General features: G+C 39.6%; 60 protein-coding genes, 1 tRNA gene, 1 other RNA gene, 1 pseudogene and 3 riboswitches (2 of these 66 only partly in view). Of the genes and pseudogenes, 19 read left to right on the forward strand and 44 right to left on the reverse strand.

The features are described from left to right. The 16 genes from R4Z09_RS24550 to R4Z09_RS24625 form a co-directional block, all read right to left on the reverse strand. Window positions 1–1,048: the 5' portion of a cysteine desulfurase gene (locus tag R4Z09_RS24550; protein WP_338449320.1), read on the reverse strand. Its footprint begins 182 nt before the window's first position; 1,048 of the gene's 1,230 nt are visible here — the first part of the coding sequence; the start codon lies at window positions 1,046–1,048; its stop codon lies off the left edge, out of view. After that, window positions 1,048–2,358 (reverse strand): Fe-S cluster assembly protein SufD, encoded by a 1,311-nt coding sequence (gene sufD, locus R4Z09_RS24555; RefSeq protein ID WP_338449321.1) that lies wholly within the window; start codon window positions 2,356–2,358, stop codon window positions 1,048–1,050. The genes R4Z09_RS24550 and sufD overlap by 1 nt, the downstream gene beginning before the upstream one ends. A gap of 17 nt (window positions 2,359–2,375) precedes the next feature. Next, window positions 2,376–3,161 (reverse strand): Fe-S cluster assembly ATPase SufC, encoded by a 786-nt coding sequence (sufC, locus tag R4Z09_RS24560; RefSeq protein ID WP_338449322.1) that lies wholly within the window; start codon window positions 3,159–3,161, stop codon window positions 2,376–2,378. A 408-nt stretch (window positions 3,162–3,569) separates the two neighbouring features. Continuing rightward, entirely contained in the window at window positions 3,570–3,743 is a 174-nt protein-coding gene (locus R4Z09_RS24565) for a hypothetical protein (RefSeq protein ID WP_338449323.1), read from the reverse strand. Window positions 3,744–4,022: 279 nt separating this feature from the next. Continuing rightward, complete coding sequence (locus R4Z09_RS24570; protein ID WP_338449324.1) at window positions 4,023–4,871, reverse strand: MetQ/NlpA family ABC transporter substrate-binding protein; 849 nt, start codon at window positions 4,869–4,871, stop codon at window positions 4,023–4,025. 13 nt (window positions 4,872–4,884) lie between these two features. Then, complete coding sequence (locus R4Z09_RS24575) at window positions 4,885–5,553, reverse strand: methionine ABC transporter permease (protein WP_338449325.1); 669 nt, start codon at window positions 5,551–5,553, stop codon at window positions 4,885–4,887. Next, complete coding sequence (locus R4Z09_RS24580; protein ID WP_338449326.1) at window positions 5,546–6,571, reverse strand: methionine ABC transporter ATP-binding protein; 1,026 nt, start codon at window positions 6,569–6,571, stop codon at window positions 5,546–5,548. Before R4Z09_RS24580 ends, R4Z09_RS24575 begins: the two co-directional genes overlap by 8 nt. 130 nt (window positions 6,572–6,701) lie before the next feature. Further along, a riboswitch (SAM riboswitch) is annotated at window positions 6,702–6,809 on the reverse strand. A gap of 209 nt (window positions 6,810–7,018) precedes the next feature. Further along, window positions 7,019–8,323, reverse strand: coding sequence for an O-acetylhomoserine aminocarboxypropyltransferase/cysteine synthase family protein (locus R4Z09_RS24585; protein WP_338449327.1), 1,305 nt, complete (start codon window positions 8,321–8,323; stop codon window positions 7,019–7,021). Window positions 8,324–8,406: 83 nt separating this feature from the next. Further along, window positions 8,407–8,505: riboswitch (SAM riboswitch) on the reverse strand. Window positions 8,506–8,561: 56 nt separating this feature from the next. Further along, window positions 8,562–8,927, reverse strand: a complete 366-nt coding sequence (locus tag R4Z09_RS24590) for a hypothetical protein (RefSeq protein WP_338449328.1) — start codon at window positions 8,925–8,927, stop codon at window positions 8,562–8,564. Between the two features lie 187 nt (window positions 8,928–9,114). Next, window positions 9,115–9,423: a thioredoxin family protein gene (locus tag R4Z09_RS24595; protein ID WP_338449329.1), complete on the reverse strand. Its 309-nt coding sequence runs from the start codon at window positions 9,421–9,423 to the stop codon at window positions 9,115–9,117. A 4-nt stretch (window positions 9,424–9,427) separates the two neighbouring features. After that, window positions 9,428–9,784 (reverse strand): toprim domain-containing protein, encoded by a 357-nt coding sequence (locus R4Z09_RS24600; RefSeq protein WP_338449330.1) that lies wholly within the window; start codon window positions 9,782–9,784, stop codon window positions 9,428–9,430. A 49-nt stretch (window positions 9,785–9,833) separates the two neighbouring features. Then, window positions 9,834–10,217: a glycine cleavage system protein GcvH gene (gene gcvH, locus R4Z09_RS24605; RefSeq protein WP_338449331.1), complete on the reverse strand. Its 384-nt coding sequence runs from the start codon at window positions 10,215–10,217 to the stop codon at window positions 9,834–9,836. 28 nt (window positions 10,218–10,245) lie between these two features. Beyond that, a complete protein-coding gene (locus R4Z09_RS24610; protein WP_338449332.1) occupies window positions 10,246–10,602 on the reverse strand; it encodes an arsenate reductase family protein in 357 nt (118 codons plus the stop codon). A 263-nt stretch (window positions 10,603–10,865) separates the two neighbouring features. After that, window positions 10,866–12,650: an acyl-CoA dehydrogenase family protein gene (locus tag R4Z09_RS24615; protein WP_338449333.1), complete on the reverse strand. Its 1,785-nt coding sequence runs from the start codon at window positions 12,648–12,650 to the stop codon at window positions 10,866–10,868. Window positions 12,651–12,666: 16 nt separating this feature from the next. Next, complete coding sequence (locus R4Z09_RS24620; RefSeq protein WP_338449334.1) at window positions 12,667–13,842, reverse strand: acetyl-CoA C-acetyltransferase; 1,176 nt, start codon at window positions 13,840–13,842, stop codon at window positions 12,667–12,669. A gap of 52 nt (window positions 13,843–13,894) precedes the next feature. Then, on the reverse strand, window positions 13,895–16,279 hold the full coding sequence (locus tag R4Z09_RS24625) for a 3-hydroxyacyl-CoA dehydrogenase/enoyl-CoA hydratase family protein (protein ID WP_338449335.1): 2,385 nt from the start codon (window positions 16,277–16,279) through the stop codon (window positions 13,895–13,897). 181 nt (window positions 16,280–16,460) lie between these two features. On the opposite strand from R4Z09_RS24625, the gene R4Z09_RS24630 reads away from it, so the two are divergent. From R4Z09_RS24630 to R4Z09_RS24640, 3 genes are read left to right on the forward strand one after another with little or no spacing between them, the layout of a single operon-like run. Beyond that, window positions 16,461–16,592, forward strand: coding sequence for a YuzL family protein (locus R4Z09_RS24630; RefSeq protein WP_338449336.1), 132 nt, complete (start codon window positions 16,461–16,463; stop codon window positions 16,590–16,592). A gap of 29 nt (window positions 16,593–16,621) precedes the next feature. Then, complete coding sequence (locus R4Z09_RS24635) at window positions 16,622–16,912, forward strand: hypothetical protein (RefSeq protein ID WP_338449337.1); 291 nt, start codon at window positions 16,622–16,624, stop codon at window positions 16,910–16,912. A gap of 23 nt (window positions 16,913–16,935) precedes the next feature. Further along, a complete protein-coding gene (locus R4Z09_RS24640) occupies window positions 16,936–17,301 on the forward strand; it encodes a spore coat protein (protein WP_422392215.1) in 366 nt (121 codons plus the stop codon). A 37-nt stretch (window positions 17,302–17,338) separates the two neighbouring features. Here R4Z09_RS24640 and R4Z09_RS24645 read toward each other — a convergent pair whose 3' ends face one another. Next, a complete protein-coding gene (locus R4Z09_RS24645) occupies window positions 17,339–18,508 on the reverse strand; it encodes an FtsW/RodA/SpoVE family cell cycle protein (protein ID WP_338449338.1) in 1,170 nt (389 codons plus the stop codon). A gap of 316 nt (window positions 18,509–18,824) precedes the next feature. On the opposite strand from R4Z09_RS24645, the gene R4Z09_RS24650 reads away from it, so the two are divergent. The 4 genes from R4Z09_RS24650 (at window position 18,825) to R4Z09_RS24665 (ending at window position 22,169) form a co-directional block, all read left to right on the forward strand. Then, a complete protein-coding gene (locus R4Z09_RS24650) occupies window positions 18,825–19,733 on the forward strand; it encodes a helix-turn-helix transcriptional regulator (protein WP_338449339.1) in 909 nt (302 codons plus the stop codon). Between the two features lie 4 nt (window positions 19,734–19,737). After that, entirely contained in the window at window positions 19,738–20,646 is a 909-nt protein-coding gene (locus R4Z09_RS24655) for a substrate-binding domain-containing protein (protein ID WP_338449340.1), read from the forward strand. A 90-nt stretch (window positions 20,647–20,736) separates the two neighbouring features. Further along, complete coding sequence (locus tag R4Z09_RS24660) at window positions 20,737–21,435, forward strand: ABC transporter permease (protein ID WP_338449341.1); 699 nt, start codon at window positions 20,737–20,739, stop codon at window positions 21,433–21,435. Beyond that, window positions 21,432–22,169, forward strand: coding sequence for an ATP-binding cassette domain-containing protein (locus R4Z09_RS24665; RefSeq protein ID WP_338449342.1), 738 nt, complete (start codon window positions 21,432–21,434; stop codon window positions 22,167–22,169). The genes R4Z09_RS24660 and R4Z09_RS24665 overlap by 4 nt, the downstream gene beginning before the upstream one ends. 555 nt (window positions 22,170–22,724) lie before the next feature. On the opposite strand, the gene R4Z09_RS24670 is transcribed toward R4Z09_RS24665, so the two are convergent. Further along, window positions 22,725–23,360, reverse strand: a complete 636-nt coding sequence (locus R4Z09_RS24670) for a protein kinase family protein (RefSeq protein WP_338449343.1) — start codon at window positions 23,358–23,360, stop codon at window positions 22,725–22,727. Window positions 23,361–23,398: 38 nt separating this feature from the next. Next, window positions 23,399–24,208, reverse strand: coding sequence for a TerC family protein (locus R4Z09_RS24675; RefSeq protein ID WP_338449344.1), 810 nt, complete (start codon window positions 24,206–24,208; stop codon window positions 23,399–23,401). Window positions 24,209–24,674: 466 nt separating this feature from the next. After that, window positions 24,675–24,719, forward strand: a riboswitch (PreQ1 riboswitch). A 6-nt stretch (window positions 24,720–24,725) separates the two neighbouring features. Between R4Z09_RS24675 and R4Z09_RS24680 the strand changes: the two genes are divergently transcribed. After that, the gene (locus tag R4Z09_RS24680; RefSeq protein ID WP_338449345.1) at window positions 24,726–25,253 is read left to right on the forward strand and encodes a QueT transporter family protein; all 528 of its coding nucleotides are present in this window, start codon (window positions 24,726–24,728) and stop codon (window positions 25,251–25,253) included. A gap of 142 nt (window positions 25,254–25,395) precedes the next feature. Here the strand turns inward: R4Z09_RS24680 and R4Z09_RS24685 are convergent, their stop codons facing one another. From R4Z09_RS24685 to R4Z09_RS24700, 4 genes are all read right to left on the reverse strand, one after another. After that, complete coding sequence (locus R4Z09_RS24685; protein WP_338449346.1) at window positions 25,396–26,370, reverse strand: siderophore ABC transporter substrate-binding protein; 975 nt, start codon at window positions 26,368–26,370, stop codon at window positions 25,396–25,398. Window positions 26,371–26,519: 149 nt separating this feature from the next. Further along, window positions 26,520–27,278 (reverse strand): ABC transporter ATP-binding protein, encoded by a 759-nt coding sequence (locus tag R4Z09_RS24690; RefSeq protein ID WP_338449347.1) that lies wholly within the window; start codon window positions 27,276–27,278, stop codon window positions 26,520–26,522. Window positions 27,279–27,295: 17 nt separating this feature from the next. Continuing rightward, window positions 27,296–28,240 carry an iron chelate uptake ABC transporter family permease subunit gene (locus tag R4Z09_RS24695; RefSeq protein WP_338449348.1) on the reverse strand — a complete coding sequence of 315 codons (945 nt, stop codon included), beginning with the start codon at window positions 28,238–28,240 and terminating at the stop codon, window positions 27,296–27,298. Continuing rightward, window positions 28,233–29,183: an ABC transporter permease gene (locus R4Z09_RS24700; RefSeq protein WP_338449349.1), complete on the reverse strand. Its 951-nt coding sequence runs from the start codon at window positions 29,181–29,183 to the stop codon at window positions 28,233–28,235. Before R4Z09_RS24700 ends, R4Z09_RS24695 begins: the two co-directional genes overlap by 8 nt. 526 nt (window positions 29,184–29,709) lie before the next feature. Here R4Z09_RS24700 and R4Z09_RS24705 point away from each other — a divergent pair. Then, entirely contained in the window at window positions 29,710–31,014 is a 1,305-nt protein-coding gene (locus R4Z09_RS24705; RefSeq protein WP_422392318.1) for an arsenic transporter, read from the forward strand. A 112-nt stretch (window positions 31,015–31,126) separates the two neighbouring features. Here R4Z09_RS24705 and R4Z09_RS24710 read toward each other — a convergent pair whose 3' ends face one another. Continuing rightward, entirely contained in the window at window positions 31,127–31,996 is an 870-nt protein-coding gene (locus R4Z09_RS24710) for a hypothetical protein (RefSeq protein ID WP_338449350.1), read from the reverse strand. Window positions 31,997–32,216: 220 nt separating this feature from the next. Here R4Z09_RS24710 and R4Z09_RS24715 point away from each other — a divergent pair, with 220 nt between their 5' ends. The 7 genes and pseudogenes from R4Z09_RS24715 to R4Z09_RS24740 form a co-directional block, all read left to right on the forward strand. Next, entirely contained in the window at window positions 32,217–32,414 is a 198-nt protein-coding gene (locus tag R4Z09_RS24715; protein ID WP_338449351.1) for an IDEAL domain-containing protein, read from the forward strand. 183 nt (window positions 32,415–32,597) lie between these two features. Further along, entirely contained in the window at window positions 32,598–33,059 is a 462-nt protein-coding gene (locus R4Z09_RS24720) for a hypothetical protein (protein ID WP_338449352.1), read from the forward strand. A gap of 16 nt (window positions 33,060–33,075) precedes the next feature. After that, the gene (locus tag R4Z09_RS24725; protein ID WP_338449353.1) at window positions 33,076–33,381 is read left to right on the forward strand and encodes a hypothetical protein; all 306 of its coding nucleotides are present in this window, start codon (window positions 33,076–33,078) and stop codon (window positions 33,379–33,381) included. A gap of 2 nt (window positions 33,382–33,383) precedes the next feature. Continuing rightward, window positions 33,384–34,670, forward strand: a complete 1,287-nt coding sequence (locus tag R4Z09_RS24730; RefSeq protein WP_338449354.1) for a glutathionylspermidine synthase family protein — start codon at window positions 33,384–33,386, stop codon at window positions 34,668–34,670. After that, window positions 34,670–35,086, forward strand: coding sequence for a DUF350 domain-containing protein (locus tag R4Z09_RS24735; RefSeq protein WP_338449355.1), 417 nt, complete (start codon window positions 34,670–34,672; stop codon window positions 35,084–35,086). Before R4Z09_RS24730 ends, R4Z09_RS24735 begins: the two co-directional genes overlap by 1 nt. Window positions 35,087–35,233: 147 nt before the next feature. Beyond that, window positions 35,234–35,566 (forward strand): hypothetical protein, encoded by a 333-nt coding sequence (locus R4Z09_RS31185; RefSeq protein ID WP_422392216.1) that lies wholly within the window; start codon window positions 35,234–35,236, stop codon window positions 35,564–35,566. Then, window positions 35,527–35,927, forward strand: a pseudogene (locus R4Z09_RS24740) (spore germination protein); the annotation flags it as partial. The gene R4Z09_RS31185 and the pseudogene R4Z09_RS24740, both read left to right, overlap by 40 nt. A gap of 270 nt (window positions 35,928–36,197) precedes the next feature. Here the strand turns inward: R4Z09_RS24740 and ssrA are convergent. The 14 genes from ssrA to rpoN form a co-directional block, all read right to left on the reverse strand. Then, window positions 36,198–36,551: a transfer-messenger RNA gene (gene ssrA, locus R4Z09_RS24745) on the reverse strand. Window positions 36,552–36,771: 220 nt separating this feature from the next. Next, on the reverse strand, window positions 36,772–37,239 hold the full coding sequence (gene smpB, locus R4Z09_RS24750) for an SsrA-binding protein SmpB (protein ID WP_338449356.1): 468 nt from the start codon (window positions 37,237–37,239) through the stop codon (window positions 36,772–36,774). A 155-nt stretch (window positions 37,240–37,394) separates the two neighbouring features. Continuing rightward, complete coding sequence (rnr, locus tag R4Z09_RS24755) at window positions 37,395–39,761, reverse strand: ribonuclease R (RefSeq protein ID WP_338449357.1); 2,367 nt, start codon at window positions 39,759–39,761, stop codon at window positions 37,395–37,397. A gap of 78 nt (window positions 39,762–39,839) precedes the next feature. Then, window positions 39,840–40,586, reverse strand: coding sequence for a carboxylesterase (locus R4Z09_RS24760; protein WP_338449358.1), 747 nt, complete (start codon window positions 40,584–40,586; stop codon window positions 39,840–39,842). Between the two features lie 246 nt (window positions 40,587–40,832). Further along, on the reverse strand, window positions 40,833–41,069 hold the full coding sequence (gene secG, locus R4Z09_RS24765; protein ID WP_338449359.1) for a preprotein translocase subunit SecG: 237 nt from the start codon (window positions 41,067–41,069) through the stop codon (window positions 40,833–40,835). 178 nt (window positions 41,070–41,247) lie between these two features. Continuing rightward, window positions 41,248–41,493 (reverse strand): hydrolase, encoded by a 246-nt coding sequence (locus R4Z09_RS24770; protein WP_338453349.1) that lies wholly within the window; start codon window positions 41,491–41,493, stop codon window positions 41,248–41,250. A 378-nt stretch (window positions 41,494–41,871) separates the two neighbouring features. Further along, window positions 41,872–43,167: a phosphopyruvate hydratase gene (gene eno / locus R4Z09_RS24775; RefSeq protein WP_338449360.1), complete on the reverse strand. Its 1,296-nt coding sequence runs from the start codon at window positions 43,165–43,167 to the stop codon at window positions 41,872–41,874. A 48-nt stretch (window positions 43,168–43,215) separates the two neighbouring features. Then, the gene (gene gpmI / locus R4Z09_RS24780; RefSeq protein ID WP_338449361.1) at window positions 43,216–44,751 is read right to left on the reverse strand and encodes a 2,3-bisphosphoglycerate-independent phosphoglycerate mutase; all 1,536 of its coding nucleotides are present in this window, start codon (window positions 44,749–44,751) and stop codon (window positions 43,216–43,218) included. Then, on the reverse strand, window positions 44,744–45,505 hold the full coding sequence (gene tpiA / locus R4Z09_RS24785) for a triose-phosphate isomerase (RefSeq protein WP_338449362.1): 762 nt from the start codon (window positions 45,503–45,505) through the stop codon (window positions 44,744–44,746). The genes gpmI and tpiA overlap by 8 nt, the downstream gene beginning before the upstream one ends. A 43-nt stretch (window positions 45,506–45,548) precedes the next feature. Continuing rightward, a complete protein-coding gene (locus tag R4Z09_RS24790; protein WP_338449363.1) occupies window positions 45,549–46,733 on the reverse strand; it encodes a phosphoglycerate kinase in 1,185 nt (394 codons plus the stop codon). Between the two features lie 292 nt (window positions 46,734–47,025). Continuing rightward, window positions 47,026–48,033, reverse strand: coding sequence for a type I glyceraldehyde-3-phosphate dehydrogenase (gap, locus tag R4Z09_RS24795; RefSeq protein WP_338449364.1), 1,008 nt, complete (start codon window positions 48,031–48,033; stop codon window positions 47,026–47,028). Window positions 48,034–48,091: 58 nt separating this feature from the next. Next, window positions 48,092–49,114: a sugar-binding transcriptional regulator gene (locus R4Z09_RS24800; protein ID WP_338449365.1), complete on the reverse strand. Its 1,023-nt coding sequence runs from the start codon at window positions 49,112–49,114 to the stop codon at window positions 48,092–48,094. A 134-nt stretch (window positions 49,115–49,248) separates the two neighbouring features. After that, window positions 49,249–49,488, reverse strand: a complete 240-nt coding sequence (locus R4Z09_RS24805; protein WP_338449366.1) for a glutaredoxin family protein — start codon at window positions 49,486–49,488, stop codon at window positions 49,249–49,251. 22 nt (window positions 49,489–49,510) lie between these two features. Further along, window positions 49,511–50,839, reverse strand: a complete 1,329-nt coding sequence (gene rpoN / locus R4Z09_RS24810; RefSeq protein ID WP_338449367.1) for an RNA polymerase factor sigma-54 — start codon at window positions 50,837–50,839, stop codon at window positions 49,511–49,513. 187 nt (window positions 50,840–51,026) lie between these two features. On the opposite strand from rpoN, the gene R4Z09_RS24815 reads away from it, so the two are divergent. Continuing rightward, window positions 51,027–51,098 (forward strand) — tRNA-Arg (locus R4Z09_RS24815). A gap of 122 nt (window positions 51,099–51,220) precedes the next feature. Further along, window positions 51,221–51,520, forward strand: coding sequence for a phage integrase N-terminal domain-containing protein (locus tag R4Z09_RS24820; protein WP_338449368.1), 300 nt, complete (start codon window positions 51,221–51,223; stop codon window positions 51,518–51,520). Between the two features lie 508 nt (window positions 51,521–52,028). Here the strand turns inward: R4Z09_RS24820 and R4Z09_RS24825 are convergent. Beyond that, the gene (locus R4Z09_RS24825) at window positions 52,029–52,814 is read right to left on the reverse strand and encodes a hypothetical protein (RefSeq protein WP_338449369.1); all 786 of its coding nucleotides are present in this window, start codon (window positions 52,812–52,814) and stop codon (window positions 52,029–52,031) included. 723 nt (window positions 52,815–53,537) lie between these two features. Between R4Z09_RS24825 and clpP the strand changes: the two genes are divergently transcribed. Continuing rightward, a complete protein-coding gene (gene clpP / locus R4Z09_RS24830) occupies window positions 53,538–54,146 on the forward strand; it encodes an ATP-dependent Clp endopeptidase proteolytic subunit ClpP (RefSeq protein ID WP_338449370.1) in 609 nt (202 codons plus the stop codon). A 91-nt stretch (window positions 54,147–54,237) separates the two neighbouring features. On the opposite strand, the gene R4Z09_RS24835 is transcribed toward clpP, so the two are convergent. From R4Z09_RS24835 to R4Z09_RS24855, 5 genes are all read right to left on the reverse strand, one after another. Next, window positions 54,238–54,495, reverse strand: coding sequence for an HPr family phosphocarrier protein (locus R4Z09_RS24835; protein ID WP_338449371.1), 258 nt, complete (start codon window positions 54,493–54,495; stop codon window positions 54,238–54,240). Window positions 54,496–54,668: 173 nt separating this feature from the next. Further along, the gene (whiA, locus tag R4Z09_RS24840; protein ID WP_338449372.1) at window positions 54,669–55,610 is read right to left on the reverse strand and encodes a DNA-binding protein WhiA; all 942 of its coding nucleotides are present in this window, start codon (window positions 55,608–55,610) and stop codon (window positions 54,669–54,671) included. A gap of 35 nt (window positions 55,611–55,645) precedes the next feature. Next, a complete protein-coding gene (locus tag R4Z09_RS24845; protein ID WP_338449373.1) occupies window positions 55,646–56,629 on the reverse strand; it encodes a YvcK family protein in 984 nt (327 codons plus the stop codon). Further along, window positions 56,626–57,519 (reverse strand): RNase adapter RapZ, encoded by an 894-nt coding sequence (gene rapZ, locus R4Z09_RS24850; protein ID WP_338449374.1) that lies wholly within the window; start codon window positions 57,517–57,519, stop codon window positions 56,626–56,628. The genes R4Z09_RS24845 and rapZ overlap by 4 nt, the downstream gene beginning before the upstream one ends. A gap of 69 nt (window positions 57,520–57,588) precedes the next feature. Next, window positions 57,589–57,671: the end of an 8-oxo-dGTP diphosphatase gene (locus R4Z09_RS24855; RefSeq protein ID WP_338453350.1), read on the reverse strand. The gene runs 376 nt beyond the window's last position; 83 of the gene's 459 nt are visible here — the last part of the coding sequence; the start codon falls outside the window, past its right edge; its stop codon occupies window positions 57,589–57,591.

Consider the following 57,671-nt stretch of genomic DNA (forward strand, 5'->3'; position numbering starts at 1 on the left):
CAGTAGCAACATCATGTGGATGAACATCGGAAAGATTAAATGTCACAACCCCGGCCCGTTTCTCTGCTTCTTTCGGACCGTAGATCGAAATTCCTTCAATTGTAGACATTTTTTCAAGCGTGTAAGCAGCCAGCTTATGTTCATGCTCGAGGATATTGTCCAACCCAATCTCCTGTATAAAATCAATCGCTGCACCTAAGCCGATTGCTCCTGCAATAATCGGTGTGCCGCCTTCAAACTTCCATGGAAGCTCTTTCCATGAAGATTCGTAAAGTCCGACAAAATCGATCATTTCGCCGCCAAATTCAATTGGCTCCATATTTTCCAGAAGTTGTTTTTTACCATATAATACACCGATACCGGTAGGTCCGCACATTTTATGTCCTGAAAAACCAAGGAAATCACAATCTAAATCCTGTACATCAATTTTTAAGTGCGGCGCACCCTGTGCGGCATCAACAACCATTACAGCCCCATTTTCATGGGCAATCTTTGCAATTTCCTTAATTGGATTCATGACGCCAAGAACGTTTGAGACCATTGTCACTGCAACAAGCTTCGTATTTGGCGTGATCGTCGCTCTAACATCATCCAATGATAATGTACCATCTTCCTGAAGTGGAAAATACTTTAATGTCGCACCGGTATTTTTCGCTACTTGCTGCCAAGGAATTAAATTGCTGTGATGCTCCATATACGTAATGACAATTTCATCGCCTTCTTTAAGGTTAGCATTGCCATAGCTGGAAGCAACTAGATTTAATGCCGTTGTTGTTCCTCTCGTATAAACAATTTCTTCAATGGATTTAGCATTAATAAATTTTCTTATCTTTTCACGAGCACCTTCATAAGCGTCAGTTGCTCTTGTTCCAAGCGTATGAACACCACGGTGTACGTTTGAATTATCCTGACGGTAATAATTTGTAATCGCATCAATCACCTGAATCGGCTTTTGAGAAGTCGCAGCACTATCAAGATAGACTAATGGATGCCCATTTACTTCTTGATTTAAAATTGGGAACAATTGCTTGATTTCTTTAGTATTCATTACTGAACTTTCCTTTCAATAACTTCAACGAGTTGTTTTTTAACCCCTTCAATCGGCAATTGAGCTACAACTGGTGCTAAGAATCCATGAATTACAAGGCGTTCAGCTTCCTTTTGTGTAATTCCGCGGCTCATTAAATAATAAAGCTGTGTCGGATCAACGCGGCCAACTGATGCGGCATGTCCTGCGATTACATCGTCTTCATCAATTAGTAAAATTGGATTTGCATCCCCGCGTGCTTTTTCGCTTAACATCAGGATACGAGATTCCTGTTCAGCATTTGATTTAGAAGCACCGTGTTCAATTTTTCCAATCCCATTAAAAATCGTTGTCGCACTTTCCTTCAGCACACCACGTTTAAGGATGTTTGCTTCGGTATTACGGCCAAAATGAACAATCTTCGTTGTAAAGTTTTGAATTTGTTCGCCACGGCCGACAACAACTGATTTTGTATCGCCGCTTGAACCGTCTCCAATTAGATTTGTTGTCGTTTCAGAAATGGTATTCCCATCATTCATTAATCCAAGTGACCAGCCGATTCGTGCATCCTTTGCTGCCACACCGCGGCGGTTAACATAAGTCGTAACGCCTTTTGCCAGATTATCAACCGCTCCATACTGTACATGAGCATTTTGGTTTGCAATCACTTCTGAGACGATGTTAAAAACATTATCTTGTGATTCAACCGTTGAGATATAGTTTTCTACGTACGTAACTGAGCTATTATCCTCGGCAACAATTAACACATGGTTAAATACATTTGCCTCCGCATCATCATGTAAGAAGACAGCCTGAACTGGCTCTGTTAGTTCCACATTCTTTGGAACATATAAAAAAGCTCCTCCGTTTAACAGCGCTGCATGTAATGCAGTTAGTTTATGTTCATCAACCTTTACGGCATCCTTCATGAAGTACTTTTGCAGCAAATCGCCATGTTCACGGGCTGCTGTAAAGATATCCGTAAAAATAACACCTTTTTCCTGTAATTCCTTTGAAAGAGAGATCAGTGTTGGACGATTATTACGTTGAATATATAATGATTGATCATTTTCATTGACGTTAATTAATGATTTCACACTGTCAGGTAGTTCATCAAAGGAAGTGAAATCTTCACTTTTTATTATATGTTTATCAAACTGAGTAAAGTTCCATTTGTCAATTTTCGTTTTATCCGGCTTCGGCATTGGAAGATTCTCAGCCTGTTCAAGGGCATTTATACGCAGTTCTGTCAACCAGACAGGCTCGCCCATATCCTTTGAAAAAGAGCTGATATACTCTTTTTCAAAAGTTTTTTTCATTTCTGTTGTCATGATTAAATCCTCCTAACTTACGCTTCTTGACCGACTGTTTCGTCTTCGATTCCGAGCTCTTGTTTAATCCAGTCATAACCTTCTGCTTCTAAACGCTGTGCAAGCTCCGGACCGCCTGACATTACAACACGGCCCTGCATCATTACATGCACATAGTCAGGAGTGATATAGTTTAAAAGACGTTGATAGTGTGTAATAACTAAGCAGCCGAAATCTTCGCCGCGCATTTCGTTGATACCTTTTGAAACAACCTTTAATGCATCAATATCAAGTCCTGAATCAATTTCATCTAGGATCGCAATCTTTGGCTGAATCATCATTAATTGAAGGATTTCATTACGTTTCTTTTCTCCACCGGAGAATCCTTCATTTAAATAACGCTGTGCCATATTTGGATCCATATCAAGGAATTCCATTTTGCTGTCCATTTGACGAATAAATTTCATCAAGGAGATTTCATTGCCTTCGCCGCGTCGGCTGTTAATTGCCGAACGTAAAAACTCTGCGTTTGTTACACCGCTGATTTCACTTGGATACTGCATGGCAAGAAATAGACCTGCACGGGCACGTTCGTCAACTCCCATTTCCAAAACGTTTTGTCCATCCAGCGTAATACTTCCTTGTGTCACTTCATATTTTGGATGCCCCATAATGGCTGAAGATAAAGTAGATTTACCAGTACCATTCGGACCCATGATTGCATGGAATTCTCCGCCTTTTATTTCAAGGTTTACACCTTTTAAAATTTCTTTACCGTCAATAGAGACATGTAAGTCTTTAATCGTTAGTACAGATCCTGCCATAATTTTTTTACCCTCCAAAAAAAATAATTTGTATCTTGTCGGTTAGAAACCGGCTTTCTCAATTCTCAATCTATTCTCATTACAATCTTATACCAAATCATATTTGTTAGCAACATTTATGTAGTATTTACAAGCTTTTCAAACAAAACTATTTAGAAAGTCCGTTTAATCGCTATTGAGAATGGATTTAAGCTATTTTCAATTAGCTTTTTTAAAAAATAATTTTTTTATTTTTCCCATCACGGACTCACTACACACACCGCCGATTTAAAGTGATTTTTGTCATTTCCTTATCACTAGTATGCTGCATTAAGCCCGTTAGTATGATTTGGTGTTAGGCACCAAAAAAACCAGCGCATGTGGATGGCACTGGTTTATATATGCTTATTATACATGATTATGGTTATTTTATAAATGATGCTGCTTTTTAGCAAAGTTTTCAAAGATTTTTCTACTTTGGCTGTATTCTTGCTCACGTCGGTTTTCCACTTTCATTCTTTCTTTAGGTTTTTGGCAATAGACCTCGTAGCCAATTCCATGTGCATGATGCAAGGCTTTTTCCATTTCATGTGTATAATTCATATGCAAGCTGCTAATAGTCCTCAATCCCTTCGACAATATATGAGTTTGACGTCGCATGTGCTGTTTTATTATTTTTATATGCTACCATCCATGCTTAAAAACACTCAAACCCGAAAATAAACCATTTTCGGCTTTATCGCCTGTTTTTGGGTTATTGATACTTAGCATTCGACATTATTCTTAATTTCTCTACTATTTTCTTCAATTTTCACACCATTATAAAAAAATAAAAAGCCACAGCCCTCATATTTTAAGGGCAATGGCTTTACGCTTCGTTTTTTATTCAGATACTGGTACTACAGCACCGTCATATTTTTCTAAAATAAAATCTTGAATTTCCTTAGAGTGCAGCACTTCAACTAATGCTTTAATTTCTTCTTTATTTTCATCACCTTTGCGAACGGCAATAATGTTCACATATGGTGATTCTTTGTCTTCGATGGCAATTGAATCTTTAAGCGGATTTAAACCAGCATCGATGGCAAAGTTTGAGTTGATCAGAACGATGTCACCTTCATTATTATTAAAGATTTGCGGTAAAAGCTCTGCTGCATATTCTGTGTCAAATTCTAAATTCCTTGGATTTTCCACGATATCATCTATAGTAGCAGCTGTTTTATCAATGCCTTCTTTTAATGTGATTAAGCCTTCTTTTTCTAATAATGAAAGGACACGGCCATGGTCAGCTACAGAGTTACTGATAATAACCTTTGCATTTTCTGGTAAATCCTTTAATGATTTATATTTCTTTGAATAAATACCAATTGGCTCAATATGAATACCGCCAGCATTTGCAAATTCATAACCATTTTCTTTGATTTGTGTTTCGAAATAAGGAATATGCTGGAAATAGTTTGCATCAAGATCTCCTGAAGCTAACGCTTGGTTAGGAAGAACATAATCCTGGAATGTTTCAATTTGAAGTTCGATTCCTTTTTCCTCTAATAGCGGTTTTGCCTGTTCTAGAATCTCAGCATGCGGTACGTTGGATGCACCAACTACAAGTTTTTTCATTTCTTCTTTTGATTCTGCCGCAGAATCATCCTTCTTTTCTTCTGTTGCGCCGCCGCATGCAGCCAACACAAGAACGAATACTAACGTGAATAATGCTGTTAACCATTTTTTCATTATGACAACCCCTTTACCTTTTATCTATTTTATTAGTTATAATATCTCCAATAAATTGGATGATAAATACAATCACAAGTACAATAATAGTAGCCATTAACGTAACATCAAAACGGCTGCGCTGGAATCCTTCAAGATAGGCCAGGTTACCAAGACCGCCTGCCCCGATGACACCGGCCATAGCCGTAAATCCAACCAATGAAATGGCTGTAACAGTAATTCCTGAGATAAGTGCTGGAAGGGACTCTGGTATCAATACCTTCCAAATAATTGTAGTCGTTTTAGCCCCCATTGATCTCGCAGCTTCAATTACACCTTTATCAATTTCCCGAAGTCCAATTTCAACCATACGGGCATAAAAAGGGGCTGAGCCAATAATTAAGGCCGGTAATGCCGCATTTTCACCAATCATTGTCCCAAATACGAATTTGGTAAATGGAATCAAAAGAACAATCAGGATAATAAATGGAATAGAGCGGAATATATTGACCAATGCACTGATGACTTTATTTACCGTATAATTCTGCCAGAGATTCCCTTTTGCAGTTAAAAACAATAGTAAACCAAGAATAATACCAAGAATAAACGTTGCAAGGGTGGAAATCCCCGTCATATATAAGGTTTCTTTCGTTGCTTCCCACATTTTCACCCAATCAACATTCGGGAACCACTGATTAAGCATTCGAAATCACCTCCAGGCCCACTTGTTGAGAATCAATATAGTTAATAGCTTTTTCGATTTCACTTTCTTCTCCGTCTAAGTGGATAAACAGTGTACCATATGCACCGTTTTGTGTTTGTGAGACCTTCCCCTGCAGAATATTAATCGTAATTTCAAAGTTACGAATTAAATTCGTAATCAAAGGCTTCTCAGCACCCTCTCCAATAAAGGTGAGCTGAACAACCCTTCCGGAATGGTACTCTGTAAGCAGATGCTCAATCGTATCCTTTGTCTCCTCGGGTTCTGTCACCTGCTGGACAAATCGTTTTGTAATCGGCTGCTGCGGGTTTTTAAATACTTCTAAAACCGTGCCCATTTCGACAATTTTTCCTGCCTCCATAACAGCAACGCGGTGACAAATTTTACGAATCACATGCATTTCATGGGTGATTAACACAATGGTTAAACCAAGTCTTTTATTTATATCGACTAACAGGTCTAAAATTTGATCCGTTGTTTGCGGGTCAAGTGCTGATGTTGCTTCATCACATAATAATACCTTCGGGTTGTTCGCAAGTGCTCTGGCAATCCCAACCCTTTGCTTTTGACCGCCGCTCAGCTGTGATGGGTACGAATCTTCTCTTCCTTGAAGGCCGACAAGCTGGATCAGCTCGTCCACTCGCTTCATTCGTTTTTCTTTCGGTACGCCGGCAATTTCAAGTGGGAAAGAAATATTTTCTCTTACCGTTCTCGACCAAAGTAAGTTAAAGTGTTGGAAAATCATACTGATTTCCTGGCGTGCTTCCCTTAATTTAGCTCCTTTTATATGAGAAACTCGGTTTTCTGCCACCGTTACAGAGCCTTCAGAAGGAAGCTCAAGTCCGTTTAACATTCGAATCAATGTACTTTTTCCCGCGCCGCTGTAACCGATCACGCCAAATATCTCGCCGTCTTTTACCTCAAGGTTAACGTCCGTAACAGCTGTTACTTTTCCCTGCTTCGTGGAGAAAACTTTTTTTACGTTTTTGATTGAAATCATCTTGATTTCACCCCTTACTATCCATATGTTATCCAATACAGTCTTACTGGAAATGAGTTAAAAAAATGCCTATATACTAATAAATGCCTTTCTGCATGTGAGCAGAAAGGCATAAGGATGTGCTGCCTTTCTCTCATCTGTCAAAGCATAATGCTTTGTGTGAATTGGCACCATGTCAATTGACATTGACGGTTGCCGGGTTTCATCGGGCACATCCCTCCACCTCTCTTGATAAGAGCAAACATGTATATTTAATTACATTCATGTCAAGCATTTTTACTTTAACGTATTTTGAGAATTACGAGAGTTATCGTACCATAGATAGTAAGGAGTGTCAATATAATAATTTATTTTAATATATTAATATTCTGTCAATATCGCCTTATAAAAGGCCCCGCTATAGGGTTTATTGCACTCTCTTAAAATTATTTCAGTAAACTGAAAGTTTTATAGAGAAGACTCTCCAGTTGCTTTAAAGATCGCTTGTTCTAAATCTTCGATTAAATCCTCTACATTTTCAATTCCAACAGAAAGACGGATTAAATCCTCTGTTACGCCGGCAGCAGCCAATCCTTCTGCATCAAGTTGCTGGTGCGTTGTACTCGCCGGATGAATGATGAGGCTCTTTGCATCCCCGACATTAGCAACATGTGCCCATAGTTCGATATTATTGATCAAATTAGCTCCAGCTTCTCTGCCGCCTTTAATTCCAAATACGATCATAGAGCCTGCACCTTTTGGTAAATATTTTTCCACATGCGCCTTATCAGGGCTGTTATCACTGCCAGGATACAGAACCCAGCTGACTGCAGGATGATTTTCTAAATATTGGACAACCTTTACTGCATTTGCCACATGTTCCTTCATTCTGACATGAAGCGTTTCAAGACCTAATACGAAATAAAAGGCATTTTGCGGGCTAAGCGCAGGGCCCATATCACGAAGAAGCTGAACACGCGCTTTTGTAATATAAGCGGCAGCACCAATAGCTTCACTATACACTAGGCCATGATAGCTTTCATCCGGCTCTGTAAATCCAGGAAACTTCGGTGAGTTCCAGTCAAACTTACCAGCATCAACAATGATTCCGCCAGTTGTTGTACCGTTTCCTAATAACCATTTGGTTGCAGAATGTACCACAATATCTGCACCAAATTCAATCGGACGGCACAAATATGGTGTAGCAAATGTATTATCAATAATAAGCGGCACGCCTGCTTCATGAGCAATTTCAGCCACTTTTTCAATATCAAGCACCTTCAGGCTTGGATTACCGATCGTTTCAGCAAAAACAGCCTTTGTTTTCCCTGTTATCGCAGAGCGGAAATTCTCCGGGTCTTCAGGATTGACAAAATGGACATGAATACCATATTTAGGTAGTGTAACAGCAAATAAATTATATGTACCGCCGTAAAGGTTTGAGGCTGCGACGATTTCATCCCCTGCTTCAGCAATGTTTAAAATAGCCAGTGTAATGGCTGCCATTCCGCTGGCTGTCGCAAGTGCACCGATACCGCCTTCTAATAGAGCGACTCTTTCTTCAAAAACCGTTACTGTCGGGTTATGAATACGAGTATAGATATAGCCAGGCTCTGCTAATCCAAATAAATTTGCGGCATGTTCTGTATTTTTAAATTGATAGGCATTATTTTGATAAATTGGTACAACCCTTGCACCTGTAACTGGATCTGGCTGCAGGCCACCATGGACCCCTAATGTTTCTAAACGATACTTTTTTTCATTAGCTGACATCTTTATCTCTCCTTTTGTTTATTTACTTTTAGAAGATATAAAAAAAACCTTCTTTTCACAGGAAGAAGGGTTTTCGTCATCTCTTCTTATCTGTCAGAGTCAATACTCTGCTGGATTTAGCACCGTGTTTCCCCGGTTGCTGGGCTTCATCGGGCCAGTCCCTCCACCGCTCTTGATAAGATACTATTAAATTAATTAGTGAAATATTATCATGATTTATAATTATTAGTCAATTTATTTATCGAGTTTCTGGTAAAGATTGTGAATAATTTATGTCTGGTTTTGCAAGAAAAAACAGTGACTCCAGCAATAAAAGCTCACGAAAAGAAAAAGTTGCTGCAGCTGCTTTATGTTTTACCGCTTCCCTTAGTTTTCTTTCGCCTGAAAGAATAGACTGTAAAACGTCAGCCTGCAATTCGATTCTTTTTAACACTGAAGGATCCTGCATTTCATCATCAAGGAAAATAACGCCGTTCTCAACCTTCACATAAATGATGTCCTTTTCCGTTTTCACTACAAAGGAGAAAACGACACCTTTCAAAAGCAGACGTACTGCTTGTTTTCGGTTCACTTCTTCAAGCCAACCCTTAATCAGACCTACCATTCTGAACCACCCACCCAGCTTCACTGCACTTTACGTATATATTCACTGATTCGGCGGGTGATTCCTGCTTTTGTAACATGATTATTCTCCACTTATTTTTTCAAAAAACAACATTTCTATAATATTACTCAAAAAAAGGAGAAGGAAGCAGCCTCCAAAGCTTACTTCCCTCTCACAAGTAGCATAACTAAAAAAAGGCTTTGATTCTCTCAATTAAAAAAGGAACCGATTGAAAAGCATACATTTTATCAGCCATGCTGCCATTTTCTAAAAAAACGAGACATGGAACACTTTCCACTTCCCATTTCTCCGCGAGCTGCGGCATATAATTTAAATTGATTTTACCAAACTTTGTATCAGGTAAAATTTCCGCTGCAACCGTAAGCATTTTCCCTGCAACCTGGCAAGTTCCACAAAAAGGTGTATATAGATAAATTAAGCCTGAGCCTTGTTGATGAATAAAACCTTCGAGTTCCTCTCTGCTCCATTCTTTCATATGATTAACCTCTGTCTAAGTATTGGGTGTGAACCTCAATATTGGCCGCTATTAATACGGCTGCCAAATGAAACTCCGGCGCTGATGCTACTTCCCGGTACATTTTATCAATATAGAGATGCTCTGCACGTGGAAATTCCCGCTTTAATTTCTTGCGAAGCTTTTCGCCAGCATCATCTGCGTCCACTAATACATAGACATCCTTATCGTATAATGTATCAACCCATTCATCTAATAGTGTAGCGCTAATTGTTCCATTTGTACAAATGATCTCAATCGGTTCTTTGACAATTGTTTTCACTTTTCTTTTATCCGTAGTCCCCTCAACAATAATTACTTTATCATAGCCTAAAATTCTCATTTCCCCCTTTAAATACAGAATGCGCCCAATAGGCGCATTCTCCCGAATTTTAGTCTTCTTTCGTCATTTCTTCATACTGCTCCGCAGTCATCAGCTTGTCAATTTCTGACAAATCAGAAGGCTCAATCACAACCATCCAAGCCTTTTCATAAGGGGATTCATTTACAAATTGCGGATCATCTGCTAATCCTTCGTTTACTTCAACCACTTTTCCGCTTACAGGAGCGTAAAGTTCTGAAACTGTTTTAACAGATTCTACACTGCCAAACGGCTCATTAACTGTTAATTCATCTCCTACTTCAGGAAGCTCGACAAATACAATATCACCAAGTTCATGCTGCGCAAACTCTGTAATGCCAACACGCACTTTATCTCCCTCAACTTTTACCCACTCATGTTCTTCGGAATAACGTAATTCTTTTGGTGCGTTCATTCTTTTCCCTCCAGCTGTTATGATTTAATTAAACCCATGTCTCAGAAAATTGCTCTTCTTTGAAACCAACGGTTACTTTTTCAGAGTCCGTTACAATTGGGCGTTTAATTAACATTCCATCAGATGCTAATAAATCAAGCAATTCTGCTTCAGACGCTTCTTTTATGCGATCCTTCATACCTAATTCACGATATTTTTGACCACTAGTATTAAAGAATTTTTTAATATCCAGTCCGCTTTTATTGACCATATTTTCAAGTTCGGTCCGTGATGGCGGATTTTCTACAATATGTATTTCATCATACTTAATTTCGTGGTCATCAAGCCACTTTTTTGCTTTTCTGCATGTACCGCATTTTGGATACCAATAAAACGAAAGTGCCAACTCATCACCTCATATCTAGCTTGTCCAAATCCAAGAATATTTTAACACACATTTCTGTACGACCTTTAAAGGTCTCTTTAGACCTTATAATTTTATTCTACTTTTCCTTACAATATCCTCTAAAGAATTGAAAAATTATCACAAGAAAATATATCTGATCCTCCTCCCCCTAACGAATATGGGGTTTCTTGTACGGAAAGTTATGTAAAATTATTTTAGGCGAAACCATCAGCAGGAAAATACCTGCTGATGGAATTTAGGTGTTATACAATATAACGCTCTGCATCAATTAATTTCCCGGCTGCCTCTCTTTTCTTTGCAATAATATTAAGCGGAGTATGGCGGGTAAACTTGCGAAGAGCAGATAACATCATCCGAAGAGTGTCTCCTTGTTCAATGGCAATCAGTGTTTCCTTTGCATCTTGTTCAATTTTCTGGAAGGCTTCCTGACAAAAGATTTGCGTATAAATTAGCTTTTGGCTGTTTTTATCCGTTCCCGCTTTATTTATCGCTTTTTCTGTCCGTAAAACAGTGGATTCCATCGCAAATATATTAGAAATAATATCAGCTATATTTACTAATATCTCCTGCTCTTTTTCTAATGCTTCCCCGTATTTTTGCACGGCCAGCCCTAATGCTAAGAGACCGATCTTTTTGACGTTGGCAACTAAATACTTTTCCTGCTCAAGCGGTTCATCTCCTGGTTCTGACGGCATAAACATCATTAATTCTTCCTGCAGGCTTTGTGCTTTTTGTAGAAGCGCAAGCTCCCCCTTAACAGCCTTGCGTAAAATCGTACCCGGTATCAACAGACGATTAATTTCATTCGTTCCTTCAAAAATCCGATTGATTCTCGAATCACGATAAATCCGTTCAATTTCATATTCCTGCATATATCCATAGCCGCCGTGAAGCTGGACACCTTCATCTGCAATATAATCCAGCATCTCAGAAGCAAACACTTTATTTATTGAGCACTCGATAGCATATTCGGCGATGGATTTGGCAACCGCCCTACCGTCATTGACTTCCTTTGGTGTCAGTCTGCTCATTCGATCCTCAAATAATCCGACAGTTCGGTAAACAGAGCTTTCAGCGGCATATAATTTGGCTGCCATGGATGCTAGTTTTTCCTTTGTTAACGGAAACTTCGAGAGCAGCTGTTTAAATTGCTGACGCTGATTCGTATACTGAACCGTTACTTCAAATGCCCTTTTCGCCGCACCAACGGCCCCAACCCCGAGCTTATAGCGGCCGATATTGAGAATATTAAAGGCAATCACATGACCTTTCCCATATTCGCCGAGAAGGTTTTCCTTTGGAACTAGTGCATCTTGAAAAATCAGTGTTCTTGTCGAGGATCCTTTGATTCCCATCTTTTTTTCTTCTGAGCCTGTCGAAACTCCCGGATAATCTCTTTCAACAATGAAAGCAGAAAAGTGCTGGCCGTCAATTTTAGCGTAGACAATAAAGATATCAGCAAAGCCTGAGTTGGTTATCCATTGCTTCTCGCCGTTTAAAATATAATGGGTTCCTTCCTTATTCAGCCTTGCACTTGTTTTGGCCCCAAGTGCATCTGAACCAGAACCCGGCTCCGTCAGGGCATACGCGGAAATTTTCTCACCTGTTGCCAATAAAGGTAAGTATCTTTGTTTTTGCTCTTCATTCCCGAATAACACAATTGGCAGTGTGCCGATCCCGACATGTGCCCCGTGTGTAATAGAAAAAGCACCTGCTCTTGCCAGCTTTTCCGCAATTAAGGCAGAGCTTACTTTATCAAGCCCTAAGCCGCCATATTCCTCAGGTACATCTGCAGCCAATAACCCCAGCTCGCCGGCCTGCTGCAGGAGTTTTACAGACTTTTCAAATTCATGATTTTCAATAGCCTCCACCTCTGGCATAACCTGATTCACCACAAATTCCTCTGTTGTTTTCGCTATCAATTTATGCTCATCACTATAATCATCAGGCGTATATACTTGATCACAGGAAACATCCTCGATTAAAAAGCCTCCACCCTTTGGAGCTGTATTCGTTTTATTAGGCATGCTGTTTCCCCCTTCCTTAGATTAGTTCAAATACTCCGGCAGCACCCATTCCTCCGCCGATACACATGGTGACAATGCCAAACTGCACCTGCCTCCGCTTCATTTCATGCAAAAGCGTCAATGTCAATTTTGTTCCTGTACAGCCAAGTGGATGTCCTAACGCAATGGCACCGCCGTTCACATTCACTTTTTCTTCATCAAAACCAAGTTCACGGATGACCTGCAGCGACTGGGATGCAAAGGCTTCATTTAATTCAATTAAACCGATATCAGAAAGCTCCAACCCGGCAAGCTTTAAGGCTTTCGGTACTGCGGCAACTGGACCAATGCCCATGATTTCCGGAGGAACCCCCCCTACGGCAAACGACCTGAGCTTTGCCAGCGGCTGCAAGCCTAATGATTTGGCCTTTTCATGGTCCATAACCATCACGGCGGCAGCCCCATCACTCATTTGCGAAGCATTGCCTGCTGTAACGGTTCCATTAACCGAAAAGGAAGGACGCAGTTTTGCCAATGCTGCCAGGTTGGTATCAGGCCGAACCCCTTCATCTTCATGAAATGTGATGGTCGTTTCCTTCAGCTTATAATTGCTGCTAATAGAGCGGACAGGAACCTCCACCGGTACAATTTCATCGACAAATTTGCCTTCCGAAATCGCCTTGGCTGCTTTTTGATGACTTCCAACGGCAAATTGATCCTGATCTTCTCTTGAGATTCCGAACTTTTCCGCTACTTTCTCGGCTGTATGCCCCATGCTCATGTAATATTGAGGTGCTTCTTCAGCCAATTTGACATTCGGGCGAACAACATGACCCATCATTGGTACAAGACTCATCGATTCGGCGCCGCCGGCAATAATCGTATCCGCATGTCCCAGCATAATTCTTTCGGCACCATAGGCAATTGACTGCAGGCCTGACGAGCAGTAACGGTTAATCGTAATTGCAGGTACTGTATACGGCAGACCTGCAAGCGCTCCGATATTTCGGGCCATATTCATTCCCTGCTCTGCTTCAGGCATGGCACAGCCAATAACCAAATCATCAATATTTCCTTCATACCCTCCGGCCCGCTTTAACGTTTCTTTTACCACAAGTGCTCCTAAATCATCCGGTCGAACGGTTGCTAGCGTTCCTTTTTTTGCCTTTCCAACCGGAGTTCGGGCTCCGGCTACAATGACCGCTTCATTCATATCTGTCTCTCCTTCCCTTTTTCTGTGCCCATTGCCATCTTTTGCACTATTGTTAATTTCGAAGCGGCTTTCCTTTTAGAAGCATATGCTGCATGCGTTCTTGAGACTTTCGTTCCGCTATGAGGCTTAAAAAGGCTTCTTTTTCCAGCTGGAGCAAATACTCTTCCTCCACATTTGTTCCGTACGGCACCCTTCCTCCTGCAATCACATAGGCAAGCTTTTTTGCTATTTTCAAATCATGATCCGAAATGTAACCGGATGTTCTCATCGCCTGTGCTCCCAGTAAAAGGGCTGCATAGCCAGTTTCACCGACAACGGGAATTTTTTGTTTAAGCGGCGGTTTATAGCCTTTTTCGGAAAGAGACAGTACGGCTTGCTTGGCATCATAAAGAAGAAAGTCGTCATTGACACTGATTCCATCATTCTCATTTAAAAAGCCTCTTTCTCGCGCCTCTATGCCTGATGTAGAGACCTTTGCCAGGGCAATCGTTTCGAATACTTGATTGGCTACCTTTTGTAAGTCAATTTCAACCTCTTCTGGAATGGAATGGAGATGTTTTAAATAAAGCTCTTTATTTCCCCCGCCGCCTGGAATAAGACCAACACCAGTTTCAACAAGTCCGATATAGGTTTCCATTGAAGCCTGGATCCGAGCTGCCGGTAAACAAACCTCCGCCCCGCCGCCAAGTGTCATCGCAAATGGCGCGGCTACAACAGGCTTTGTGCTGTATTTAATTTTCATCATTGTTTGTTGAAAGGATGACACAATCCACTCTAATTCAAATAATGAATCGTCCTGCGCCTCCATCAGAATCATCGCTAAATTGGCGCCGACACAAAAGTTCTTTCCCTGATTCCCAATAACAAGCCCTTTATAATGCATCTCCACTTCATCAACAGCGAAATTGATCATTTGTAAAATATCAGGTCCAATAGCGTTATTCTGCGAGTGGAATTCAAGCAAGGCAACACCGTCGCCAATGTCGATTAAGCTGGCACCACTGTTCTTTTTGATCACGCCTTTTTGCTGCTTGATTTTTGCCAGGTTGAGAATCTTTGGATTTTCCTTAATTGGGCGGTATTCTCCGTTATGATAAAAATGCCGGTTACCGTTTTCTTCTTTATAAAAAGATGTACAGCCCTTTTGCAGCATTTCCTTAACTAAATCGGGAATGCTTGCATTTGCAGCTTGAAGCCTTTGAATCGATTCCTCGAGACCGATGCTGTCCCATAGCTCAAACGGCCCTTGCGACCAGCCAAATCCCCATTTCATAGCCTGGTCAATCGAAACAATATCATCGGCAATCTCACCGTGCAGCTCGGCAGAATAGAGCAGGACGGGTATCAGAATATTCCATAACAGCTTTCCAGCACGGTCCTCACTAGATAGGAGCATTTTCATTTTATTATCGATGTTTTTTTCCTGTTTACTGCGTTCAACAGCGTCTGTTATTAATTTTTTCCGCGGCATATATTCCAATGTAGCTGGATCCAGCTCAAGGATTTCCTTCCCTTTTTTCAAGTAAAAACCCTGCCCTGATTTGCTGCCTAACCAACCATTTTGCAGCATGCTTTTCATAAAAGAGGGAATTTCAAATACCTGCTTTTCATGGCCTTCGGTTTGCTGATAAACGGTATTGGCAACATGGGCAAAGGTATCAAGTCCAACGACATCAAGCGTTCGGAACGTGGCACTTTTGGGCCGGCCGATCAAGGGACCTGTAACAGAATCCACTTCCCCGACACTATAATCGCCGTTTAACATTTCTTTCACTGTAACAAGCAGCCCATACGTTCCAATCCGGTTCGCAATAAAGTTGGGGGTATCCTTTGCAATGACCACACCTTTACCAAGCCGCTCCTCCCCGAATTGTTTCATAAACGTTACTACATCCGAGTTTGTATCCTTTATTGGAATCACTTCAAGCAGCTTTAAATAGCGGGGCGGGTTAAAAAAGTGGGTTCCGAGAAAATGCTTTTTGAAATCAGCTGAGCGCCCTTCCGCCATGGCTTCGACGGAAATTCCGGAAGTATTGGAACTGACAATACTTCCAGGTCTTCGATATTGATCAACCTTTGTTAAAAGCTGCTTTTTAATATCAAGGTTCTCGACTACCACCTCGATGATCCAATCCGCCTCATTTAAACGGTGCAGATCATCTTTTAAATTACCAGCTTCAAGAAGAGAAAGATTTTTTACCGATGTTAACGGTGCAGGCTTTTGTTTTAAGAGCTTTTGCAGCGATTGTTCACTTATCCTGTTGCGGACTTGTTTATCTTCAAGTGTTAAGCCGATCGCTTTTTCACTATCCGTTAATTGAGATGGAACGATATCGAGCAGCAGTGTCGGAATCCCAATATTAGCGAGGTGGGCCGCTATTCCCGAGCCCATTACGCCTGATCCGAGGACTGCTGCTTTTCGAATCGATTGAATCATTGTTAAAGCCCTCCTTTTGAATGAATGAATCTACTTTTTGAGGGGGAAAAATCTTGGTGAAAGTTTTGTTTTACTTATAAAATATATTGAATTTTTGAACAATCATTCCGGAAAATAAAGAAAAAAATGCCCTGCAAGGAATTTTACATAAAAGGTTAAGCTAAGCATGGAGGTGAAACCCATGGTAAAAAGAGTGAAGAATCCATCAAGAGCAGCAGTTAGTGCAGCAAGCATTAAAGGGAATGCTGGACCAGGTGGAGAGTACAATGACCGCGATAAAGTAAACAGTCAAAATAATCAATATAAGAAGTAGTCATTAACGAAATTAAAGGAGGATTGAACATGCAGCAGCAATCAAACATGAATATGAATACACAAAATCAAGGCATCTTGTATCAACAACCGCCAGCGGTCATTTCAACAAAAGACACCTTATATTTAACGGATATGCTTTCATGGAATCTATTGGCAATGAAAAAGGCTCATTTTTTTGCTCAGCAATGTCAAGACCCTGAAATTGCGTCCGAGCTGGAACGCTGCGGTCAAATGCACCAGCGTCATTACGAAAGAATCCTTTCCCATTTGAACGTTCAAAATCAACAACAACAACCGTCGAATAACGGAATGATGTAATTACTTTTTCGGAGGTGTACAACGTGAATCAAAACCAAAATCAAAGCGGACAAAGTCAAACAATCGCAAATCCTAAAACAACGAAATTACAGAAAACACCACAAATGAATGACCGCGATTTCTTGAACGATGCATTAGCAACGGAAAAATATATAACCAATAATTATAGCATTGCGCTAAATGAGGCCAGTCACGAAGCGCTATATCAAGACCTTTTGTCTATTTGTACGGAAGCGCAAAATGAACAACGTCAGCTCTATAATCTCATGTTCAAAAAAGGCTGGTACAAGCTTGAGCAGGAAGATCAGCAAAAGCTCCAGCAAAAACATCAGCAATTCTATAATTACACCACCACCCAATTCCCTTATGGAGGCGGGCAGCTGCAATAATACAAAAGCCGCTTTGAACAATTCAAAGCGGCTTTTGTTAATCCGTAGTTGAAAACATATATTTTTTATAATGATAGCGGATCGAGAATATCAGTCCGAGCGCCAGCATATTTCCCATTAACGAGCTGCCTCCATAGCTGATAAACGAAAGTGGAATCCCGGTAATTGGCAAGAGTCCGATTGTCATGCCGATATTTTGAAATACGTGGAACGTAATCATACTGATGACACCGACACAAATGTATGAATAGAAGTGATTCTTCGTTTCCATGCCCACTTTTGTAATATGATAAATCAGCAAAAAGAATAAGCTGACTAAAATACTTGCCCCAATAAAGCCAAACTCTTCCCCTACAACACTAAAGATAAAATCGGTATGACTTTCCGGCAGGTACACGTCTCTTGTTCCGAAGCCTTTTCCCGACGTTTCACCGGACCCAATCGCCAGTAAGGAGCGGGTAAGCTGGAAACCTGTTGAACTTTGGTAATTATAAGGATCAATCCATGAATAGATCCGCCCGAATTGATACTCTTTAACCCCAAGATATTTTTCCAGTATCTCGGGCTTCCAAAGGACAAAATAGAAAATAACCGTAATGAGGGCAGCAGCACTGCCGAATATCGTAACAAGTATTTTCCATGAAATTCCGGAAATAAACAGCATGCCTAGTAATATTGCCATCAGTACAAGCGATGTTCCTAAATCAGGCTGCTGCATCACCAATAGCAACGGCAGCATTGTCACAAATCCAAGCTTCAATAAAAGCCATAAATCGGTCTGGATCGTTTTTAACAAATACTTTTGATGGTGCTCCACGATCACACGGGCAAGCGCCAGAATGAGGAACACTTTAAAAAATTCCGATGGCTGCAAGGATCCCATTCCCGGAACTTTATACCAGCTTTTTGCACCATTAATGACCGGGGCAATACTGTCCGGGGCCACAATCAGAAAGGCTAATAAGAAGTTCCCAAAGCCATACGCATACCATGAAAGCTTCTTAAGCTGATCAGAATCGAGTGTGATGACAGCGGCAATAATCCCCGATCCGACAATATACCAAACGATTTGCTTTAATAAGAAGTTTTCACCGTATTGCCCTGTCTTTTGGGCACTGTAAATGGAAATACAGCTGGCTAGGCATAATAGTAGTAATATAAGGACAAGACTGAAGTCTAGTCTTGATGTAGATTGTTTATTTGTCATGCTTCTTCACCTTCTAAGGAGCTGCTTTAAAATAACAGTCCATTCATTATCACTTTCAATTCTTCATTATATTTTTATTTTCGACAAATCTCAACAAAATCATTGATAATGGATAATATTACACTCCATCACTCCATCATTTTACCTATACTTTATGAAAATTTAATGAACATAATATGAACGAATGATCATTACCCTAACAAAACTAAACAAAACTAAACAAAACCAATTGTTTTTAGACAAAACAATATGATAAACTTTTTTTTGCATGCGTCCCAAAGACATAATGTTATATTTAGTAAGAAAGGAGATGCCCATGAATGAAATATATACTCCTGATGAAGTAGCCAAGCTGTTTAAAATATCAAAACATACTGTCTATGAATTGATTAAACGCGGGGAGCTTCGTGCCTTTAAGGTTGGAAATAAAATGCGGATTGAGCAGAATGAAGTCAATCGATATAAACAAGAGATGGAAACAGCACCCGCTCCGAAACCAGCCGCAGCCCATGCGATTCGTCTTGCCGGCAGCCATGATTTTCTCATCGAGCATTTAGTTAAATATGCAGCACGGCAAACACAAGGTTTATCGATCCACCCTACATATGTTGGCAGTCTTGAAGGACTGATGATGTTATATCGAAATAGTTGTGATGCAGCTGCCATACACTTATTAGACCCTTCTTCAAAGGAGTATAACATTCCTTTTATCAAACAGCTTTTTGTCCATGAGCCGATCACGGTTATGCGGTTTGCTTCGAGAGTCCAGGGCTTTATTGTCGCAAAAGGGAATCCCAAAAACATAAAAAGCTTTCACGATCTAACAAGGGAAGACGTCGTTTTTGTTAATCGGCAAAAAGGGTCTGGTACCCGCTACTTAATCGATTATCATTTAGCCGAAGAAGGAATTGATCCTCAAGTCATACATGGCTATGACAATGAGGAATGGACTCATTCTGCAACGGCATCACTTGTTAACGGAGGAAAAGCAGACGCTGCTTTTGGCATACAATCGGCAACAGAAAATCTCCAATTAGATTTTATTCCTGTCATGAAGGAACAATTCGATCTTGTTTTCCGGTGGACAGAGCAAAATCAAGCGACATTAAAGCAATTCATCGATATGCTTACCGACACAGCGTTTACTGATAGTATGCAGAATAAAGCGGGCTATGATGTATCTGAGTTTGGAACTATTATTTACGACCATAGATTAAGGAGCTAGAACCATGAAAAAATTCAATCGATTTTTAGCAGTAAGTCTCTTCGCTTTGTTATTGTTGGTTTTAGGGGCTTGCGGAAATAACAATGATGCGGCAGATAAAACAACTGACAACAAGGATAACCAAACTGAGCAGGCTGCAGATACGAAAGAAAAGGCTGAAACAAAGGATCTTATTTTAGCAACGACAACGAGTACACAGGACACAGGTTTATTAGACGAACTGATTATCCCGATGTTTGAAGAACAAAATCCAAATATTAATGTAAAAACCATTGCTGTTGGTACAGGACAGGCGTTAGAAATGGGTACAAAAGGTGAAGCAGATGTATTGCTTGTTCATGCCCCTGCTTCAGAAGAAGAAATTGTTGCAAGCGGCGATGCGATTAACCGTCAGCTTGTGATGCATAATGATTTTATCATCGTCGGACCTAAGGATGACCCTGCTGGAATTAAAGGATTAGCGATTTCAGAGGCTTTTGCAAAAATCATGAGTGAAAATGCGGTCTTTGTTTCAAGAGGCGATGACTCTGGTACACATAAAAAAGAGCTTGAAGTATGGAAAAAAGCGAACTTAACACCTACTGATAACGCATCCTATCTTCAAACAGGACAAGGAATGGGTGCTACATTACAAATCGCCAATGAAAAGAGCGGCTATACTTTAACTGACAGAGGAACTTGGTTAGCGCAGGAAAAGAATTTAACAAACCTACAAATTTCTGTTGAAGGTGATGAGGAATTAAAAAATATTTACCATGTGATGCAGGTAAATCCTGAAAAGCATGATAAAGTATACGCAGAGGGCGCAGAGAAATTTGTTGACTTTATGATCAATAATGATACACAAAAAGCTATCGGAGAATTCGGCAAGGACAAATATGGTCAAGCCTTGTTCTTCCCGGATGCTAAATAATAGAGATATAATAAATAAAGGATGGCGGTAAGTCTATAATACTTACCGCCACCCTTTTATTTACGAAAGAGTAGGAAGTTGGTTGGTTGAATGGATCTTATTATAGAAGGTTTATTAAAAGCAGTTGAATTGATTACATCTGGGGACAAGGGTATTTTTGAGGTTAGTTTTCTCACCCTCCGTGTATCCTTTACAGCTATCCTTATCAGCACAATCATTGGCATTCCGATTGGAATTGTTTTAGGGCTGGCGCGGTTTAAAGGAAGAAAACTCATTCTCGCCTTTATCAATATTGGCATGGGACTGCCTCCCGTCATCGCCGGTCTGACGATTACGATGCTGCTGTGGCGTTCAGGCCGATTTGGAGACTACGCCCTATTATATACTCCGACAGCGATCATTTTGGCGCAAATCCTGGTTTCCCTTCCAATTGTAACTGGGTTAACAAGCTCCTCTTTTCAGCAAATCAATGATAAAATGCTCCTGCAGATTAAAGCACTTGGAGCGACAAAACTACAAACCTTATTCATTTTATTAAAAGAGATGCGGATTGCCTTATTGGCCGCGATTATGGCCGGTTTTGGCCGTGTGATTGCAGAGGTCGGTGCCGCCATGATGGTAGGGGGCAATATTTTAGGCGAAACACGAATCTTAACAACCTCCATTATGATGGAGGTTTCAAAAGGAAATTTCGATATTGCCATTGCCCTTTCCTTTATTTTAATGGCGCTGGCCTTCTTGATCACGTTCAGTCTAACCTCGCTGCAGCAAAGGAGGCGGATGGAATGACGGAAATGATCAGAGCAGAAAAGCTTGAATTTCAAGTACCAAGCCGAAACATCCTTTCGATTCCAGAGCTTGTGATTGAAAAAGGACATGTATATGGAATCATGGGTCCAAACGGGGCTGGAAAAAGCACCCTGCTTAAGCTCCTTTCCCTGTTAGAGGCTCCTACTAACGGAACGATTTATTTTCACGGGGAAAAGGTTTCTGCCCAGACGGTTACCCTTGATCAGCGGAGAAAAATTGCTATTGCCCTTCAGCAATCGCTGCTGCTTGATTCGACCGTTTTTCAAAATATTGCCGTCGGGCTCAAGATTAGAAAGCAGCCGCGGAAAGTGATTAAGGCAAAGGTGTTTGAATGGATGGAAAAGTTTAATATTGCCCACTTGGCCGATAAGCATGCATACAAGCTGTCTGGCGGGGAATCACAGCGGGTTAATTTAGCAAGGGCCATGATTCTTGAGCCTGAGCTGCTCTGCCTGGACGAGCCGTTTTCCGCACTAGACTTTCCAACCAAAATGAAGCTAGTTGAGGATTTTAAATCCATTTTAACAACGTCAGGCACAACCGTTTTATTTGTTAGTCATGATTTACTTGAGGTTAAATCATTAACAAATGAATTATTTATCTTAATGAACGGTGAATTGCAGCAGCACGGCTCCACAGAGGATGTCATAGCCAATCCAAATGCATCCACTCAATCCTTCATCAATGAATGGAAAAGCTATTTAACCTTATAATTAAGGCTTTGTTAAAGCAGAATATTGATTTATTGTAAGCAGGTTGATTGTAGTGGAAGGCACGAAGACTCCTCGAAAATTCTATCGAATTTTCTCGTGCGTGGGCGGATTCGAGGAAGTAATTCAATGTCCTGAGGGAGAAGCGGGATAGGAGTGATCCTGCTGAAACAAAGTGTCGAGGAGGCTCGGCGGTCGCCCTAAGGTGCGCGAAGTGCCTGGAACGGAAATCAACAACTATGTTAAACATAACCATAATTAAAAAGAAGCCGTATGATTCAGTCATACGGCTTTAAAAAAAATATAGGAGGTTTTGGGTTTAACGGTAAGGACAAACTTAAGTTGTCCTTTACTATTACATATGAAGCTTGTTCACTATTTGTACAGGCGTTTCACCAATATTTGAAAAAAGGGCTTTAACAGGACTAAGCAATAAATAGCTTTGTATAAAAATCGCTCATATGGGTCACACTTATAATAAGTGTAAACCCCCCTTTAACCTCCTATTAATGGAGGTCTTTTTTCATTTTAGACCTCCCACTCTATTTACTCCATCACTTACCGCTGATATCCATTCAATTGAGGCAGCTGCGGCAGCCATCTTTTCATGTAAACATCAGCAATCCTATTTAATAGCCAGACCGGCATTTTCTTTGGGCAGAGACCTTTATTATAGTATTTATAAAAGACCTTTTTTAAATCGTCCCATTGATGACAATCTTTTTTTTGTCCAAAGCGGGCTACATCAATAAGCTTAATTTCACCTTCCCTGGTTAAAAGGATATTTCTCAAGTGGATATCAGAAGGATTTAAGCCTCTTTGCCTTGCCAGGAACAGGGCATGATCAACCGCTTCAATATGCTGCGGATAAATGATATGCCCCTTACTTAAGCAGTCAAAAAAAGTAACTCCGCGCAGATAATCAATGACTAAATAATTTTCACCTGCATCATACAAGGAGGGATAATAATCCATTCCCTGCAGGACCCGATAAATTCTTGCTTCTTCCTTTGCGATCGCAGTAAAAGGAGGGAAAAAAACTTTAATCACTTTTTCAGTTGCTTTGATTCTAAATACATAGGCACTTCTACCGGCACCAACAAACTCCAAATCCTCATGCTTTCCTGTTAGTATCGTTTTGGAGCCTCTCCTTGAAAACGTAACACTGCGAGCAAGTTCGCTATATGATTTCAAGTAGTACTCCTTCCCTTTTCTTGATTTGATAATGTAAATTACGCATTCACCTTTTTCGTATTATCTGAAGCTGTTTCAGATGCTGTTTCCTCTTGGTGATCCTTTGAAAGGAACCAGCCTGCAGCTGCGATACCGACTAATACAATGTAGAATGTTGCTTTCCAGGCTGTTGAGTGAGAAAAACCTTCTGAAACAACTGCTACAGCCGGATGTGATAAGGTTTGAACGAGAAGCTTCACTCCAACCCATCCGACGATAACAAAAGCAGCAATCTCCAAACCAGGTTTTTTAGCTAACAATTTGACGAACATATTGGCAGCAAATCGCATGATCACTAGGCCAATAAAACCTCCGGCAAAAATAACAATGAAATGACCGGCATGCATTCCGCCGATTTCTCCCATATTAGGAATAAGAGGAAGTGTGACTGCCAACGCAACTGCCGCTAAGATAGAATCAATGGCAAACGCAATATCGGCCACTTCGACTTTTAATACAGTCATCCAAAAGCCGCTTTGCTTCTTAGGCTTTTCGATATGAGCTTCTCCTTCTGGTTTCTTTTTAAGAAAATGTTTATATAGATGATTTAAGCACATGAAGATCAGATACGCCGCACCAAGCGCTTGAACCTGCCAAATATCAACAAGAAACGAAATAACAAATAATGATCCAAAACGGAATACAAACGCTCCTGCTAACCCATAAAATAATGCTTTCCTGCGCTGCTCCTCCGGTAGATGCTTCACCATAATTGCCAGCACCAATGCGTTATCGGTTGCCAGCAGTCCTTCTAACACAATTAAGACTAATAAGACCCATCCATACTCCATCAATAATGAAAATTCCATTTTTTAACCTCCTTGAAAATATTCTGTTCGCTTTGACTATTGTAACGAGCTTTTCATTTTCAAGTTTCGGTCCATATCGCTCGACTGCCAGAGAGTTTCTTCATAACTTCTGTCTTAACGATAACTAGGGTCCATGCCGATTTATTTCCCATATACTCTCCTCCCATCGAAACAAAATAAAAAGACCTTTACCAATAGTAAAGGTCTGATTGCACAAATAAAAAGACCCTGCCTATTGGTAAAGGTCTTGCTAACAACTTTAAAAGTTGCCAACAAAGCCGGGAGCACAAACTCCGTAATGACGACTTTGCTGTAAAAGCTACTCCCCTTTAGGGAAAACTCTTATTCTGATAAGGTAATAATAAAGAGTCTTTGAAAGAATGTCAAGAATATTCTTTTTCTCTTTTAGAAAAAAGAGGTTTAATTTTTTTATTTTCATAGTATAATAATATAATTTGATTTACTTCAACACGTGGTTCGAGACCCTCCCACGATAAAAAACTAAGGAGAGATTCTTATGAATATTAAAACCCTTGCAGTAAATGGCATTGTCGCAGCATTATATATTGCTGTAAGCTTTGTCATCCAGCCATTTGGCTTCACGAATGTTCAATTTCGTGTCTCCGAGATGTTCAATCATCTCATCGTATTTAACAAGAGATTCATTTATGGGATTGTCCTTGGTGTATTCTTAACAAACCTGTTCTTTTCGCCGATGGTCGCCTATGATCTTGTTTTTGGTGTCGGACAGTCGATTGTTGCCCTTTTAGTAACGATTTTCTCCACTCGTTTTATTAAAGGCATCTGGTCCCGTATGGCTTTTAACACGATTGTATTCACCTTTACGATGTTTATTATTGCGTTTGAGTTGAACCTAGCATTCGGACTTCCATTCTTATTTACATGGCTAACGACGGCTGCCGGGGAACTAGTTGTCATGGTTGTTGGGGCACCAATTATGTACGCTGTAAATAAGCGGGTAAACTTTAAAAAAATGATGGAACCTTCCGTCTCCATTTCAGATCATAAAGTTATTTCACAATAAGACTGACACGTATGTCAGTCTTATTTTCTTGCTTACCGTTCTTTTTACTAGGCTATAATGAAAAGACCGAGTGCTGGGAACACTCAGTCTTTTATAGTCATTATTTTGTTTAGAGTACATCCATTTGTACTTTTTTATTTTTTTAAAGACTTTCGTCGATTGCTTTAACCATTTCAGCTACAGAAACAAGTCCGCCGCCAGATAGGTACCAGTAATTTGGATCAAGATACACGATGCGGCCTTCTTTAAATGCCTTTGTTCCTTTTACAAGGTCATTGTTCAGAACTTCTTTTGCAGGACTTGCTGCCTGGCCGGTTGTAACCACTGCACCACGGTCAACTACATATAGGATATCAGGATCTTTTTCAACTAGGTATTCAAAAGATACACTTTGACCATGCGTAGATACTTCAATATTTTCATCAACCGGTTTTACGCCAAATACATCATGGATAATTCCAAAGCGTGATTCTGGTCCATAAGCACTGATATTTCCTTCATCAATTAAAGTTACTAATGCTTTTTCCTCTAAACCTGATGCTTTTTCCTTTAATGCATGAATGCTTTCATCAATTTTTGCTAATTCTTCTTTTACTTCTGCTTCCTTATCAAAGATTTGACCTAGGATTTCAGTATTTTCCTTAAATGATTCCATGTACTTAGTTGTATCAACACCTAGATAAATCGTTGGTGCAATTTCTTGGAAATCTTCATATAAATCTTGTTGTCTTCCAGAGATGATAATTAAATCAGGCTGAAGCTCGTTAATTTTTTCAAAATCAGGTTCTTTTAAAGAGCCGACACTTGCATATTCATCAGAAGTGTATTTTTCAAGCTGGGTAGGTACGGTACCTTCCTTTGGCAATGCTGCTACTTCAACTCCTAATTTATCTAAAGTTTCTAATACACCAAAGTCAAACACAACTACTTTTTGCGGATTTACCTTTACAGACGTTTCACCTAATAGGTGCTTTACAGTAATTTCTTTTGCTTCAGCTGTCTCTTTCGGCTCTGTTGAGTCCGTGTTTTTGCTTTCTTCCGTTGATGATTCTGAGCTGCATGCTGCTAATAACAGCACAAATATTGCTAAGACAAAAACCATTAATTTCTGCTTCATGTTTTACACCTCATAGTAATTTTATATATTGTATCATTATGTTTACGATCGAAAGAACCTTCTCCCATGATCACAGCCCTTCAGAAAGGCGCGCACGTATCTATAATCAATTGTGAGAATATTTCTCAATCGAATGCAAACAGAAATACCTATGCATAAAAAACACAGATTTTATTGTTATCGATATATTCGATATTAATGTCCATATCGTAAATACTCTTTAACACAGATGGTTTAATAATTTCATCTGTCGGACCTTCCTGAACAACCTTTCCATCCTTTAAGGCCACAATGTAGTCAGAATAACAGGATGCAAAGTTAATGTCATGGATAACGATGACAACGGTTTTTCCCAGTTCATCTACAAGTCTGCGTAAAACCTTCATAATTTGAACAGAGTGCTTCATATCTAGATTATTCAGCGGTTCATCAAGAAGAATATATTCTGTATTTTGAGCAATAACCATAGCGATATAGGCTCGTTGTCTTTGCCCGCCGCTAAGTTCATCCAGGTACTTTTCCTGCATATCTGCAAGCTCCATATATTGAATAGCTTCATCAACAAATTCCCAATCTTCTTTTGTTAAACGGCCTTGTGAGTAAGGGAATCGTCCAAAGGAAACTAGCTCTCTAACGGTTAAGCGGACATTGATATGGTTGGACTGTTTCAAAATCGATATTTTCTTGGCCAATTCATTACTCTTACAGGATGACAGCTCTTTATCATCGATATGAATAATGCCCTCATCAGCTAAAATCAAGCGGCTGATCATTGATAATACGGTACTTTTCCCAGCCCCATTGGGACCAATAAAGGAGGTAATCTTCTTCTTTTGTATTTTCATCGTTACCCCGTCCACCACTTTTTTAGTTCCAAAACGCTTAGTCAAATTTCTAACACTTAACATATCGCTTCTCCTCCTCACTAGGCTTTTCTTTGTTTTAATAAAAGATAGATAAAGTAAACTCCGCCAATAAAATTAACAATTACACTTAAGGTTGTTGAGAAAGTGAATACCCGCTCAACGATAAGCTGACCGCCGACTAGTGAAATAATACTGACAAAAATAGACCCAAGAATTAAAAAAGTATGCTTATACGTGTTAAATAATTGATACGTGACATTAACAACTAATAACCCTAGAAAGGTAATCGGACCTACAAGTGCTGTGGCGATCGAAATTAAAATGGCAACAACGACAAGTAAACGCTTTACGATCCGATCATAGTCTACACCTAAATTAATCGCTTGCTCCTTCCCTAATGAAATAACATCGAGATATTTCATAAATGGAAGGGAAAAGAAGGTAACAAGGATAATGAGAATAGCAGAAATAAGGAGTAAATCACCATTAATATTATTAAAGCTGGCAAACATTTTATCTTGAACTCTCATAAACTCATTTGGATCGATGAGTACCTGCATAAAGGACGAAATGCTTTGAAAAAAGGTACCAAAGATAATTCCTATGAGTAAAAGAAAATAAAGATTATTGCCTTCTCTTTTGAAAATGATTTTATATAAAATTCCTACAAATAGAACCATTAGGGCAATGGAGATAAAAAAGTTCACGTTTTTGCTCATTAACGAATAAGTTGAACCAAATGCAAAAACCAAAACCGTTTGAATCATCATATAGAGTGAATCAAGACCAATGATACTTGGTGTAAGAATTTTATTGTTGGTAATCGTTTGGAATACAATGGTGGAAAAGGCGATTGCCCCTCCGGTTAAGACCATAGCTGCAATTTTTTCCGTTCTTTTCGATAGCACATAATCCCAGGATCCTTTTACATCTGTAAACAAAAAGACCGCAATGAGAATGGCTGCTGCAATGAATAGTATTCCGATTTTTGTCCAATTACGCATAAGCCTTTCTCCTCAAAAGTAAGTAGATAAATATTGCGCTTCCAATGACACCTACGGTTAAACCAATTGGAATCTCATATGGATAAATAACCAAGCGTCCGAAAATATCACAAACTAAAATAAACACAGCACCAAGTAATGCAGTATGGGAAAGATTCTTTTGCAGATGATCCCCATTATATATAGAAACGATATTCGGAATAATTAACCCTAGAAATGGAATCATTCCCGCTGTTAAGATTACCACAGCTGACATCATGGCCACCAAACTTAAACCGATATTGACAACCTGCTTATATTTAAGGCCGAGATTGACAGCAAATTCCTCGCCCATACCGGCAACGGTAAACTTATTAGCAAAAAGATAAGAAAGCACAACAAGCGGGATACTGATGTAAATAAGTTCATACTGTCCTTTCACTGTCATGGAAAAATTCCCTTGCAGCCAAGAGGTCATGTTCTGGATTAAATCATTTTTATAAGCAAAAAATGTTGTGATAGAAGTTATAATATTCCCAAACATTAAACCTACTAACGGAATAAATACGGCATCCTTAAATTTTACCTTATCTAGTATTTTCATAAAAATGAACGTTCCCAGTAAGGCAAAGACGAATGCCAAACTCATTTTAACCATTAATCCGGCTGTTGGAATAAACATCATCGCCATCAGAATGCCAAAGCGGGCCGAATCCTCTGTACCTGCCGTTGTCGGCGAAACAAATTTGTTATGGCTTAGCTGCTGCATGATTAAACCGCTGATGCTCATCGCTACACCCGCGATAATAATGCTGACAAGACGCGGGACTCTCGCTGAGAAGAAAATTTTGGCTTCTTCTTCATTCATTTGGAAGATGTCTAGTGGTGAAATACCGGATACACCAATAAACAGCGATATACATGATAAAAGGATAAGCAATATGAGTAGGTATCTTTTCTTCATCTGTTTTCCTAACTTTCTTCTAAATATGTAAATAGGATTGTTTAATAATGAGATTCATTATCAATAAAAGTTATTGAGAAACATTATCACTATTAGTCAAAAAAAATAATGTCGTCATTTATTAACGATATAATGAGATTCATTATCAATCTAGTATAAAATAAAAATCACATCGTTGCAGATGAGATTCATTATCAATTAATCTTTATACATAAAATTCTAACATTTATTTGTCTTATGTCAATGTTTTTCATGAAAATTTTTCACATTAAAGAAAACGTTTTCAAAATAGTAGTTCTATTAAAGATTTCATTTATATTAAAAGAATCATATATACATTTTGTTTGGTGAAAACGTTTAGGACAACTCATATATGTCCTACGTATAATACAGTACACGCGAAAGTAAGCGTGAACATAATAAAAATAAGGAGTGACAATACAGCAATGTAATAGGGCCCCTGAAAGGAGGTGTCGACGTGACACAATTCACCTTTTGGTTTACCATTCTTTCATTCTTGTTAACAATGGTTCTGATTTTTTGGAGACCTAAAGGAATCAACGAAGCCATTCCGGCTACGCTTGGGGCAATTCTTATCTTCCTGTGTGGTAGTGTCTCGCTGGCAGATATTGAAGATATTAGTTCGAAGGTGACCGGAGCAGCCATAACGATTATGGCAACAATGGTAATGGCCATCGCCATGGAAAGCATCGGATTTTTCCATTGGGTTGCTGCCAAAATATTGGAAGCAACAAAAGGTTCAGGGAAAAGACTATTTTGGATGACGAACCTTTTATGCTTCTTAATGACTCTATTCTTAAATAATGACGGGAGCATCCTCATCACTACACCTATTTTGCTGATGTTATTACGGAAGCTTGGCTTAAGTGATAGGCAGAAATTCCCCTATTTAATAAGCGGAGCATTAATTGCAACAGCCTCAAGCGCACCAATTGGAGTTAGCAATATTGTTAATCTTATCGCACTGAAGATCATTGATATGGACCTCTATCTCCATACCGCGATGATGTTTGTTCCAGGAACACTAGGATTGCTTTTATTAGCTACCCTTCTTTATTTCTACTTCCGCAAAAAATTACCTGCATCCATTACTCTATTTACCGAACCAATTGAATATTCTCAGCTGGGTTCAAAACAATCTTTACAATCCCTGCCCAATCTAAGTAAAACAAATCAATCAAGATTAATGTTTGCCGTGATTGCCTTTGTTTTCCTTGTCAGGATCTCATTATTTATTGCATCATATGTAGGGATTTCAGTCTCCCTTGTAGCTGTTCTAAGTTCCATCATCCTGCTATCGTGGCGCTGGATTTATTTAAAGGTCAATCCAGTCGATTTATTGAAAAAAACACCTTGGCACATCTTCGTGTTTGCCTTCACGATGTATGTCATCGTATATGGGTTACAAAATATTGGTTTAACAGATTTCTTAGTTGAGTTTCTAGAGCCAATGGTTGCAGACAGCCTATTTCATGCAAGTTTAATCATGGGTACCGCTTTATCCATTTTATCCAATATTTTTAATAATCACCCTGCATTAATGATCGGTACCCTCTCTTTGACACAAATGGGACTCGATCCAATCACACTGAAGACCATTTATTTAGCCAATATTATTGGAAGTGATATGGGGTCCCTATTATTACCAACTGGAACGTTAGCTACACTGATTTGGATGTACATCTTAAAGCAGCATCATGTGAAAATTTCCTGGAAAGAATACTTGAAGGTGACTGTTCTGGTCATTCCCATTACCGTTGCCTTTACCTTGGTTGTCCTATTTATATGGATTGAGTCGATTTTCTATTAAAAAAAGTAACACCTGAATGAAAATACGCAATCAGTACAAAAAAAATTCCTTTTCTTCTGAAAAGGAATTTTTTGTAGTCTGCCAATTTTTGAATCTCCTAGTCTTTAGTCCGTTAGCGACGCCGCTTTTTTTTCAATGGGCCATGTTTTACTTTTTTCTTTCCTTCAAGAGAGTATCTGTTTTTACGTTTAGCTCTTTTTCTGTCCATAGGTCCATTATCTTGTTCTTCTTTTTTATTCTCATCTTTTTCCTCTTCTTGGCTCTTTTTCATAAAACCTTTAGGTCCAGAACTTACACTTCTAATATGGAATGGATCCACACGTATGACTTCCTCGTTTCGTGTAAGCTTATAATATCCATCATCAAGGAATAGGACTCCTTCAATCGCTTCTGGACCGCCGCGATTAATGGAAACCCATTTATTTTCAAAATGATGAAGTACATCATATAAATCATCTGCAGTAATCATGTTTTCTTCCATGTTCTCTCTATCCATAACTTCCTTTGAAGATAGGCTTACACTTTTAATATGGTGAGGATTCACATAAACAAGACCATCATCTTCTGAATCTACAACCACGAACCCTTGTCGGACGGACAACAGCATTCCATGAATAGACTCAGGTCCTCCCTGGTTTAATTTAATGACTTGATTTTCCATTTTCTTCAGCAATTTGTGAAAGCTTTTTGCTGAAAACAATTCAACTTCTCCTAAATCATCATGTTGATGGTGCGGCGGTTTTGGCTTTGTTGGAACACTAATACTCTTGATATGTTCTACTTGGTAATAGATTACCGAATGTTTCGCTGAAAGCGCCACATAGTCTGATTGGACATCTACTAATACACCATGCTTAGCCTCTGGTCCCCCGCGATAAATTTTTACGTCATTTCCTAGTAAAGATTCAAAAAATGCACGGTAAAAACGTGATTTTGAACTATGGTCAGCTTCCTTGTGTTGATCATTCTTACTATTGCTCATCATTTATCCTCCTTATAAACCTCAAAATGGTTAGATATACTACATGTATACGTTTGGTAGTACAACTTTGCATGATGAACAAACCTATACACTGAAATATCAACAATTACCTAAGGTGTAAGGCATGGAATAATTTTTATAAATTTATATGGTTAAAAGTATTTGAATTATCTGAAATTAACTGATATAATTGAAAAAAGGTTAAGGAGTTGATTTCCAAATGAATAAGTACTCTCTAAATGCACCCCAACAAACTGAGGTAATTGATGATTCACTATTTGCTGAAATGGTGTTAGACAAAGCGCTACGCGATTTCCAGAAAGAGCAAATATTAAAGGAAATCGACTTATCGTTACGTGACAGAAACAAAGAACAATTTTTAATTTTAACAGAGAAATTACAGAAGTTCCTTGAATAAAAATAATAATAATAGCAAATTCCCGATTTCAATCGAAATCGGGTTTTTTATGTTTTGTGTTTCTTTTTGCCTAGTCTATTAGTTGCAAAAGTAAAAAATTGCAACTTTTTCGACAAACACTACGAAACTTTTCTTATAATTAGGCGTATCTAGTATAGGAAAACAGACAAAAGGGTGTGGATTATGAAATTTCGAAATCCTGTTTTGGAATATCGTCTCCGTAAAGGGAACGATCACTATGTTCCCATTTACCATTATCGGGAGATCGAGCTCGAACAAATTTTAGCTAGACGAGAATGTGAGTTTTTTGTAAAGGATGGTGTGACATATAAACAGCTGTCCTCCGCGATTGAGGATGAACTCTTCATCATTTATGTAGAAATCTATGAAGAAGGACCGCCGGAACCTGCTATCTTAACCCAGGATGGTATACTGCTTGAGATTCGTGAATGGAATGCGATCAAAGGTCATCCACTTATTATGTCCGAATATGTTACCAATCATTTGGATGTATTAAGTACCATTGGCAGTGTCTATACATACCATCAATGGAAGGAGTGGGAACGTGATTCTGCAGAGATTGATGAGGATCGTAAAGCATATGTGTTGTATGTAACACCAACAGGCTATTCCATAACTGAATAAAGAGAGGGGATTAAGATTGAATAAGACAAAGAAAATGATGAAAGGTGTCGTTGCTGCTGCACTCGTTTCTTCTTTAGCAGCCTGCGGGGAAGACCGACCTTCAGAGCCTACAGGCTACGATTGTGATGATTGGGACTGGGATAAAAAAACAGGTACCTACTACTGTGATGATGACGACTCCTATTATGGCGGCAGATACTATCACAACGGCTCCTTTTATTCTAGTAAAAAGTCACTAACCAGCAGTCCGAGTTATAAATCATACCAAAGCTCTTACAAATCTGGAATTGGCAGCGGATCAAAAGGCGGATTCGGGGGATAAACATGAATACGTTTCGTCAGGAAAGACAGCGCTTCTTTGAAGGAATCGATGGATTTTGGCATGACCTCTTCGATACAGAATATGCTTTATGGGATGTCAAAAAAGAAACACCTGCTAGGATTCAAACCATTAGAAAGGCAACAGAACGAATCGGATATATTTTATTTAAAACGGCACCGCTCTTACGGAATTTAGATGAAGAAACACTGCTTCAGCTAGGTTTTCCTAAGCCAGCCCTTTCCTTTATCAGACTGCAGACGCTCCCCTTCGAGAGTGTGATTGCCCGTATGGATTTAGTGGTTATAAATGAAGAAATAAAGCTTCTTGAGGTCAATTCGGATACACCAACTTTTATCAAAGAAACCTTTGCTGTTAATGGGGAAGTATGTAAAGCATTCGAATTGAAAAACCCGAATGAAGCTTGCGAAGAAAAACTTCGTAAGGCAGTGAGGCTAACTGTTAAAAAGGCTTTTCTTTCACTTGGAAAAAGAAAAAGTCCAAACATCGTCTTTTCTTCACACGATGACCATGAAGAAGACCGATTAACAACACAATATTTGCAGGAACTATATGGGTTACATAGCCAGTATCTAAGTCTCGGCCAGCTGCGCCTTGTAACAGAACCGATAAGGGAAAACGGAGAAATCATCATTGATAGAGGTCTTTATGATAACCAGGGTGAAATGATTGATGTTCTTTATCGGCAAACCTATCCGATTGAACATCTCGTTGACGATGAAGATCCAGAAACGAAAGTAAAAGTTGGACAGGAATTAATGAAGCTTGTTGAAGAGAAGAAATTGGCTGTTATCAATCCGCCTTCTGCCTTTCTACTGCAATCTAAAGCAGTACTGGCATTGATATGGGGATTACACGAAGAACTGCATTCCTTTTTTACAGAGGAAGAGCATAATTGGATTCATACTTACTTTTTACCAACCTATTTGGATGAAGTCTATTTTCTTAGACAAGGACTCTCCTATGTAAAGAAGCCTTCCTTTGGACGTGAAGGAGACACCGTTGAGATTTTTACAGGCAGCGGCGAGATAGTGGAAGAAGATGCTCATAAAACCTATCAGGATTCATTGCCCGTCTATCAACAATTTATCAAACTTCCAAAAACCGTCGTTCAAACCTTACAAGGGAAGAAAAATGTTCATTATATGTATGGATGTTTCTATGTTAACGGTCATGCAAGTGCCATCGGTATCCGTGCCGGAAGACAAATTACAGACAATGAAGCCTACTTCCTTCCAGTAGGCATTGAAAACGAGGAGGAAAAACAATAATGGAATTTATTTCATCAGACAGTTTTTTAAGTTTTTTGGCTCATGTTGGAACAGGCCTAGGTTTAATTATTATCGGCCTAGTTGCCTTCGCCTTTACAACAAGGTTCTCAGAATGGCAGTTAATTAAGGAAGGTAATACGGCTGTAGCGTTAAAGCTATGGGGAAAAGTCATCGGTTTGGCCATTACGCTGTACACAGTTTGGGGTGGAAGCGTCAATCTTCTTGATGCCTTTGTTTGGGGCTTAATCGGGATAATTACCCAGGTCGTTGTTTACTTAATTATTGAATATATTTTAACACCAAAATCAACGAACCTTGCGAAAAAAGTGGAAGAAGGCAATATGGCAGTAGGCTTCAGTCTTTTCGCTGCAGGTATTACTGTTGGTTTAGTCATTGCAGGCAGCTTAACGTATTAATTGAAATTTGTTACATAAGTCGGATCTTGGAGAATCTCCTTGTTCCGGCTTTTTTTGTTTAGAATTCCTCTCTTTTTAATCCACTCATAATCTTTCCAAATAAGGTAACAATAAGCTGGAGACTTAACGGCCAAGGAGATTACATCAGTGTTTAATCTTTTTAAAAATAAAAACAAAGAAAAAGGAAGTACAAAGGAAATTTTCGCTAAATCCCATGATTTTAAGACCGTTGAATATACAAATGAAAAAACAAAGGTTTCCTTTTGCTTAACATTTCTTTCCACACTTGTGGAGGAAAAAAACATTCGCGAGTGTGCTCTTCCTAATTTGTTAGAGAAAGAATTTCATAAACTAGAGGATACAAAACAGATTCTTCCTTTTTCCGATATCCAGTTTTCATCGGATCCTTCAAAAGTTGAAGAAAAGCTCTTAAGCGGAACGGTATTGTCATTGGAACAGCAAGGGTTGAAGCGGGTCTAACAAGCAACGTTCTGCTCATTTTTATTGCCCTTGCTGCGCTGGCTTCTTTTACAACGCCTGTATATAAAATGGGCAATACGATCCGTTTGCTGCGTTTTCCATTTTTACTCTTTGCCGAACTGTGGGGGCTTTTGGGTATTTTGGTTTGCTTCCGCTTTTTAATAGCTCATCTCATTCGATTAACATCACTTGGAAGACCATTTTTAGAACCGATTTATCCATTAAGAAAACAAGATTTGAAAGATTCATTGATAAGATTACCCTTTTCAACACAAAGTAAACGGCCATTCTTCTTACGAACAAAAAATCGAACCGTTTTTCCGGGAAAGCTGCTAAGGAAAAAAAAGATATCGAAGAATAGAGGGAAGCTCATAAAATAACGGAAAAGACATTGAAGTACAGAAATAATTATTACGACAATATTAAAAAAGGAATCTTTTCTAAACATATTAGAAAAGATTCCTTTTTTTACCAGATCATAAAAGGTATAGATCTACAGCACCCTGTTAATGAAACCATTAACTAAAAATGCACTATAAAATTTCATAAATTAAATAAGCCATAAAGTTTCCAGTCGGAAATTTTATGGCTTAATTCATAATTAAGTATAAGCCACCAACATTGTTATGTATGGTGGAGACGGTGGGAGTCGAACCCACGTCCAAAGATATCGGCACTTAAGCTTCTACGAGTGTAGTCGATATATTTGCATTTCGCCGCACCTTATGCCTATCGACGGGCGTCCGGGCTGGCTAGTCTGATTGTTCTCTTCCTTCATCCTCAGACGGCGGAATCCGGCGTATCCTGCTGAATTTGAGTCCGCTACCTTACCACGCAGGCAATGGAAGGGCGAACAGCTGACTTAAATTAGGCAGCTAAAAGTTGTTTTTGGTTGCCAGTTATAGGCTTTGACGTTTTAACGAGGCCGATCCCCTCGACTCGCAACCTAAGCTCGAACTACCCCTGTCGAATCCGTAGCGTCCCCATATGAGAAAATCGATGATAAATTTAATTATCGAATCGATTCGCGCTAAACGAGCGCTGACGTTCGGAATGCTCAAAGGTCGAGCAAAGATTATTTATCAGCTCCTGCTGACAAGATTTATTATACCATAATTTAAGATGATTTCAATTGTAAGTTACTGGTTTGTCTGCCAGCTTTGTTTACGAACTTTTTTTCCATCTCCGCTAAACCTTAAGTCTGCTTACATCTTCTGTCTTTCACGGAATGCCCGCTCAATATCACGCTTCGCTTCCTTTTTCTTCAGGTCTTCTCGTTTATCATATTTCTTTTTCCCTCGCGCTAAACCGATGAGAATTTTTGCATAGCCATTTTTTAAATAAATCTTTAATGGCACTAACGAGTAGCCGGCTTCTTTTGTTTCACCGATGAGCTTGTTAATTTGCCTGCGATGAAGCAGAAGCTTTCTCGTTCTTTCCGGATCATGATTGTAGCGGTTCCCTTGTTCATATGGACTGATATGCATTCCAATTAAGAATACTTCGCCATTCAGTATCTTTGCGTAGGAATCCTTCAAATTGGCCCTGCCGGCACGAAGAGCTTTGATTTCAGTGCCTTGCAGTACTAGTCCTGCTTCATATGTTTCTTCAATAAAATAGTCATGATACGCTTTTTTGTTTTGCGCAATAACCTTACCTTCACCTTTTGGCATAGAGCTTTTCCCCACTTTCTTTGCTCTATTTTAGCAAAAAATCATGTTCCGAACAAATCAGAACCAGGTTGCGAACCTAGAGAGACATCCAGCTTGATTGCGAAGCCTTCGCAACCTGCTTCCGAATCCGAAAACAGCCGGATGTCCCGTTCTCTTTAACGCTTTTTCTTCCGTTTTGCTTTTGGAGCATTTTCAAAGAATTTTTTATTTCTATTTTTCTTCTTTGCCGCCGGCTTAAACTCGTTAGCTTCCTTGCCGCGGCCATTTCGGCTTCTGCTTCGGCCGCCGCCTTCACCGCCTTCTTTTCCCTTCTGTGGTTTACGGTCGGAGCTGCCTGTTTTAAAGACACGGCCCCCTGCATTTGGATCACGTCTACGCGTGCCCTTCATGCCGACGATTTCAAAATCAATTGAGCGTTCGTCCTTATTCACATTAATGACCCGAACCGTGATTTCATCGCCAATGCGGTACACATTACCGGTCCGCTCACCAATCATCGCAAAATGACGTTCATCGAAGCGGTAATAATCATCTGTCATATAACTGACATGGATCAGACCTTCAATCGTATTTGGAAGCTCGACAAACATGCCGAAATTAGTAACAGAGCTGATAATTCCGTCATACTCCACTCCAATTTTATCTTCCATATACTCGGCTTTCTTCAGCTCATCCGTTTCACGCTCGGCATCAACCGCCCGGCGCTCCATTTTGGAAGAATGCTCAGCGATATCAGGCAGACGCGAATCCCACTTTTCCCTTGTCGCTTGATCCAGCTTACCTTCAATTAAATACGTCCGGATTAAGCGATGAACAATTAAGTCCGGATAACGGCGGATCGGTGAGGTAAAATGCGTATAGAACTCTGTTGACAATCCAAAGTGACCGAGGCTATCCGGATCATATTTCGCCTGCTGCATTGAGCGCAGCATCACCGTTGAAATCACCATTTCCTCCGGCTTGCCCTGTACTTCCTCAATGATTTCCTGCAATGCTCGAGGGTGGACAGAATTAGCTGTTCCCTTCACAATGTAGCCAAAGTTCGTAATAAATTCAAAGAATCGGCGCAGCTTGTCTTCCTTTGGATCCTCGTGAATCCGATAGATAAACGGTACGTCCATCCAGTGAAAATGCTCCGCGATCGTTTCATTGGCCGCCAGCATAAACTCCTCAATTAAACGTTCCCCGACAGAGCGCTCACGAAGCACAACATCTGTTGGTTTGCCTTCATCATCGACGAGCACCTTTGCTTCTTTAAAATCAAAGTCAATCGCCCCGCGATGCTGTCTTTTTCCGTTTAAAATCTTTGCTAATTCATGCATAAGGCGGAACATCGGAACAAGCGGCTCATAACGCTTAATTAATTCTTCGTCCTCATCCACTAAAATCTTATTCACATCAGAATAAGTCATTCTTTCCGTCGTTTTTATGACACTTTGGAAAATATCATGGTTTACAACGGTACCGTCTTCATCAATTTCCATCTCACAGGAAAGAGTTAATCGGTCAACCTTTGGATTTAAGGAACAGATTCCGTTTGATAGACGGTGCGGTATCATCGGAATCACACGGTCTACTAAATAGACACTTGTCCCTCTTTCTGCCGCTTCACGGTCAATCGGAGATTCTTCTGTTACGTAATAGCTGACATCCGCAATATGTACGCCAAGCTTGTAGTTTCCATTATCAAGCTTTGTGACGGTAACGGCATCATCCAAGTCCTTTGCATCTGCCCCATCAATCGTCACGATCGTTTCATTACGCAGATCACGCCGGTTTTTAATCTCTTCTTCGTTAATCGTATCAGGGGTATCATTTGCCTGCTGCAGCACCTCTTCCGGAAACTCTCCCGGCAGTCCATGCTTATGAATAACAGAAAGAATGTCGACACCTGGATCATTTTTATGTCCAAGAATCTGAATGACTTCTCCTTCTGCACTCATCCGGCCTTCTGGATAGACAGTTAATTTGACAACGACTTTATGTCCTTCTACAGCACCGTTAGCTGCTTGTTTTGGAATAAAAATATCCCCGGCAAATTTCTTTTCATCTGGAATGACAAAACCAAAGTTTTTACTCTCTGTATACGTTCCAACAACCGTCTGAACTCCTCTTTCCAGGATTCTGACAACCGTTCCTTCCCTACGCTGACCTGAACTCTCTGATGACACACGGGCAAGGACTGTGTCCCCATGCAGGGCGTTGTTGGTTTCATTAGGTGGAATAAAAATATCATCCATGCCTGGTTCGTCTGGAATCACAAAGGCAAATCCCTTCGCATGCCCGGTAAGTTTTCCACGAATCAGGTTCATTTTTTCCGGCAAACCGTAGCGGTTGCTTCTCGTCCGTACGACAAGCCCCTTTTCTTCCATATAAACAAGAGCTTTGACGAAGTCTTTAAATGTCGAAGAATCCTCTACACCCAATGCCTGCTCTAATTCTTGAACCGTTAACGGCTTGTATGCCTCATCCTTCATATAATGTAATAGCCGGTCAACATGCGGTTTTAACGCATCATCCATCTATATCCCTCCTTTTAGAGAATCGTTTTGTTCATATATGAACTCTTTTTTTAAAAAAAATAATACATATCCTATTACTTATTCTTCCCAATCCAGCCCTTCTAAAAACTGATAAATATCCTCATGGAGCTGGTCTTTTTCTTTATCTAATGTAATGACATGTCCGGATTCTTCATACCATTTTATCTCTTTCTGCACCGATTCTGCTTGATTGTAAATGATATTCGCACTGTTAGTATTGATCATTTGATCATGTCTTGCCTGAACGACAAATAGTGGTGCATAAATCAAATCGATATGTTCACGGACGTCTGCAATTAGATTTTGCAGGGCCTTTAACGTTTTCATCGGTGTCTTTTGAAACTCCGCCATTTGCTTCTCAATTTGCTCTTCCGTTTTTCCTTCTAGTCTCTTATATTCGCGGGCATAGGCAAGGATTCCTTCATACATCACTTCTTCACTTTTGATATAAGCAGGCGCACACAGGGGCACAATTCCTTTTATAGGTACAGTGTATCCTAATTTTAGCGAAAATACCCCGCCAAGTGACAGTCCAGCTACAGCAATTTCGTTATGGCCCTGCCTTTTTAAAAATTCATATCCATTCATGACGTCCTGCCACCAATCCTCGGGCCCGGTATGAACCAATTCCTCCGGTGGTACGCCATGTCCCTTATATAATGGCGCATGGCAGGTGTAGCCTTTTTTTTCAAGGAAGCGGCCAATCATGCGGACATCTGCTGTATTTCCCGTAAATCCATGCAATAATAGAACAGCCCGCTTTCCCATTCCAAACGTAAATGGTTTTGGTGCAATAATTTTCATGTATAATACTCCTCTATTGATAAACTAAGCAATATTAGTTTTAACAAATGATTCTAGAACATGCCAGTATTCTGTTTGAACTGAAAAGCGCAAGCGCCTGATCAGCCTTTAGGCTGCAATAAGACGCGCCTGAATAGAAGGCGTTCTTTGCCTTCAATTCAGGCGTGGCTAGACTTACGGGGCTAGGCGCTGGAGCTAGACAAATACAGTAAAAAGCCTGACCAAACGGCCAGGCTTTTTACTGTATTAAAGACCAAAATAAGCGACGGCGATTGCTAATCCAAAGAATAAGACAGATAACACGATTGTCATTCGCTGAAGAACCAAGTCAAGACCGCGAGCTTTTTGTTTACCAAATAACTGCTCTGCTCCACCGGAAATGGCTCCTGATAAACCGGCGCTTTTACCTGATTGAAGAAGAACGACAACAATGAGAGCGATTGAGACAATCACTAGTAATGTAATTAAAATAGTATGAAGCATAATAGAAACCTCCTGAAAACGCCCTTTTACAATATTTCTATTTTATCATACTATCCGAATGGAACCAAATCTTTTCATAAAAATAAAAGATATAAAATATAAGGATAGAAAGATCTATCCTTTGCTAGGAAGAATCTCTTATAAAAATGAAAACATTTTATTTGAGCTTAATGCTACTTCAGTCTCTTTCGATACGAATTGCCTGAATCGTTTCACAATCCACAATCAGTGTAGAGCCAGGTTCGGTCACAGGATCCGTAAAGAATGCACAACATGTTCTTTCATTTAAGTTAATAAACACTACATCTTCCAACACTACTCCACCAGATAAAAACACATCTACTTCTGTACCCGTTTGTAAAGTTCTTAATTGATCACAAACACATCCCTGACATCTGCTTGTAGAAGTCTCTTCGACGCCCATTAACTCACCAGGGCGAAAACCTATAAATCTCTCATCGCTCATAAAGCAAATTCTCCCTTCATTCAATTAATAATAATATCTAGCTATATACTTTATGATTGGAGAGTAAAAAGAGATTGGACAAACAATACATGTCAGAGACACATTTTGCAGATGAAGGGGGAATCTCCATTTTCCATCAATTTTTTATTATAAGTCTTTGTTAAATAATATTGTTGAATTTTGACTCAGCTTAGCTGAAATGTACATTTCACGCGGATGAGTCAAAAATCTAGCAAATCAACATATTTCTTTAACAAAGCCTATTATAAAAAAACCTCCCATTCATGTGAATTTATCACACAAATAGGAGGTTATTGCCTTTTTCACTTAAATTGATTACTTCTTTAAGTTATAGAAAGACTTTAAACCAGCATATACAGCTTGCTCGCCAAGTTCGTCTTCGATGCGAAGTAATTGGTTGTATTTTGCGATACGGTCTGTACGAGACATAGAACCTGTTTTGATTTGACCAGCGTTTGTTGCAACAGCGATGTCTGCAATTGTTGCATCTTCTGTTTCACCAGAGCGGTGAGAAACAACTGCTGTGTAACCTGCGCGCTTTGCCATTTCGATTGCATCAAATGTTTCAGTTAATGTACCGATTTGGTTAACTTTGATTAGGATGGAGTTGCCTACGCCTTTTTCGATACCTTCAGCTAATTTCTTTGTATTTGTTACAAATAGGTCATCCCCAACAAGCTGAACTTTTGTACCAAGACGATCTGTTAAAAGCTTGTGGCCTTCCCAGTCGTTTTCATCTAAACCATCTTCAATAGAGATGATAGGGAATTCGTTGCAAAGCTCATCATAGAATGCAACCATTTCTTCAGATGATAAGCCTGTACGGCCTTCCCCAGCAAGATCATATTTACCAGTTTCTTTGTTAAAGAACTCAGAAGAAGCAACGTCCATGCCTAGGAATACGTCTTTTCCTGGCTCATAGCCTGCAGCTTTGATAGCTTCAATGATTACTTCTAATGCTTCGCGGTTAGAACCAAGGTTTGGAGCGAATCCACCTTCGTCGCCAACTGCTGTGTTAAGCCCTTTGCTTGAAAGAACTTTCTTCAATGAATGGAATACTTCCGCACCCATACGGATAGCTTCTTTGAAAGTAGGAGCACCGACAGGAAGAATCATGAACTCTTGGAAGTCTACGTTGTTATCAGCGTGCGATCCACCGTTAATGATGTTCATCATTGGTGTTGGAAGCTGCTTCGCGTTTACACCGCCAAAATAACGGTATAAAGGAAGACCTACTGATTCAGCAGCAGCGTGTGCACAAGCCATAGATACACCAAGGATTGCGTTTGCACCTAATTTTCCTTTATTTTCAGTACCATCTAATTCGATCATCGCACGGTCGATACCAACTTGGTCCGTAACATCCATACCGATGATTTCTTCAGCGATTACTTCGTTTACATTTTCAACTGCTTTAAGAACACCTTTTCCAAGGTAACGAGATTTGTCTCCATCGCGTAGTTCAACAGCTTCATATTCACCAGTTGAAGCACCAGAAGGAACTAGAGCACGTCCAAAAAAGCCGGACTCTGTTAATACTTCCACTTCAACTGTTGGATTACCGCGGGAATCAAGTACTTCACGAGCATAAACATGTTGGATATATGGCATAGAAAATCTCTCCTTTAAAATAAATAGTTTATATTAATAGTTATAAACTTACGCTTTAATAATCGTAGTTCCAGTCATTTCAGCCGGTTTTTCAACACCTAATAGATCAAGCATTGTTGGTGCAAGGTCAGCTAAAATACCGCCATCACGAATGGTTACGCCTTCTTTTGTCACAATTACCGGAACTGGATTTGTTGTATGAGCTGTCATTGGCTTATCGTCAAGCGTGATAACTTCATCTGCATTTCCGTGGTCAGCTGTGATGATCGCGTAACCGCCTTTTGCAAGAATCGCATCTACCACTTTGCCTAAACATTCATCAACCGTTTCAACCGCTTTAATGGTTGGCTCGAGCATGCCTGAGTGACCGACCATATCAGGGTTGGCAAAGTTTAAAATAATCGCATCGAACTTATCTGCTTCGATTTCTTTTAAAAGAGCATCCGTCACTTCATAAGCGCTCATCTCAGGCTGCAAATCATATGTAGCTACCTTTGGTGAATTAATTAAAATCCGCTCTTCACCAGGGAATTTATCTTCACGACCGCCGCTTAAGAAGAACGTAACATGAGGATATTTCTCTGTTTCGGCAATTCGCAGCTGTGCTAAATTATTTTGCGACAGTACTTCACCAAGTGTGTTGTCTAGGTTAGTTGGTTTGAAAGCAACATAGCCGTTAACTGATTCGCTGAAATGGGTTAAGCAAACGAAATGCAACGGACTTGGATGCTTTGGACCGCGGTCAAATGAACGGAAATCTTCATTTGTGAATGTGTTTGAAATTTGGATTGCACGGTCTGGACGGAAATTATAGAAAATAACCGCATCATTGTTTTGAATCGTTGCAACCGGCTCGCCATTTTCCTTTGTAATAACAGAAGGAAGAACAAACTCATCATAAATGCCGTTTTCATAGCTGTCTTTCACAAGGTCTAAAGGATCGGTATATGATGGACCTTCTCCATACACCATGGCACGGTAGCATTTTTCAACACGCTCCCAGCGCTTATCACGGTCCATTGAATAGTAGCGGCCTGAAATCGTTGCAAATTCACCAACGCCGTATTCCTTCATTTTTTCCAATGAATCTTTAATATAGATTTCAGCTGTTTGCGGGCCTACATCACGTCCGTCTAAAAAGCCGTGTACATAGACTTTCTTTAGACCGTGGTCTGCTGCAAGACGTAATAAAGCATACATATGTGTAATATGGCTGTGTACGCCTCCGTCAGATAGCAAACCGAATAAATGAAGCGCAGAATCATGCTGCTTGACATGGTTTACGGCATCAAGGAAGGTTTGATTCTTTTCAAATTCCCCTTCACGAATCGCAATATTTACTCGTGTAAAGTTTTGGTAAACGATCCGGCCTGCACCAATGTTCATGTGGCCAACTTCGGAATTTCCCATTTGACCATTAGGAAGCCCGACAGATTCACCGCTTGCGCCTAAATGATTATGTGGGAACTGCTTCCAATAACGGTCGAAATTTGGTTTCTTCGCCTGGGCAACCGCATTCCCTTTTTTCTCATCTCTGCAGCCAAAACCGTCTAAAATAATGATTGCAACAGGTGCTTTAGTCATTCTTTCCACCCTCCAACAATTGAAGGAAAGAAGCTGGTTCTAAGCTTGCGCCTCCGACTAAGGCTCCGTCGATGTCTGTTTCAGACATATATTCCTTAATATTTTCCGGCTTCACACTGCCGCCGTATTGAATGCGGATCGCTTCCGCAACATCTTGAGAAAATTGCTCTGAAACAACGGAACGAATATGAGCGCATACTTCGTTCGCATCCTGTGCAGTAGAAGATTTTCCTGTTCCAATGGCCCAGATTGGTTCATATGCAATAACAACCTGTTTTGCCTGCTCAGCTGATAGACCATTTAGAGCCTTTTGAACCTGAGAAGCAACGAACTCATTTGTTACGCCGCTTTCACGCTGTTCTAAAGTTTCGCCGCAACATACAATTGGAATTAAATGGTGTTTGAAAGCAGCCAATACCTTTTGATTAACAGACTCATCTGTTTCATTAAACATTTCACGACGTTCAGAGTGACCAAGAATCACATACTGTACACCAAGGTCAGCTAAGGCAGCAGGGCTGATTTCACCTGTAAAAGCGCCTTTATCTTCAAAGTGCATATTTTGTGCACAAATTTTTACATCTGTATTATTCGCTAATTCCACTAAACTGCTCAAAAATAAAGCTGGAGCACATACAACGGACTCTACTTTATCATTTGTTGGAACAGCATTTTTTATTTCTTCCAAAAAGCTTTTAGCTTCAGGAAGTGTCTTATGCATTTTCCAGTTTCCTGCAATAATCGGTTTACGCATACATTAACATCCCTTTCAATACTTTAAAAAGCTTCTTTGTGGTTTATTTATCATTAAGTGCGACAACTCCTGGAAGTTCTTTTCCTTCCATGAATTCCAATGAGGCACCGCCGCCAGTGGAAATATGACTCATTTGATCTGCAAGGTTGAACTTTTCTACTGCAGCAGCTGAATCACCGCCGCCGATAATCGAATATGTATCCTTCGATTCTGCTAAGCTTTCCGCAACTGCTTTTGTTCCATTAGCAAATTTATCGATTTCAAAAACGCCCATTGGTCCATTCCAAATGACAAGTTTCGACTTTTTGATGACATCACGATACAGCTCAGCCGTTTTCGGACCGATATCGAGCGCTTCCCAATCTGCTGGGATATCTTCAATTGAAACATTTTTTGTATTCGCATCTGCACCAAACTTGTCAGCAACAACCGCATCAACCGGCATATAGAAGTTTACGCCCTTCTCTTTTGCCTTTTCCATAAAGGATTTTGCCAGCTCAATTTTATCTTCTTCTAATAGCGAATTGCCGACTTCATGACCTTGTGCTTTAACAAATGTATAAGCAAGTCCGCCGCCGATAATTAGATTATCCACTTTATCTAAAAGATTATCGATTACACCGATCTTATCTTTTACTTTTGCACCGCCAATGATCGCTGTAAATGGACGTTCAGGATTGGAAAGAGCTTTTCCGATTACTTCTAACTCTTTGTCCATTAAAAATCCGGAAACAGCTGGAAGATGGTGAGCAATTCCCTCTGTGGATGCATGAGCACGGTGAGCAGCACCAAACGCATCATTTACGTATATATCTGCTAAGTCCGCAAATGCCTTCGCTAATTCTGGATCATTTTTCTCTTCGCCAGGATAGAAACGAACGTTTTCAAGAAGGAGAACATCGCCTTCATTCATTTCAGCAATTAACGCTTTCACTGCATCTCCGTATGCTTCGTTCGCTTTTTTTACATCCTTGCCTAAAAGCTCTGACAGTCTCTTGGCAACTGATGTAAGGCGAAGCTCCTCCACGACTTGTCCTTTTGGACGTCCTAAGTGGCTGGCAAGAATGACTTTCGCTCCTTGCTCCTGCAGGTACTGGATCGTTGGAAGCGCCGCACGAATACGAGTTTCATCTGTGATTTGTCCATCCTGCATTGGCACGTTAAAATCAACGCGGCAAAATACTCTTTTCCCTTTTAAATCAATATCTTTTACGCTCTTTTTATTCAACGAAAAGATCCTCCTTTAAGATCTAAGTATAGAAAAGCGATTTTAAGTGCGGCGGGTACAAATGGTTAGGTTTTCCTAAACCTCATAAATTAATGCTTTATCCCCTTCCGCATAAAAAAAGGAGTAGGGAATGTTCCCCCTCCCCTGTGATACCCTTAACCATTATAGACGTTCGTTGGAAAATTTTCCATTAGTTTATTAAACGAACATTATAATTATTTTCACAATTAGAAAAGTAAAAAGTAGAAAAGGCGCCCGCATATGGCCTCGGGCCGAGGGCGCCTCGGGTCAATTAAAGTCCCTTTTTCGCAATATAATCAACTAAGTCAACAACACGAGTTGAGTAACCAGTTTCATTGTCATACCAAGAGATAACTTTAACCATATTTCCTTCCATGACCATTGTAGATAGTCCATCAACAGAAGAAGAATGTGGGTCACCGTTATAGTCTCTAGAAACTAATGGCTCGTCACTGTATTGTAATATTCCTTGTAATTCGCCTTCAGCTGCTGCTTTTAATGCTGCATTCACTTCTTCAGCAGTTACTTCTTTTTCAAGCTCAGCAACAAGGTCAACTAATGAAACGTTTGGAGTTGGTACGCGAACAGCCATACCGTTCAATTTACCTTTTAATTCTGGTAATACTAAAGCAACCGCTTTTGCTGCACCAGTTGTTGTCGGAATCATGTTTTCAGCCGCTGCACGTGCACGACGGTAGTCCTTGTGAGGTAAGTCAAGTATTTGCTGGTCGTTCGTGTATGAGTGAATGGTTGTCATCATTCCACGCTTAATTCCAAATTGGCTATGTAATACTTTAGCAAATGGAGCTAAGCAGTTTGTTGTACATGATGCATTTGATAACACATGGTGGCTTGCTGGATCATATTGATCTTCGTTAACACCCATTACAATTGTTAGATCTTCATTTGATGCCGGAGCAGAGATAATAACCTTTTTTGCACCTGCTTCAAGGTGTTTTGCTGCATCTTCACGCTTTGTGAAACGGCCAGTTGATTCAACTACTACATCAATTCCAAGATCTCCCCAGCCAAGATTTGCAGGATCGCGTTCAGCTTTTACAATAATTTCTGTGCCATTTACCACTAAGTTATTGCCATTTACAGATACTTCTACATTTAATTTACCATGAACTGTATCATACTTTAAAAGGTGGGCAAGCATTTTTGCATCAGTTAAATCGTTAACTGCCACTATTTCTACATTCGGATTATTTAATGCTGCACGGAATACATTACGTCCGATTCTTCCAAAACCATTAATACCAACTTTTACTGTCATTTTTATTTCCTCCTTTAATTAGATAAGGATTATTTATAAAATTATTTATTAAAAGGATTTACCCTTGTAACAACTTTGTTGCTGCAGCCTCATCTGTTATTAAAACTGTTGTTTCCGGAGCCCGCTTCATATAAGCGCGAATAGCTTTTGCCTTTGAAGCACCACCTGCTATCGCAATGACATGACTGACATTATTAAGGTCCTTCAGTTGCATTCCAATTGTTTGAACCTTGTGAACAACCTCTCCAGCCTCATCGAAATAATAGCCAAATGCTTCACCGACCGCTTCGGACTTCTCTAATTTCTGAATGTCCTCCGCACTCGTCTTCCGGCGTTTAGCCATAGTTATAGCATCCCCAATCCCATGCAAAACCATGTTAGCTGATTTAATCAAGTGTAAAACCTCATTAATCTCTGGTTCCTTTATCATGGATTGATACATTTCATCACTCACTTGATCGGGTACATAAAGGACACGGTGCTTCGAGCCTGTCTTTTCTGCCATTTTGGAACAAATGGTATTGGCTTGATTTTTAACATCTTCACCAATGCCGCCTCGAGCAGGGACAAATAATAAATCATGCTCTTGTGACTTTGGAGTCATCATGTCAGCAACTGCAGCCATTGTTGTACCCCCTGTTACTGCGATGATATTTTCCCCTGATAAATTATTATTTATGCTTGCAACGCAGGCTTTTCCAAGTTCATCCTTGACCCAGGGAGATTCTTCACTGTCACCGGCTACGATGATGACTTTCTTGATTCCAAGCAATCGCTTTAGGTCGGATTCCATTTCGTCAATCCCCATAATTTCACGGATATGGCCTTGAAGTTCTTCCACCAGTTCTTTTCCACTTTCTGTCAAGCTCATGCCTGCTGATGTACTGAAAAGTAACTTTTGCTGTTTAAGAAAGTCAACCTCGCTTCTTAACACTCTTTCCGTTAGTCCAAGTGAGGCCGCAAGACTTCTCCGGCCGACCGGTTCCATGGCTCCGATAAAACGAAGGATTTGGAATCGTTTTTGGATAATCGATAGCAGATCAGGTAATAATCTTTTTTGTAATTGAATTATTGATTTCATTATATGTAGCTCCTTCACAGTTGGTCACAAACAGTCCACGTTAGACATATTATGTCCCACCTAGTACAAAAAAAATTACCCTGCAGAAGTAATTCTAACAGGTATGTTTTACTAATTCAATAGAAATTTATTAATTATTTTTCTGAAAACGCTTTATACAGAGCGTTTTTATCTATTTGTCCATATTGAACCTCTTCCCCGTCCAATAATACAACCGGGATCATTAATCCATACTGTTCCGTCCATTCATCCCGCTCATCGATATCACATTCCTCATAATCAAAATGAAATTGTGATTGTAATTCTAAAATAATTTCCTTTGCTGTTTGGCATAAATGACAGCCATTTCTTGTAAATAAAGTTACTGTTGTCATAAATCTACATCCTTTTCAAGTATTAAAATCGTTTTCTTTTCGAAGAAGCTGGAATCCCAAGTTGATCTCTATATTTGGCAATTGTTCTTCTTGACACAACGATTCCTTTTTTCTCCTCTAACATAAGTGCTAAATCTTGATCGGAAAGCGGCTTTTGCTTATCCTCCTGCTCAATCAACTGAGAGATTTCATTTTTCACCTGTACGGAAGAGGTATCCTGATCATTGGTTGTTTTTATTGTACTAGAAAAAAGCGATTTCAACTCAATCGTACCAAAAGGTGTTTGCGCATATTTTTCTCTGACCGCCCGGCTTACCGTTGATTCATGAATCTCCAATTCTTCGGAAATTTCCTTCATTGTCATCGGCCTTAAGCGATCTTTTCCGTAAATAAAAAATTCCGGCTGTTTCTCAATCATTTTTAGTGCCACTTTTAATAACGTTTCTTTACGCTGCTCAATGCTTCGTAAAATCCATTGAACATCCTGCTCCTTTTCCTGCAAAAAGCGTTTCACCTTTGTATCGCCGTTTGAGAAAAACTTGTGATAATATTTTTCGTTAAACTGTATTTTCGGAAGTGCTTCATCAAACATATGAACAGAAAAAGCTTCACCATCCCATTTAATCATGAGATCGGGAATTATATAGCTTGAAGGTTCAGCGTAAAAATCAGAACCCGGCCTTGGGTTTAACGATTGGACATAATCAGAGACTTCCTGGATTTGCTTCAATTCAATATTAAGCTGCTTGGCGATTATTTTCCACTTCTTTTCAGCAAACAAAAGAAAGTAGTCAGAAAGAATCGTATAGGCCAATTTATCGATCTCGCTGCTCTGGTTAATTTGCAGGAGCAGGCATTCTTGTAAATTTCTAGCCCCGACACCAAAGGGTTCAAGCCCTTGAATGACCTGTAAAGCTTCTTCTGCCTTGTGCAGTGAAATAGACAAAATTGTGGCTACTTCATCTAGACTAATATGTAAGTAACCGTTTTCATCCATGCTATATATTAAAAAAGCGATTGTTTTTTTCAGATGATCGTCGTATGAACGTACATCCATCTGCGAAAACAGATATTCTGCTAATGTTGTTTCTTTTTTCGCTACCTGCTCCAACCAGTTCTGTTTATCATCACGTGATGCTTTTTTGACCTTTTTTCTTGAATCATATCGGGGGTCCATGGTTTGTGTGCTCCCGGCTTCAATATGCAGAAGCGGATTTTCGATTGCCTTATTTTCGAGAAATTCAATCAATTCTTGGTTGGAATACTGTAACAAGGCAATCGCCTGGGTTAATTCCTGTGTCATGGCTAATTTCATCGTTTGCTGTTGCCATAACCCTGCCTTCATACTCATGAACATCACCTCTTTATTAATTTTACAATAAGAACCTTTATTCGTGAATCGATTTTATTAATTAAAAATACTACTATAATTATAGTTTTATGCTAGAAATTAACAATGAAATATTTAAAAAGATACTTGCAAAGAAATTTGTCTTGTCATATAATAAAAAGGCGTTGTTTTAATGCATCATTATTTTGCCCTCGTGGTGCAACGGATAGCACGTGAGATTCCGGTTCTTAAGATGTGGGTTCGATTCCTGCCGAGGGCGCTAATAAATCATTGGTATCACTGCGTTTAATAAACGTGGTGATATTTTTTTATGTCCATTTTTAATGGCTACTGTTCAAACATAAATACCACGCTTATATACCACGAACCTTCCTAATTAATATGAAGGAGGTTTTCCCCATTTCAAAACGTAGAAACTCCGTAACCAATTCAAAAACTATTCAAGCACTTGAAACCATTTCTCGTGAGGATTCACAGCAAACATCATCATTTCAAAATGCCACCACAGAATTTTTAAAGCACTGTCGAATAAAAGGACTATCTCCTGCTACCGTAAAATTTTTCGACAAAGAGCTCAAACAAATGAAACGAGCATTAACAGAAATAAATGTTCCACTTTCAGATGTACGGAAAATCAAAACACCACATATTGAAAACTTTATCGAGTATCAGCAAAGTTAGGTCGTGCTACAAATACGATTAATCCACGTTTAAGGGCTAGGAGAACATTTTTCGGCTTCTGTCGCGAAAAAAGTATATAGATGCCAATCCTTTCGAAACCGATTCACAACTTCGGAAGCGCCGTGAAGTAGGACCGACTTTTAGCAAGAAACAATTAAAGCGATTATTCGATGCTCCAGACACGACTAAATTTGTTGGCTTGCGTGATTTAACCAACGTATACAAGACATCAGCTTTGATGGTAAAGGAGAATGCAAAAGAAACGTTACGCTCGTAGAATACAGCTTACTAAACGATTAAAAACAAAAAATAAGATGGGAGCTCCGTTAGGAACCCCCTGGTAAAATGAGAATTTTATATCCTATTCAACATGGTAGCCTGAATAAGGATAAAAGTTATCTAATTGCAAAACTTGAAGAAAGTACTGCCATTTTGACAACCTATTTACAAGCTTCCAACAAGCCATATTTCCAAAATTCCTCTTAAATAAAAAAAGGATGAACCAATGTCAGCCTAACTTATTCCAGTATTGTTGATTCCAAGTCATCGATGACCCAAAGCAGGGATTTTCAACACCATAAAACATGTGTAGCATCATCGGAGGTCCAGGTGGAGGGGGACCCGGCGGGGGCCAAGGTGGAACCGGTCCGAATGGTGGAAATATATGAATCGGAATCGGAATTACCCAACAACGACGTGCAAATACACTTAACCTGGCTTTTTCACATTGTTCCTTATTGATAGTAGGATTTGAACCTACACCTCCTACAAACATTAAATTATTTGGATCATTATCGTGAAATCCGTCTGGGGTAGCCGTGGTGCTTGGATTAGTTAAGGTTAGATTATTTGGATTTAAGAATAAAGTATGCCCTAATTCGTGTGCTAAAACAAATCGTGTAAAAGTCACATCTGGATGTGCATCGTTAGTAAGTATAATAGATGGTCTCGGCCCCCCTTCCGTTAGAGGTAAAGGGTAGGGGGAAACTCCATTTGCGCCGTCACTAAATCTTTTTCCATCTACATAGTAAATAACAATCTTATATCTACCTGGGTATAAAGGTCTAATCGATAACATATTAAGTATTTCTGGAGGATTACTGGAGGTAAAAACCCCATTGCCAACAAATTTTTCAACATTCACTGATCGGATTGTCAAAATTCCTTTTAAGCTAAAATGAATTCTACATGTCTTCCATACTTCGTTAGCCGCTTCAATATCCCGTTGAATTCTGTTATTGCTTACATTCCCACCAGCAATAACCACCCATAAATCTACGCATAAAGGGTCCACAATGAACCCCCTTCCCATTTAGTTTTTATATAATACGGAAAACGCACAATAAAATGTGGGCTATGTATTTTTTTTTCAATTTTGTACTACCCTATTTTTCTTTTAATAATTACACACACTAAAAAATCAGTATTGAAAACAAATTTGTGCTTTATTTGAATAAAGTGTTCTATGTCCTAATTGTTCCTTTTGTTTTTGAAAATGGCAGACAACATTATTCAGGTTATCATTTTGAATTGTATTGACATTACCAGCAATATAAATTATCTTTTGGTTAATTTCGGGTTCGTCTTTTGCGTAAATAACATGCAGTGATTTTAGTTGAAATCAACTTAACCATTGATATAGAAGTGTTTCTCGAAGGTTCGCTCATGGAGGACGACAACGGATAGCACGTGAGATTCCGGTTCTTAAGATGTGGGTTCGATTCCTGCCGAGGGCGTACTAAAAACCTCTTATCTATTTTAGATAGGAGGTTTTCTTATTGTGCCTTTAACGTCTTTACAATAATCGTTTAAAATCATACGTTTTTGGTTAAGATGGAAATGGAAAAATGCGAACAATAGGTGTTTCAACTCTTATCGAAAAATACTTGTTTCTAATGCGGGTCTATTATTTGACCTTGTTTGACCATCAGTGTATGATAAAATTACAAACAGCTTTAGGATGTGGTACCTTTCTATCGCTGCGGAACCTATTGTAACGAGAAGGAGGATATGAATAATGAATTTAATTCCTACAGTTATTGAACAAACAAACCGCGGGGAACGTGCATATGATATTTATTCCCGACTTTTAAAAGACCGTATCATTATGTTAGGAAGCGGAATTGACGATAATGTGGCTAACTCTATTGTTGCTCAATTACTTTTCCTTGAAGCAGAAAATCCTGAGAAAGACATATCTATTTATATTAACAGCCCTGGTGGAAGCATTACTGCTGGAATGGCCATCTATGATACTATGCAGTTCATTAAACCGGATGTACAAACGATTTGTATCGGTATGGCTGCATCAATGGGTGCTTTCTTACTTACTGCCGGAGCACCTGGAAAGCGCTATGCCCTTCCAAATGCTGAAGTGATGATTCACCAACCACTTGGCGGTGCACAAGGTCAGGCAACTGAAATTGAAATTGCTGCAAAACGTATTCTATTCTTACGTGAAAAATTAAATACGATTCTTTCTGAGCGTACAGGCCAGCCACTTGAAGTCATTTCACGCGACACAGATCGTGACAACTTCATGACAGCTGAAAGAGCAAAAGAATATGGCCTCATTGACCATATCATTACTCGCAGCAGCGCTGTTGAAAAGAAAAACGACAAGTAATAAAGGCGTACTCACGCCTTACATAAAAGAAAAACTCGCATGCTGTATGCTGCGAGTTTTTCTTTTTATTTTATTCATCTGTTTTGCCGCATTAATCTTCCTGCTCGATATATTTAGCAAGTTCTTCAATTGCTTCGTTTTCGTCACTTCCGTCAGCAATTAATAAGACCGTACTTCCTGAACCGATTGCAAGGCTCATCAGCCCCATAATACTTTTTGCATTTACTTTCTTGCCGTCTTTTTCTAAAAAGACATTTGATGAAAATCGATTGGCTTCTTGAACGAACAAGGCAGCAGGACGAGCTTGCAAACCTGTTTTCAATTTTACTTCAACCTGTTTTTCTACCATCTCTAATTAATCCTCCTATAAAATTCTATTTATCTTTAACGGGAATGTACCCTTCTTGTAACTAATGTTTAATGAATTGCCAGTCTAACCATTTCAGCTCTGTTCGTTTCTCACAGTTGGACGGCAATTTCACCATATTTCTTAATTATACTTGCGAATTGTTAAGAATATTTTTAAATCCTTTGACCTTTTCGTAACTTTTCTGCAATTTCATCAATTTTACGGAGCCGATGATTGATGCCTGATTTACTGATTGTACCGCCGGAGACCATTTCACCTAATTCTTTTAACGTCACATCTTGATAATGAACACGAAGCTGTGCGATCTCGCGTAATTTTTCCGGTAATACCTCCAAGCCGACGGTTTCTTGAATATATTTGATATTCTCAACCTGGCGAATGGCTGCTCCAATCGTTTTATTTAAATTGGCTGTTTCACAATTGACCAAACGGTTAACAGAATTTCTCATATCCCGGACAATCCTGACATCCTCAAAACGCAATAAAGCATTGTTTGCTCCGATGATGATTAAGAAGTCCGTTATTTTTTCAGCTTCCTTTAAATAGGTGATAAATCCCTTCTTGCGTTCCAGTGTCTTACTGTTCAAATCAAATGAGTTCATGAGTTCACATAATGAATCATTGTGCTCTTTATAGAGCGACGCGATTTCAAGATGATAGGATGAAGTTTCCGGGTTATTGACAGAGCCGCCTGCTAAAAAGGCCCCACGTAAATAAGAACGTTTACAGCATTTTTTCTTGATTAATTCCGGCGAAATGCTATTTTGAAATTCAAAACCCTCTCCGATAATTTTTAAATCCTCTAAAATGCCGCGTGCATGTTCAACCATTCTCACAATGTACACATTGTTTTTCTTTAAACGCATTTTTTTTCGAACTAATAGTTCTACACTTACCGTATAATACTTTTTGATTAGCGTATAAATTCTTCTGGCGATTGCCGCATTTTCCGTTTGGATATCAACCGAAAGCTTTTTATTTGTAAAAGAGAGGGAGCCGTTCATTTGAATTAATGCGGATAGTTCGGCCCTTCCACAACAGTCTTTTACCTCTAAATTTGTCAGTTCCTTTTTTGTCTCTGAAGCGAAAGACATTGCTGCACCCCCCTGTGACAACTCTTATCTATTTATTACGCATGATGCTGCTTATTGGTTTCATCAATTAGTATAGAATATAAAATTTTTGCCACTTCATTTGTATCATGACGAATCACACCATTTTCCAGACTGACGATTTCACCGTAGATAACCTCAAGTCCCAAATCATATAGATTGCTGACATCAAAATGAACGGGCTTTGCATCTTCTTCGCTGTACCGCTTTTGAATTTCATCTGGAATATCCTCACTATTGACAAGGATTGTGTCAATAAATGGATCATTCAAATGATCATAAACCGCCTGCACATGTTCACTTGCTGTATAATCATGCGTTTCCCCTGCCTGTGTCATTAAATTACAGATGTACACTTTTTTTGCCTTAGCACAGCAAACCTCATCACCGATTTTCGGAACGAGCAAATTCGGCAGAATACTGGTATAAAGGCTGCCTGGGCCGATAATAATTAAATCCGCCGCCCTGATTGCCTGTATCGCTTCTGGAAGCGGTTTAACATTTTCCGGCGTTAAAAACACACGCCTAATTTTTTTTCCTGAGTAAGGAATTTTTGATTCCCCCGAGATCATATGACCGTCCTCAAGCTCTGCATGCAAAACAACACTTTGATTGGCAGCCGGCAGAACTTTCCCATGTACATTCAATACTCGGCTCATTTCTTGGATCGCATACATGAAATTTCCTGTTATCGAGGTCATGGCGGCAAGAATTAAATTTCCGAGTGAATGGCCTGACAATTCATTTTCAGACTTAAAACGATGCTGGAACATTTCTTCAATTAACGGCTCTACATCCGAAAGAGCGGCCAACACATTGCGAACATCACCGGGAGGAGGAATATTTAACTCATCCCTCAGTCTTCCTGAGCTTCCTCCATCATCGGCAACTGTTACAATCGCTGTTATATCAACGGGGTATTTCTTTAACCCTCGGAGTAATACCGGCAGTCCTGTGCCGCCGCCGATGATGACGATTCTTGGCTGCCCCTTTTGCGTCATGTTTGTGGTTCCTTTCTTTTCTGTATGTCACGATGTGAAATACGAGTATGATAGTCCTTTTCAAAGTGATGACCAATATATTCAGCTAATGCAACAGAGCGGTGCTGACCACCCGTACAACCAATTGCAATGACTAGCTGCGCTTTGCCTTCACGCTTATAATGCGGAAGCATAAAGCTTAACAGATCTGTTACTTTTTCAAGAAATTTGTGCGTTTCATTCCATTTTAAAACATAGCTGGATACTTCACCGTCTAAGCCTGTCAACGGCCGCATCCGGTCAATATAATGCGGGTTTGGTAAAAATCGGACGTCAAACACAAGATCGGCATCAATTGGAATCCCATGTTTAAAGCCGAATGACATCACATTGACGGTAAATGTCGCTTTTTTGTTAGAAGAAAATTCAGTAAGGATTTTCTCTCGCAGTTCGCGGGGCTTCATCAGTGATGTATTATAGATCATTTGAGCTCTGCCTTTTAAGTCAGCCAGTAATGCCCGTTCATTCTGGATTCCTTCTAACGGAAGCCCATTGCCAGAGAGCGGATGCTTTCTTCTTGTTTCTTTATACCTTCTGACAAGTGTCTCGTCATCAGCCTCAAGGAACAAAATTTGCGGTGTTGCCCAAGAGCCTTCTACTAGATCATCTAATGCTTTAAAAAGGTCGTCAAAAAACTCTCTTCCCCGTAAATCCATTACTAAAGCCACTTTATTCATTTTATTCCCAGATTCTTTCATCAGTTCGAGAAACTTTGGAAGCAGAGTAGGAGGCAAATTATCTACACAGAAAAAACCTAAATCCTCAAAGCTCTGGATTGCTACCGTTTTTCCTGCACCTGACATACCCGTAATAATCACTACTTGAGAATCATTCAGCGATCCGGTACTCATTCTTTTTTCCCCCTTTTTGTTAAAAATAGATCTGTTAAACAAAGTTGTTGATTTCTGTTCGTACAATCTTTAGCTTGGATCCAAGCGATAGCTTAGTAATTCAAAATCTGGTGTGTAGGTAAAGGTTCCGTAGATGATGCCGTTTCCGTGTA

The organism is Niallia oryzisoli, assembly GCF_036670025.1.
GTDB lineage: Bacteria > Bacillota > Bacilli > Bacillales > Cytobacillaceae > Bacillus_BD > Bacillus_BD oryzisoli.

Bases quoted from the DNA above. Each gene is read 5' to 3' on its own strand.
- sufD (WP_338449321.1), bottom strand. From the start codon at position 2,358: ATGACAACAGAAATGAAAAAAACTTTTGAAAAAGAGTATATCAGCTCT.
- sufC (WP_338449322.1), bottom strand. From the start codon at position 3,161: ATGGCAGGATCTGTACTAACGATTAAAGACTTACATGTCTCTATTGAC.
- R4Z09_RS24565 (WP_338449323.1), bottom strand. From the start codon at position 3,743: ATGAATTATACACATGAAATGGAAAAAGCCTTGCATCATGCACATGGA.
- R4Z09_RS24570 (WP_338449324.1), bottom strand. From the start codon at position 4,871: ATGAAAAAATGGTTAACAGCATTATTCACGTTAGTATTCGTTCTTGTG.
- R4Z09_RS24575 (WP_338449325.1), bottom strand. From the start codon at position 5,553: ATGCTTAATCAGTGGTTCCCGAATGTTGATTGGGTGAAAATGTGGGAA.
- R4Z09_RS24580 (WP_338449326.1), bottom strand. From the start codon at position 6,571: ATGATTTCAATCAAAAACGTAAAAAAAGTTTTCTCCACGAAGCAGGGA.
- R4Z09_RS24585 (WP_338449327.1), bottom strand. From the start codon at position 8,323: ATGTCAGCTAATGAAAAAAAGTATCGTTTAGAAACATTAGGGGTCCAT.
- R4Z09_RS24590 (WP_338449328.1), bottom strand. From the start codon at position 8,927: ATGGTAGGTCTGATTAAGGGTTGGCTTGAAGAAGTGAACCGAAAACAA.
- R4Z09_RS24595 (WP_338449329.1), bottom strand. From the start codon at position 9,423: ATGAAAGAATGGAGCAGAGAGGAACTCGAAGGTTTTATTCATCAACAA.
- R4Z09_RS24600 (WP_338449330.1), bottom strand. From the start codon at position 9,784: ATGAGAATTTTAGGCTATGATAAAGTAATTATTGTTGAGGGGACTACG.
- gcvH (WP_338449331.1), bottom strand. From the start codon at position 10,217: ATGAACGCACCAAAAGAATTACGTTATTCCGAAGAACATGAGTGGGTA.
- R4Z09_RS24615 (WP_338449333.1), bottom strand. From the start codon at position 12,650: ATGCCTAATAAAACGAATACAGCTCCAAAGGGTGGAGGCTTTTTAATC.
- R4Z09_RS24620 (WP_338449334.1), bottom strand. From the start codon at position 13,842: ATGAATGAAGCGGTCATTGTAGCCGGAGCCCGAACTCCGGTTGGAAAG.
- R4Z09_RS24625 (WP_338449335.1), bottom strand. From the start codon at position 16,279: ATGATTCAATCGATTCGAAAAGCAGCAGTCCTCGGATCAGGCGTAATG.
- R4Z09_RS24630 (WP_338449336.1), top strand. From the start codon at position 16,461: ATGGTAAAAAGAGTGAAGAATCCATCAAGAGCAGCAGTTAGTGCAGCA.
- R4Z09_RS24635 (WP_338449337.1), top strand. From the start codon at position 16,622: ATGCAGCAGCAATCAAACATGAATATGAATACACAAAATCAAGGCATC.
- R4Z09_RS24645 (WP_338449338.1), bottom strand. From the start codon at position 18,508: ATGACAAATAAACAATCTACATCAAGACTAGACTTCAGTCTTGTCCTT.
- R4Z09_RS24650 (WP_338449339.1), top strand. From the start codon at position 18,825: ATGAATGAAATATATACTCCTGATGAAGTAGCCAAGCTGTTTAAAATA.
- R4Z09_RS24655 (WP_338449340.1), top strand. From the start codon at position 19,738: ATGAAAAAATTCAATCGATTTTTAGCAGTAAGTCTCTTCGCTTTGTTA.
- R4Z09_RS24660 (WP_338449341.1), top strand. From the start codon at position 20,737: ATGGATCTTATTATAGAAGGTTTATTAAAAGCAGTTGAATTGATTACA.
- R4Z09_RS24665 (WP_338449342.1), top strand. From the start codon at position 21,432: ATGACGGAAATGATCAGAGCAGAAAAGCTTGAATTTCAAGTACCAAGC.
- R4Z09_RS24675 (WP_338449344.1), bottom strand. From the start codon at position 24,208: ATGGAATTTTCATTATTGATGGAGTATGGATGGGTCTTATTAGTCTTA.
- R4Z09_RS24680 (WP_338449345.1), top strand. From the start codon at position 24,726: ATGAATATTAAAACCCTTGCAGTAAATGGCATTGTCGCAGCATTATAT.
- R4Z09_RS24685 (WP_338449346.1), bottom strand. From the start codon at position 26,370: ATGAAGCAGAAATTAATGGTTTTTGTCTTAGCAATATTTGTGCTGTTA.
- R4Z09_RS24690 (WP_338449347.1), bottom strand. From the start codon at position 27,278: ATGTTAAGTGTTAGAAATTTGACTAAGCGTTTTGGAACTAAAAAAGTG.
- R4Z09_RS24695 (WP_338449348.1), bottom strand. From the start codon at position 28,240: ATGCGTAATTGGACAAAAATCGGAATACTATTCATTGCAGCAGCCATT.
- R4Z09_RS24700 (WP_338449349.1), bottom strand. From the start codon at position 29,183: ATGAAGAAAAGATACCTACTCATATTGCTTATCCTTTTATCATGTATA.
- R4Z09_RS24705 (WP_422392318.1), top strand. From the start codon at position 29,710: ATGGTTCTGATTTTTTGGAGACCTAAAGGAATCAACGAAGCCATTCCG.
- R4Z09_RS24710 (WP_338449350.1), bottom strand. From the start codon at position 31,996: ATGAGCAATAGTAAGAATGATCAACACAAGGAAGCTGACCATAGTTCA.
- R4Z09_RS24715 (WP_338449351.1), top strand. From the start codon at position 32,217: ATGAATAAGTACTCTCTAAATGCACCCCAACAAACTGAGGTAATTGAT.
- R4Z09_RS24720 (WP_338449352.1), top strand. From the start codon at position 32,598: ATGAAATTTCGAAATCCTGTTTTGGAATATCGTCTCCGTAAAGGGAAC.
- R4Z09_RS24730 (WP_338449354.1), top strand. From the start codon at position 33,384: ATGAATACGTTTCGTCAGGAAAGACAGCGCTTCTTTGAAGGAATCGAT.
- R4Z09_RS24735 (WP_338449355.1), top strand. From the start codon at position 34,670: ATGGAATTTATTTCATCAGACAGTTTTTTAAGTTTTTTGGCTCATGTT.
- smpB (WP_338449356.1), bottom strand. From the start codon at position 37,239: ATGCCAAAAGGTGAAGGTAAGGTTATTGCGCAAAACAAAAAAGCGTAT.
- rnr (WP_338449357.1), bottom strand. From the start codon at position 39,761: ATGGATGATGCGTTAAAACCGCATGTTGACCGGCTATTACATTATATG.
- R4Z09_RS24760 (WP_338449358.1), bottom strand. From the start codon at position 40,586: ATGAAAATTATTGCACCAAAACCATTTACGTTTGGAATGGGAAAGCGG.
- secG (WP_338449359.1), bottom strand. From the start codon at position 41,069: ATGCTTCATACTATTTTAATTACATTACTAGTGATTGTCTCAATCGCT.
- R4Z09_RS24770 (WP_338453349.1), bottom strand. From the start codon at position 41,493: ATGGGCGTCGAAGAGACTTCTACAAGCAGATGTCAGGGATGTGTTTGT.
- eno (WP_338449360.1), bottom strand. From the start codon at position 43,167: ATGCCATATATCCAACATGTTTATGCTCGTGAAGTACTTGATTCCCGC.
- gpmI (WP_338449361.1), bottom strand. From the start codon at position 44,751: ATGACTAAAGCACCTGTTGCAATCATTATTTTAGACGGTTTTGGCTGC.
- tpiA (WP_338449362.1), bottom strand. From the start codon at position 45,505: ATGCGTAAACCGATTATTGCAGGAAACTGGAAAATGCATAAGACACTT.
- gap (WP_338449364.1), bottom strand. From the start codon at position 48,033: ATGACAGTAAAAGTTGGTATTAATGGTTTTGGAAGAATCGGACGTAAT.
- R4Z09_RS24800 (WP_338449365.1), bottom strand. From the start codon at position 49,114: ATGAAATCAATAATTCAATTACAAAAAAGATTATTACCTGATCTGCTA.
- R4Z09_RS24805 (WP_338449366.1), bottom strand. From the start codon at position 49,488: ATGACAACAGTAACTTTATTTACAAGAAATGGCTGTCATTTATGCCAA.
- rpoN (WP_338449367.1), bottom strand. From the start codon at position 50,839: ATGAGTATGAAGGCAGGGTTATGGCAACAGCAAACGATGAAATTAGCC.
- R4Z09_RS24820 (WP_338449368.1), top strand. From the start codon at position 51,221: ATGAAGGAGGTTTTCCCCATTTCAAAACGTAGAAACTCCGTAACCAAT.
- clpP (WP_338449370.1), top strand. From the start codon at position 53,538: ATGAATTTAATTCCTACAGTTATTGAACAAACAAACCGCGGGGAACGT.
- R4Z09_RS24835 (WP_338449371.1), bottom strand. From the start codon at position 54,495: ATGGTAGAAAAACAGGTTGAAGTAAAATTGAAAACAGGTTTGCAAGCT.
- whiA (WP_338449372.1), bottom strand. From the start codon at position 55,610: ATGTCTTTCGCTTCAGAGACAAAAAAGGAACTGACAAATTTAGAGGTA.
- R4Z09_RS24845 (WP_338449373.1), bottom strand. From the start codon at position 56,629: ATGACGCAAAAGGGGCAGCCAAGAATCGTCATCATCGGCGGCGGCACA.
- rapZ (WP_338449374.1), bottom strand. From the start codon at position 57,519: ATGAGTACCGGATCGCTGAATGATTCTCAAGTAGTGATTATTACGGGT.